This is a genomic window from Variovorax sp. J2P1-31 (genome assembly GCF_030317215.1).
Lineage (GTDB): Bacteria > Pseudomonadota > Gammaproteobacteria > Burkholderiales > Burkholderiaceae_C > Variovorax.
In genome coordinates this window covers 904,309-958,572 of sequence record NZ_JASZYA010000003.1, presented here as the reverse complement: position 1 = coordinate 958,572, position 54,264 = coordinate 904,309, and the positions used below count along the sequence as shown (strand labels likewise).

The following is a 54,264-nucleotide window of genomic DNA, read 5'->3' as shown; positions in this document are numbered from 1 at the left end:
GGGTGGAGGCCACGTTGAGCGACAGCCGCATCAGGGTGGTCAGCAGCAGCACGCTGGGGAAGGCCGCGAAGTCCAGCGGCCGCACCATGTAGGCCGCGACCATCATCACCATCAGCGCGACCGCGATGTTGAGCGTGAAGAAGCCGTCGAGCAGCCAGGGCGGAATCGGCAGCACCATCAGCGCCAGGATCGCGATCACCAGCAGCGGTGCGGCGGCGCGCTGGAACATGCCGCCGTTCGTGCCCAGCCAGTGGCGGGCGGAGGCGAGGGTCGGGGTCATGGGGCGGGCTTCTTCTTGTTCAGCGGATCGAGTTCGGGCGGCACCTCGGGGTCGGGCACGGCCTTGGGCATCGGGCCTTCACCGCGCAGCGCGGCCTTGAGGCGGTAGACATAGGCCAGCACCTGCGCCACCGCGGTGAAAAGGCTGGCCGGAATGGCCTGGTCGATCTCGGCATGCGCGTACAGCGCACGCGCCAGCATGGGCGACTGCACCACCGGAATCTTGTGTTCGTTGGCGATCTCGCGGATCTTCATGGCCAGCACGTCGGCGCCCTTGGAGATCACCTGCGGCGCGCTCATCGTCGCCTCGTCGTAGCGCAGCGCCACCGCGAAGTGGGTCGGGTTCATCAGGATGAAGTCGGCGCGCGGCACGGCCGTGATGCTGGCGCGCTGCGAGATCTCGCGCGCGGTGCTGCGCTGGCGGCCCTTGGTGTGCGGGTCGCCGTCGGATTCCTTGTGCTCCTGCTTGATCTCCTGGTGCGACATCTTGAGCTTGGCGCGGTGGAAGAAGGCCTGCAGCGGCACGTCGACCACCGCGGTCGCGAACACCACCAGCAGCACCAGGCTCAGGCCCGAGACCAGCCAGTCGCCCAGCGCGCGCAGCGCCGAGGGCGAGGGCTGCAGCACCAGCCGCGCGATGGTGTCGAGCGAGTGGCTGATGAACAGCCAGCCCACGAAGGCCATCAGCGCCGAGAGGAACACCAGCTTGGCGACGTTGAACAGCTGCTGCTTGGTGAACAGGTTGGACAGGCCCGAGAGCGGGTTCAGCCGGTTGAAGTCCGGCGTGATCGATTTGGTGCTGGCCACCCAGCCGCCCGCGGCGATCGCGCTCACCACCGCGGCCGTGACCACGATGGCCGCGAAGGCGGTGCACAGCAGCAGGCCCAGGCCGGCGAAGCTGCCCAGGCGCTGGAGCATCGCGCCGGGCTCGGTCAGCGTCGCGTGGTCGAACACCAGCGCCAGCGCCAGCGCCGCGCGCAGCTGCTCGAAGCCCGTGGGCGCCAGCAGCAGCAGGGCCACCGCGCCGGTGCCCACCACCGCCAGGTGCGAGAGGTCGCGCGAGCGCGCGGCCTGGCCGTCTTTGCGCGCCTGGTCCAGCTTGCGCTGGGTGGCGGGGAGTTGGCGGTCCTGGCTGCTGGATTCCATGGCGGTGCGTCGTGCGTTGCCAGGGATTGTCCGCAGCGCAGGCGGAATCTAAAGCGCGATAAGGCGGGGGAAAGCGGCGTGTTTCACTGCGCCGCGGGCGTCTTCGCGTCGCGTGCGATCTGTTCCTGGATCGCCTTCACCGCGTCGTTGCCTTCGATGCGCCCGCCGCCGAACAGCCGCGACTCGGCCTCGCGCGTGAGCACCGTCACGCTGATGCGGCGGTTGATGGGCGCGAGCTTGTTGTCCTTGTCGAGCAGGTCGCTGGCCGCGAGGCCCACCACGCGCACCAGCTTGTCGTCGGGCATGCCCGCGCCCACCAGCTCGCGCCGCGAGGCGTTGGCGCGGTCGGCCGAGAGCTCCCAGTTGCCGTAGCCGCGGTCGCCGTTGCCGTAGGGGGCGGCGTCGGTGTGGCCGGCCAGGCTCACGCGGTTCTCGATGCCGTTGAGCGCGGTGCCGATCGCGTGGAGGATGTCGCGCATGTAGGGCTTCACCAGCGCGCTGCCGCTGTCGAACATCGGCCGGTTCTGCTCGTCGACGATCTGGATCTCCAGCCCGTCGACCGTGACCTGCAGCCGGATCTGCGAGCGGTAGTCGCGCAGCTTGGGGTTGGCCTCGATCAGCGCCTCGATCTTGGCGCGCAGCGCCGTCATGCGGCGCGCGTCCTGGCGCGCCTGCTCGATCTTCTGGCTGTCCTGCGCCAGGGTGGAGGTCTGCTTGCCCGGCGCGTCCGACTGCTTGACCTGGCCGTTGGTGCGCGTCAGGTCCTTGCCGCCGCCGGTCACGATGCTCGAACTGCTGCCCGAACCCGGGCCGCCGGCCATCTCGACCTTGAGCGGCGAATGGAAGTACGAGGCGATGCCCTGCAGGTCGCCCTTGGCCGTCGAGCCCAGCAGCCACATCAGCAGGAAGAAGGCCATCATCGCGGTCACGAAGTCCGCGTACGCGATCTTCCAGGCGCCGCCATGGTGGCCGTGCGAGACCTTCTTGACCCGCTTGATGATGATGGGCTGCAGCTTCTTGCTGCCTTGCGACGTCGCCATGTCAGGTCATCACTTCTTTTTGACGTACGTTTCCAGCTCGGTGAAGCTGGGGCGCTCCGTCGTGAACAGCACCTTGCGCCCGAACTCGATCGCGGTCGTCGGGTTGTAGCCCTGCATGCTCGCGAGCAGCGTGCTCTTGATGCACTGCAGTTCCTTGGTGCCGTCCTCGGCCTTCTGCTCGAGCAGGCCGCCCAGCGGCTCGACGATGCCGTAGGCCAGCAGGATGCCCAGGAAGGTGCCGACCAGCGCCGAGCCGATCATCGCGCCCAGCACCGCGGGCGGCTGGCCCACCGAGCCCATGGTGTTGACCACGCCCAGCACGGCCGCCACGATGCCGAAGGCCGGCAGGCCGCCGGCCAGGCGCGCGATGGCGGCCACCGGCGCATGCGATTCGGCGTGGTGGGTTTCGATCTCGCTTTCCATCAGCGACTCGATCTCGTGCGCGTTGAGGTTGCCCGACACCATCATGCGCAGGTAGTCGGTCATGAACTCGACGATGTGGTGGTCGCTGCCCAGCTTCGGGTACTTCTGGAACAGCGGCGATTCGGCCGGCGACTCGACGTCCTTCTCGATCGACATCAGGCCGTCCTTGCGCGCCTTCTGCAGGATGTCGTAGAGCAGCGCCATCAGCTCGAGGTAGCGCGCCTTGGTGTACTTCGAACCCTTGAAGGCATGCGGCAGCATCTTCAGCGTGCCCTTGAGCACCTTGGGCTGGTTGTTCACCACGAAGGCGCCGAGGGCGCCGCCGCCGATCACCATCAGCTCGATCGGCAGGGCGTGCAGCACCACGTCGATGTTGCCCCCGTGGATGATGTATCCACCGAAGATGCAGCCGAGGGCGACGAGGTAACCGATGATGACGAACATGGCGCGGTCTGGGATTCAATGGCCCCCATTGGGCCTGGGGAAGCGGGTGGACGGTCCATGAATAAGGGCCCTCGAAGGGCCCTTATTCCTTTCTTAGCGGCGCCTCACTGAAGCGGCGCGCTGGCGGCGGCACCCTTGCCGGCGCGCGCCGGCGGCTCGCACAGGCCGCACACGAAGTGGCGCGTGTTCTCGTAGGGCTCGGTCACGAAGTGGCCGCCGCACTTGGAGCAGGGCGTCATCGCGAGCATCTTGTTCTCCATGAAGCGCACCAGGCGCCAGGCGCGCGTGATCGACAGCTGCGGCTCGAGCCCGCAGGTCTGGATCTGCTCGGTGTAGAGCTGGAAGGCCTTGATCAGCGCGTCGATGGGCTCGAGCGGGCTGGTCTTCATCAGGTGCGTGTAGATGTTCTGGAACAGCGAGGCATGGATGTTCGGCTGCCAGGTCAGGAACCAGTCGGTCGAGAAGGGCAGCTGGCCCTTCGACGGCGACTTGCCCGCGACTTCCTTGTAGAGGCGCAGCAGGCGTTCGTAGGAAAGCTCGGTCTCGCTTTCCAGCACCTGCAGGCGGGCGCCCATCTCGATCAGGCTGACGGCGCGCTCGATCTGGCGCGACTCGTTGCGAATGCTCTTTTGCGTGGCCATGTGCGCGGCGTCTTGTTCCCGGATTTCTTCAGAACGCCGTCTCGGCGAAGCGGCTCGACATCAGGATGCTGGCGTGCAGCCGCGTGGTCGATTCGTTGACCGTGCGCGTGGCCACGGTCTGGTTGGTGAGCAGGTTCCACACCATGTCGTCGCCGGCGCGGAAACGGCACAGCAGCATGGTGTCGGAGGCCAGCTTCATGACCTGCGCCGGCGACAGCATCTCGATCAGCTCGGCGGATTCTTCCGAGATGCCGAGCCGGAACAGGGCCTGGGCCTTGTCCTGCCGGATCAGGTTCTGCGCCAGCATCAGGTAGGTGAGGTTGGCTTCCTTGATTTCCGCCAGCATCTGTTCGCTCGTCATCTGCATCCCTTTTCAGGCCCGGGGCCCAGTCATTCGATGGGCTCGATTCTGGAGGGAGTAACAAAATCTTTAATAGGTAAATTTCTGTAAACAGATGTTTTTTCGCTGACAGCTTTGCAGGGCAAATTCCTACATCGGAAGTATCCATTTCCCTCTTTTAAACGCTAAAGAACTACTTTTCTTCGGCCGGTAAAAAAGCGAACGTAATCCTAGGTATTCATTATTTTCCCACTGGCGCGGCCGTCCCGCAGGGCGGTTGTGCGGCGGTCTGGGCGGTGCCACGCTGTTTTTCGTGGCTTTGTTACAGCCCCTCGGCGAGTTGTTGCGCACCGCCAACGACCACCGCCGGGCACCGGGCGGGGGGCTTTCGGTGCCCTCGATGCCGCTCCGCGGATTTCTTGAGGGTGCGATGCAAAAAATAAAAGCCTCAAGCGCGGGCCTCAAGCACCCGAAAACCACCCATCGGGCCACACAACGCGGTTCGACCGGCGGCCAGTGTCATCGACTGGCATTGGCAGCGATGCCGCAACTCAACGTTCTTCTTCTTCAGGAGTTTCCATCATGGCTTCGATCATCAACACCAACCTCAGCTCCCTCAACGCCCAGCGCAACCTGATGAGCAGCCAGAACTCGCTGGCCACCTCGATGCAGCGCCTATCCTCGGGCCTGCGCATCAACAGCGCCAAGGACGATGCCGCCGGCCTTGCCATCTCGGAACGCATGACCGCGCAGATCAAGGGCCTGACCCAGGCCGGCCGCAACGCCAACGACGGCATCTCGCTGGCGCAGACCGCTGAAGGCGCGCTCAGCACCATCGGCAACAACCTGCAGCGCATCCGCGAACTGGCGGTGCAATCGCGCAACGCCACGAACTCGACCGACGACCGCGCCGCGCTGCAGAAGGAAGTGATCCAGCTCAAGAGCGAAATCGACCGCGTGGCGACGCAGACCTCGTTCAACGGCACCAAGCTGCTGGACGGCAGCTTCACCGCCCAGACCTTCCAGGTCGGCGCGAACCAGGGCGAGACCATCTCCATCGCCGGCATCGCCAACTCGACCACCGCCAGCCTCGGCAGCTGGACCTCGGGCGCCACGACGACCTACACGCAGACCACCGCTTCGGCCACCGCCACCGTGCCCGGCAGCTCGTTCTCGATGTCGATCAATGGTGTGAACATCGCCGCACCGGGCCAGGCCGATGCCGCCGGCGCCGCCACCGCGCTCAAGACCTACTTCGATGCCGCCAAGGCAGCCAACCCCAGCGCACTGGCCAACGTCTCGATGGCCGCCGACGGCAAGATCACCTCGACCGACGCGACGCTGACGATCTCCAACCTGGTCAACATCGGCGGCGTGACCGCCGGCACCACCAACGGCGCGGCCACCGTGGTGGCCGGCACGGCCCAGACCGGCATCGGCGGCGTGGACATCTCGACCCAGGCCGGCGCCGACAACGCGCTGCTGGCCATGGACGCCGCGCTCAAGTCGATCAACTCCTCGCGCGCCGACCTGGGTGCCATCCAGAACCGCTTCGAATCGGTGGTGTCGAACCTCGCGACCACGGCGGAAAACCTGACCGCCTCGCGCAGCCGCATCCAGGACGCCGACTTCGCGGCCGAAACCGCCAACCTGTCGCGCTCGCAGATCCTGCAGCAGGCCGGCACCGCGATGGTGGCCCAGGCCAACCAGCTGCCGCAGACCGTGATGTCGCTGCTGCGCTGATCGATCGCCGATAAGGCGTGAACAGGGGGCTCTTCGCGGGCTTCCTGAGCGCTTCACTCCAGGGCGGCGAACGGACAATTCCGTTCGCCGCCTTTTCGCTTGGCGCGTACACGGAGAAAACCAATGGCATCCATCACGTCGACAGGCCTGGGCAGCGGGCTCGATGTCGAGAAGATCATCACGGACCTGATGGCGCTCGAGAAGAAGCCGCTGACCTCGCTGCAGACCAAGGCCAGCACGATCGACAGCAAGATCTCGGCCTTCGGTTCGGTGAAGTCTCAGCTCTCGACGCTGTCCGACGCGGTGACGGCCTTGTCGAAGGCCTCGACCTGGACCGCCAAGACGGTCAGCTCCAGCAATGCCGCGGCCGTGTCGGCCACGGTGGCCAACGGCACCAACGCGTCGGTGAGCTCGTTCAGCGTGACGGTGTCGAAGCTGGCGCGCACGCAATCGATCTCCTCGGCGCCGGTGGCCAATGGCGCGACCGTGGGCAGCGGCACGCTGAGCTTCTCGGTCGGCACCTGGAGCGAGGGCGCCACGCCGGCCTTCACGCAGGGCGCGGCCGCCACGGTGGCGGTCGAGATCGCCGCCACCGACACGATGGCCGACATCGCCTCCAAGATCAACAAGGCCGGTGCCGGCGTGACCGCGACCGTGCTCAAGGACATCTCGGGCGACCGGCTCATGATGCGTTCCAGCGTCACCGGCGAGGCCGCGGGCTTCCGCGTGACGGCCAGCGGCGACAGCGCCGGCCTCGACGGGCTCGTCTTCGACAACCCGGCTGCCGGCGCCGGCATGGCGGCCAACCCCATCCAGTACGGCCAGAACGCCAGGGCCGCGATCAACGGTGTCGAAATCGAGTCGGCCAGCAACACGCTGGACGAAACCCTGCCGGGCCTGACGCTCACGCTGTCGCAGGTCACGACCGGGCCGGTGGAGATCACGGCCACCAGCGACACCAGCGGCATGCGCACCGCGATCAACACCTTCGTCACCGCGTACAACGCGATGAACCAGATGCTCAACAGCGCCACCAAGTACGACGCGACGACCAAGACCGCCGCGCTGCTCCAGGGCGATGCCACCACCACCGGCCTGCAGGCCGCGCTGCGCAGCCTGGTCGGCGCGCCCTCGGGCAGCGGCGCGCTGCAGTACCTGTCGGACGCGGGCGTGTCCATCGCGCGCGACGGCGCGGGCAACCTCGCGGTCGATACCGCCAGGCTCGACAAGGCGCTCAAGAACCCCGACGCCCTGAAGCAGTTCTTCGCCGCCGAAGCCGGTGCCGACCCCGCCGCCACCGGCTTCGCCACGCGCCTCGCGGCCTTCACGCAGGCCGCCATCGGCGCCGACGGCGTGCTGACCGGCAAGACCGAGGCGCTCGACCTGCTGAAGAAGGCCAACACCAAGGACCAGGAGCGCGTGAGCGACCGGCTGAGCCTGACCGAGACGCGGCTGCGCAAGCAGTACACCGCGCTCGACACCCAGATGAGCAAGATGACCGCGCTCAACACCTACGTGGCGCAGCAGATCGCGCAATGGAACAAGTCCACCGGCTGAAAGGCGGGAAAAGACAAAAGGCCGTTGATTTTCCTCGCCCGATGCCGATAACAAAGACAAGAACCGCAAAGGACACCTCGTCATGTACACCCCTCCCCACCTCCGCGCAGCCTCGGCCTACAAGACGGTCGGCGCCCAATCCAGCGTCGACGGTGCCGACGCGCATCAGCTCATCGTGCTGGTGTTCGACGGCCTGCTGCAGGCCGTCAACGCGGCACGCGGCGCGCTGACGCGCGGCGAGGTGGCGCTCAAGGGCGAGCAGATCCAGCGCGCGGTGCGCCTGCTCGAGGAAGGCCTCAAGGGCGGCCTGGACATGGCGCGCGGCGGCGAACTGGCCCGCCAGCTGCGTGCGCTGTACGACTACTGCATCGAGCGCCTGACCCAGGCCAACCTGCGCAACGACGGCGAGGCATTGGCCGAAGTCGTGCGCCTTGTCACGCCGGTCGCCGAGGGTTGGAAGGAAATGGGTCGTCTGCGCAGCGTCCAGCCGGCATGATCCGGGTGCAGCTTCGCACGGAGTCTTTTGTCATGCAGGACCGCTTGCTCAACTACTACACGGCCATCGAGGAGGCGAGCCGCCAGATGCTCGAGGCCGCGCGCCGCGAGGACTGGGATGCGGTCGTGCGCTGCGAAGGCGTCTGTGCGGTGCTGATCGAGCAGCTGCGCTTCAAGGCCCGCACCGAAGAACTCCCCCGCGAAGACCGCGCCGAGAAGATGCGCGTGATGCAACGCATCCTGCGCCACGACGCCGAGATCCGCACCCTGGCCGAACCCTGGCTGTCGCAGTTCGACCAGCTGCTGGACGGCAAGCTGCAGGTCATCCACTGAGCAAGGACCCAGCAGCCAACGACAAAGGGCGCCACGAGGCGCCCTTGTCGTTTCCAGCAGCGCTTCCAGCGCCCTCTGTTCGTGAGACACCGCAGAACCGGCTTCGCCGGGCTGCTGGTGTCGCCCCCGGAAGGGGGAAGGCGAAGCGACACGCAGTGCGCGAGCCTCGGGGGAGAGCCAAGTGCTTCGGCTCTGCCGGGCCGTCGGTGTCGCCCCCCTGGGGGGGAGGCGCCGAAGGCGCTTCGGGGGGGTCAGACTTGCATGTTCATGATGTCGGAGTAAGCCTGCACCATCCGGTTGCGCACATGCAGCGTGGCCTGGAAGCCGATCTGGGCCTTCTGGATCGCGACCATGGTCTCCTCCAGGCTCACGGCCGGGTTCTCCATCTGCACCTCGCGCTGCAGCCGCGTGGCCTCGTTCTGCGAGGCGCTGACGGCGTTGAGCGCGCCCGACAGCGCACCGGCGAAGCCGCTGTCCTGCGGGGACTGCGCGGCGCGGGCCGGGCCGGCCGGGCGGGCGGTGATCGGGGCGGTGACGGGAGAGAGGCGGAGGTCCATGGGCTGAATGCTAGGGCGGCACGGCGCGGGCGATCGCCGGGAAATGGGTGGGAAAGCAGCGCTTTATCGGCCTTATGTTTCGGGGGGTGGCCCGAATAATCGGCAGCGGGAAGCCACCGGGCTTCCGCCTGTCGCCTACCGATCGAGCCCATGTCCGCTGTCGCCGAACTTCCTGCCGCCGCTCTCTCCGCACCGCCCGCACCCTGGGCCGGCCGGCTCGCCGCGCTCGATCGCCGCCAGCGCATGCGCCTGGCCGTGGGGGCGGTGGTGCTGGTGGCCATCGCCATCGCCGCGATCGTGCTGGGCCGCCAGCCCGATTGGCGAGTGCTCTACGCCAACCTGAGCGACAAGGACGGCGGCGCGGTGGTCGCGCAGCTCGCGACCATGAACGTGCCCTACAAGTATTCCGAAGGCGGCGGCGCGGTGATGGTGCCCTCCGACAAGGTGCACGACGTGCGCCTGCGCCTGGCCTCGCAGGGCCTGCCCAAGGGCTCGGTGGCGGGCTTCGAGCTGATGGAGAACAACCGCTTCGGCATGACGCAGTTCCAGGAGAAGCTGAGCTTCCAGCGCGGCCTCGAGGGCGAGCTGACGCGCTCGATCCAGGCCCTGGGCTCGGTGCAGAGCGCGCGCGTGCACCTGGCGCTGCCCAACCAGAACGGTTTCTTCCGCGAGCAGCAGAAGCCCTCGGCCTCGGTGCTGCTGAGCCTCTACCCGGGCCGCGTGCTCGAGCGCAGCCAGATCGCGGGCATCGTGCACCTGGTGGCCTCCAGCGTGCCCGAACTCAGCCCCGGCGCGGTCAGCGTGCTCGACGACAGCGGCAAGCTGCTGTCGAACACGGGCGACGGCCCCGGCGGCGCGGCGGGCGCGGTCGACGGCCAGCAGCTGGCCTATGTGCAGCAGCTCGAGCAGCAGTACACGCGCCGCATCCTCGACATCCTCGAGCCGGTGGTCGGGCGCCAGAACGTGAAGGCGCAGGTCACGGCCGACGTCGATTTCTCGCAGACCGAAGCCACCTCGGAAGAACACCGGCCCAACCTCGCGGCCGACGCCAGCGCGGTGCGCAGCCAGCAGACCGTCGAGAGCCATGGCGCCGCGGCGGCCGGCGCGGCGGCGGCCACCGGCGTGCCCGGCGCGACCTCCAACCAGCCGCCCGCGCCGCCGTCGGCGCCGATCAACGGCGCGGCCGCGCCGCTGGCCCCGACCGGCACCGCGGCCGCCGCGCCCGCCGATGCGTCCAAGGCGCCGGGCAAGCGCGAGTCGATCATCAACTACGAGGTCGACAAGACGGTGAAGACCGTGCGCGGCGCGACCGGCCAGATCCGCCGCCTGAGCGCCGCGGTGGTGGTCAACTACCAGAGCATCGCCGACGCGCAGGGCAAGGCCAGCGCCACCGCATTGACGCCGCAGCAGATCGAGCAGATGACCGCACTGATCCGCGAGACCATCGGCTTCAACAAGGAACGCGGCGACTCGGTCAACCTGATGAACACGCCCTTCCTGGTCGATGCGAACACGCCGGTCGACCTGCCGCTGTGGAAGCGGCCCGAGGTGCTGGATCTGGTGCGCAGCTTCGCCTGGCCCGTGGGCCTGGCGGTGATCGGCCTGATCGTGCTCTTCGGCCTGGTGCGCCCGGGGATCAAGGCGATCGCGGTTGCGGCGCCGGTGGCGCCCGCGCTGGTGCCGCTGCCCGGCGCGCAGCTCAACGCGATGGTGGCCGAGACGCCGCTGCGGCCCGCGCTCGCCTCCCCCGAAGCGGCACAGGCGCTGCCCTCGCCCTCGCAGGAAGTGCCCGAGCAGGCGCGGCTGGAAGGCGCGCGCCAGATGGCGCGGCAGAACCCGGTGGCGGTGGCCAACATCGTCAAGAGCTGGGTCAACGGCGATGCCGCCGCGGGAGCCTGACCCGTGGCCATGGACGAGCAAGGACTCCACGACGCGGCGATCCTGCTGATGTCGCTCGGTGAAGAGGAGGCCGGCCAGGTGCTGCGCCATCTCTCGCCGCGCGAGGTGCAGAAGATCGGCGAGACCATCGCCAAGACACGCGCCGTCTCGCGCGAACGGCTGGGCGAGGTGGCCGACCGCTTCATCGCCGCGACCGCGGGCCAGAGCCTGTTCGCGGCCGACACCGGTGACTACGTACGCTCGATCATGCAGCGCGCGCTGGGCGACGAGAAGGCCACCATCCTGGTCGACCGCATCCTGCAGGCGCCCGACCTGAGCGGCATCGAGAACCTCAAGTGGATGGACGCGCCCTCGGTGGCCGAGGTGCTGAAGGTCGAGCATCCGCAGATCGTCGCCGCCATCCTGGTGCACCTCGAGCCCGAGCACGCCTCGGCCATCCTGGTGCAGCTGCCCGAATCGCAGCGCGCCGAGGTGCTGCTGCGCGTGGCCACGCTCGAGGGCATCCAGCCCGCGGCGCTGGAAGACCTCAACGAGGTGATGTTCCGTGTGCTGCAGGGCGGCGCCAAGATCCGCAAGGCCTCGCTGGGCGGCGCCAAGACCGCCGCCGGCATGATCAACATGCTGGGCGCGGGCATCGACACCCAGGCCATCGACGCGATCCGCGTGCACGACCCCGAGCTGGCGCAGCAAATCGCCGACCTGATGTTCGTCTTCGACGACGTGATGAAGCTGGACAACAAGTCGCTGCAGCTGGTGCTGAAGGAAGTGGCGTCCGAGACGCTGATCGTCGCGCTCAAGGGCGCGGCCCCGGCGCTGCGCGACAAGTTCCTGGCCAACATGTCCTCGCGCGCGGCCGAGGCCCTGCGCGAAGACCTCGAATCGCGCGGCCCGCTGCGCTTGTCGGAGGTCGAGGCGCAGCAGAAGGAAATCCTCAAGGCGGTGCGACGCCTGGCCGACGAGGGCCAGATCGTGCTGGGCGGCGGCGCCGACGGCGGCTTCGTCTAAGGAAGGCAGGCGATGCGCGGCACCTTCATCCCCAGCGAGGACATCGCCGGCTTCTCGCGCTGGCAGTTCGCCACCGTCGGCCCCACGGGCGAGCCGCAGGGCGGCATCGCCGACCCGGCCGCGCTGCAGGAGGCGCAGGACCAGGGCTTCGCCGAAGGCCATGCGGCCGGCCGTGCCGAAGCCTTGGCGCAGGCGCGCGCCGAGATGGAGGCCTACATCGCCACCCAGGGCCACGACACCGCGCAGCGCCTGGCCGCGTTGCTGGCCGCGGCCGAGGCCGGCCTGGCCGAGGCGCAGCAGGACATCGCGCGCGGCACCCTGGAGATCGCCTGCGCGCTCGCGCGCCAGGTGCTGCGCCACGAACTCGCGACGCAGCCGCTGGCGCTGGAGCCCGTGGTGCGCGAGGCCATCGAACTGCTGCGTGCCGACGGCAGGAGCGCCTGCGTGCGCCTGGCGCCGGCCGACTTCGAGGCGCTCGATGCGCACCTGCGCGCCGAGTTCGCGGGCCAGGCCATGCGCGTGGTCTCCGACGCCTCGGTGGCGCCCGGCGACTGCCGCGTCGAATCCGCGGGCGCGGTGGTCGACGGCGGCGTGGCCACGCGCTGGTCGCGCGCGGTCGCGAGCCTGGGGCTGGCGATGCCGTGGCAGGACACACCGGAGGACGGCCCGCATGCCGCCTGAACGCGCCGCCTGGCAACGCTTCATGGGCGACGCGCGTGCGCGCGTCGAGCAGGCGCCCGGGCTGGAGGTGCAGGGCACGCTCACGCGGCTGGCCGGCCTGGTGCTCGAGGCCACGGGCATCCGCTCGCCGGTCGGCTCGCAGTGCCTGGTGCGCATGGGCGCGCAGCCGCCGGTGCTGGCCGAGGTGGTGGGCTTCGCCAGCGACCGCGCCTTCCTGATGCCCGCGGGCGACGTGCACGGCCTGTCGAGCGGCGCCAGCGTGACGCCGGCCGCGCCCTATGTGCCGGTGCCGCGCCTGGGCGAGCCCGAACGCGAGGTCTCGATGCGCATGGGCGCGCTGCGGCTGCCGCTGGGCCCGGGCCTGCTGGGCCGGGTGGTCGATCCACAGGGCCGGCCGCTCGACCACCAGGGCCCGATGAACGACGTGACGGCCGAGCCGCTGGACCGCCAGCCGATCAACGCGATGGACCGCGACCCGGTGCGCGAGCCGCTGGACACCGGCGTGCGCGCCATCAACGCGCTGCTCACCGTGGGCCGCGGCCAGCGCATCGGCCTGTTCGCGGGCTCGGGCGTGGGCAAGAGCGTGCTGCTGGGCATGATGGCCCGCTACACCGAGGCCGACGTGATCGTGGTCGGCCTGATCGGCGAGCGCGGCCGCGAGGTCAAGGAATTCATCGAGGACATCCTGGGCGAGGAGGGCCGTGCCCGCTCGGTCGTGGTGGCCGCGCCGGCCGATGCGCCGCCGCTGCTGCGCATGCAGGGCGCGGCCTATGCGACCGCGATCGCCGAGCATTTCCGCGACCAGGGGCGGCATGTGCTGCTGCTGATGGACTCGCTCACGCGTTACGCGATGGCGCAGCGCGAGATCGCGCTGGCCATCGGCGAGCCGCCGGCCACCAAGGGCTACCCGCCCTCGTGCTTCGCCAAGCTGCCGCAGCTGGTGGAGCGCAGCGGCAACGGCCTGCACGGCGTGGGCTCGATCACCGCCTTCTACACCGTGCTGTCCGAGGGCGACGACCAGCAGGACCCGATCGCCGACGCGGCGCGCGCCATCCTCGATGGCCACATCGTGCTGTCGCGCGGGCTGGCCGAGGAGGCGCATTTCCCCGCCATCGACATCGAGCAGTCGGCCTCGCGCGTGATGCACAACGTGGTCGCGCCCGCGCACCTCGATGCGGCCCGGCAGTTCCGCGCCATCTATTCGCGCTACCGCAAGAGCCGCGACCTGGTGCGCCTGGGCGTCTACGTGCCCGGCAGCGATCCGGCGCTCGACGAGGCGATCCGGCTGCAGCCGGCGATGAGCGCCTTCCTGCAGCAGAACATGCACGAGGGCGCGCCCTTCGCGCACAGCGTCGACGGCATGGCCTGGGCGCTGACATGACACCCCACCACCCGCCGCACACCGAGGAGTCCGCATGTCCGGAATGAATGGATTGGAGCTTGCGCTGTCGCAGGCGCGCGACCGGCGCGACGCCGCGGCCCAGGTGGTGGCGCAGGCGCTGCAGGGCTGGACCGCCGCCAAGCAGCAGCTCGACCAGCTCGAGAGCTACGCCACCGAATGCACCGAGCGCTGGGCGCGCCAGCAGGCGAACTGCATGCCCGAGATCATGCGGCACCACTACCAATTCATGGCGCGGCTCACGCATGCGATCGGGCTGCAGACCGGCATCGTGGCCGACCATGGGCGCCAGGTCGAGCGCGCATCGGTCGGTTCGCGCGCGGCCGAGGCGCGGCTCGAGAGCCTGCGCCAGCTGCTGGCGGCGCGGCGCCGCGACGAGCAGATCACGCTGGACCGGCGCGAACAGAAGCAGTCCGACGAGCGCGCCGCGCTGCAGTACAGCCGGCGCCAGGGCAACCCGCTGGGCGGTCTGCTCTGATGGCGGTCGAAGGGCTTCGCACCGCCGCGCCCACGGCCGCGCCGGCGCCCGCGCGCGCAAAGCCCTCGGCCGAGGCGGCCGACGGGACGGGTTTCGGTGCCGCGCTCGCGGCCTGCGACAGCGAGGACGCGGCCACGGTGGCGCAGGAGGCCGAGACGGCGACCGAGCTCGCCGAGCCCGTGAAGGGCAAGGCGGACGACGCGCCCCAGACCGTGGCCGACGCGCCTGTGGCCGTCGAGGTGCCGGCCGGCGATGCCGCCTGGCTGCCCCCGGCCGTTGAACTGCCGCGCCCGCCGGGCGCCCCGCCCACGCCGGTGACGGCGCCGGCTGCCGCACGCGGTGTCGGGGCCGTGGGCCCGGCCGAGAGCGGCGCGGCCGCGCGCACGGTATCGGCGCTGCAGCCCCTGGCCACCCCGCACGATGCCGCGACGCCGTCCGTGCATCCCGCGCCGGGCAGCGCGGCCGAGGCGCCGACGGCCACCCCGGCTGCCGCGCTGCTGCTGCAGCAGCAACGCATCGCCCAACGCGACGCCGCGGCGACCGCCGAACCGTCCACGCGCCAGGCGGCCACGGCGCTGGCGCCGCAGCGCCCGGGCGCCGAACTGCAGGCCTTGCCAGGCCTGGGCCTGCTGTCGCCCGAGGCCCAGGGCCTGCCGCGCCGCTGGGAGCGCGCCACCGCATCGGCCGGCCCGGTCGCGGGCACCGGGCCGTCGCCGGTGGCCGGCGCCGATGCTTCGAACCCGTCGCCCTTCATGGCTCCGGTCGATGCCGCGGCCGCCGGCGCGTCGCTGGGCCAGCCGGGCCTGGCCGAGCGCATGACCGAGCAGGTGAGCTGGTGGATGGCGCAGAAGACGCAGGGCGCCGAGCTCAGCATGGCCCTCGACGGCCGGCCGGTGTCGGTGAGCCTGAAGCTGCAGGGCAACGAGGCGCAGGTGGTGTTCCGCAGCGACCAGCCCGAGGCGCGCCAGATGCTCGCGCAGGCCCTGCCCGAGCTCAAGCAGATGTTCGGCAGCGAAGGCCTGCTGCTGTCGCAGGCCTCGGTCGGCAGCCAGGCCCGCGACCCGCAGGGGCAGGGCGGGCCGCCCGCGCGGCCGCCGGGCAAGGGCCAGGCTTCGGTCGGCGCGGTCGATGCGCTCGACGTGCGGCCCCGGCCCATGGCGCTGCGCGCCGACGGCAGCCGTCCGCTCGACCTCTACGTTTGAGACCAAGCCGCCATAAGCGCGGCTTTTGCGCCGCTTTTCCCGCGCTTCGCCGCGCCGGGCCGATCGAATAATCGACCGCATGCACAGCGCTCCGGCGCGCCGGACGCTGTGCCTTTTTTTCGATTCCCAACGAACGACCCAAGGAAAGCCCGTGTCCGCCAAAGCTGCCGATTCCGCGCCGGCCACCGACAAGCCCAAGGGCAAGCTCAAGCCCCTGCTGCTCGGGCTGGCCGGCGTGCTGCTGCTCGTCAGCGGGGCCGGCGGCACCTGGTTCTTCCTCAACAACAAGAAGGCCCACGCGCCGGCCCATGAGGAAGAGGCCGTGGCCGAGACGCCCAAGGCCGCCACGCCGAGCTACCTGGCGCTGGACAACATGGTGTTCAACCTGGCCGACGGCGGCGGCGACCGCGTGGCGCAGGTCGGCATCACGCTCGAACTGCAGAACGACAAGGCGGCCGAGCAGATCAAGCAGCTGATGCCCAAGATCCGCAACGGCGTGCTGCTGATGGTCTCGCAGCGCACCTCCGAAGAACTGCTCAAGCGCGACGGCAAGGAGAAGCTCGCGGGCGACATCCAGGTCGAGGTTTCGCGCCTGCTGGGCTACGACATCGAGTCGCCCAAGCCGGCCAAGGGCGACGAGGACGCGCCGGTGCGCCGCAAGAAGAGCGCACAGGGCCCGGTGCAGGCCGTGCTGTTCTCCAGCTTCATCGTGCAATGAGCACCGACCCCGCCACGGACGATGCGTTGACCGGCGCCGCGCCGGCCGACCCGGTGGCGCGCATGGCCGAGGCCGCCGCGCGCGCCTACGACCTGGCCGCGGCCGACCGGCTGGTGCGCCGCCCGATGCCCACGCTGGACATCGTGAACGAGCGCTTCCTGCGCCACCTGCGCGTGGGCGTGTTCCAACTGGTGCGCCGCGGCGCCGAGATCGCCATCGCGCCGGTCGAGGTGCAGGGCTACGCCGACTTCCTGGCCTCGCTGGCGCCGCCGACCAACTTCAACGTGGTCGCGCTGCAGCCGCTGCGCGGCCACGGCCTGGTGGTGTGCGACGCCACGCTGATCTCGGTGCTGGTCGATGCGCTCTACGGCGGCGCCTGCACGCTGCAGGCGCCGATGGAAGGCCGCGACTTCTCGCCCACCGAGCAGCGCGTGATCCAGCGCCTGCTGGGCATCGTCTGCACCGAGTACAACAGGGCCTGGAAAGAGATCTACCCGCTCGAGCTCGCGCATGTGCGCAGCGAGACGCACCCGCAGTTCGTCAACGTGGCGGCGCCGGCCGACAAGGTGGTGGTGACCACGCTCAAGATCGCCATCGGCGACTTCGAGGGCGCGGTGCGCATCTGCCTGCCCTACGGCGCGCTGGACCCGATCCGCGACGTGCTCTACGGCGCGCAGCAGGCGCAGGCCATGGCCGAGGACCGGCGCTGGGTCACGGCGCTCACGCGCGAGATCCAGTCGGCCGAGGTCACGCTGGTGGCCGAGTTCGCGCAGGCCGAGCTCACCGTCGCCGAGTTGCTGGCGATGAAGGCCGGCGATTTCATCCAGTTCGACCGGCCCGCGCGCGTGGTCGCCGCGGTCGACGGCACGCCCGTCTTCGCCTGCCACTACGGCACCCACAGCACGCGCTATGCGCTGCGCATCGATGAATGCCTGCGCGGGGACGACCCGCACTGGCTCGGAGGTTCCCATGACCGTTGAACAACAGAGCATCCCTTCTTCTTCCGACGGCGCCGGCTGGGCCGAGGCCCTGGACGGCGCGGCCGGCGGCGCGAGCGCGGCCGATGCGCAGGCGCCGCTGCAGGACATCCAGCGGGTGCTCGACATCCCGGTGCAGCTGACCGTGGAGCTGGGCCGCAAGAAGGTGTCGATCAAGCACGTGCTGCAGCTGGGCCAGGGCTCGATCGTCGAGCTCGACACGCTGGCCGGCGAGCCGATGGACGTGCTGGTCAACGGCTACCTGGTCGCGCAGGGCGAGGTGGTGGTGGTCAACAACAAGTTCGGCATCCGCCTGACCGACGTCGTCACGCCGTCGGAGCGGCTGCGACGCGTGCACCGCGCTTGAGATCGCACAGGCTTCCATGACCCAGAGTCTCGTCACCGTCGTCCTGTTCGTCGCGGCCATCCTCTCGATCCCCTTCCTGCTCAGGCGCTACCAGCAGCGCCGCGGCCTGCAGCCCGGCGGCCTGCCCGGCGGCGGCTCGAAGCTGGTGTCGGCGGTCGCGGTCGGGCCCCAGCAGCGGGTGGTCACAGTCGAGGTCGGCCCCGAGGACGCGCGCACCTGGCTCGTGCTGGGCGTGACCGGCCAGACCATCACCTGCCTGCACACGCTGCCGGCCAAGGCCGCGGTGGCGCCCCATGCTTAAGCGCACGGGAGCCGCGCTGCTGGCGCTGGCCGCCGCGGCGGCGCAGGCGCAGGACGCCGCGGGCGGCCAGCTGCCGCTGCTGATCGGCCAGGGCGCGGGCGGCACCAGCTTCTCGGTGCCGGTGCAGACGCTGCTGTTCTTCACCGCGCTGTCCTTCCTACCGGCGATCCTGCTGATGATGACCGGCTTCACGCGCATCGTGATCGTGCTGTCGCTGCTGCGCCAGGCGCTGGGCACGCAGTCGGCGCCGCCCAACCAGGTGGTGATCGGGCTGTCGCTGTTCCTCACGCTGTTCGTCATGGGGCCCACGCTCGACCGTGTCTACAACGAGGCCTACAAGCCCTACACCGAGAACACGCTGGGCTTCGAGGCCGCGGTGGCCAAGGCCGAGGTGCCGATGCGCCAGTTCATGCTGAAGCAGACGCGCCAGTCGGACTTCGCGCTGTTCGCGCGCCTGGCCCGGCTGCCCGCCGAGGTGACGGCCGAGACCGCGCCGATGCGCGTGCTGATCCCGGCCTTCGCCACCAGCGAGCTCAAGTCGGCCTTCCAGATCGGCTTCATGATCTTCATCCCCTTCCTGGTGATCGACATCGTGGTGTCGAGCGTCCTGATGTCGCTGGGCATGATGATGCTGTCGCCGGTGCTGGTGGCGCTGCCGTTCAAGCTCATGCTGTTCGTGCTGGCCGACGGCTGGAACCTGCTGATCGGCTCGCTGGCCGCCAGCTTCGCGATCTGAGGAGGCTGCGGCCATGAATGCAGAGATGGTTCTGACGATGGGGCGCGACGCGCTCGTGATCCTGTTGATGGTCTCGATGCCGGTGCTGCTGGCCGTGCTCGCGGTGGGCCTGGTGGTGAGCATCTTCCAGGCGATCACGCAGATCAACGAGGCCACGCTGGCCTTCGTGCCCAAGCTGGTGGCGGCGGTGGTGGTGTTCGCCATCGCCGGGCCGTGGATGCTGGGCGCCCTGGTCGACTACATCCGCCGCACCATCGAATCCATTCCGCAGATGGTGCTGTAGCCCGGGTCCGCCGCCGTGCTCACCTTCACCGAGGCGCAGCTCATGGCCTGGGTCACGCCGGTGCTGTGGCCCTTCCTGCGCGTGCTGGGCGTGTTCACCACCGCGCCGATCTTCAACTCGCGCGCCTTCCCGGTGCGCGCGCGCGTGGGCCTGGCCTTCATGGTGGCGCTGTGTGCGCAGGCCACGCTGGGCACGCAGCCGACGGTGCCGCTCGACGCGAGCGCGGGCCTGGGCGCGCTGGTGCAGCAGGTCGCCATCGGCATGACCATCGGCTTCGCGGTGCGGCTGGTGTTCGCGACGGTCGAGCTCGCGGGCGAACTGGTGGGGCTGCAGATGGGGCTCAATTTCGCGGCCTTCTTCGACCCGATGAGCAACGCGCAGACCAGCGCGGTCTCGCGCTTCCTGGGCAACATCGCGGTGCTGCTGTTCATCGCGATCAACGGCCACCTCACGGTGCTGATGGCGGTGATCAAGAGCTTCGACACCTTCCCGGTGGGCGGCAGCGTGCTGGACGCGCTCGCGCGGCTGCGCATGCACGAGCTGGGCACCGACCTGTTCGCGAGCGCGCTGTGGATCGCGCTGCCCATGATCGGCCTGCTGCTGTTCGTGAACCTGGTGCTGGGCGTGATCTCGCGCGTGGCGCCGCAGATGAACATCTACGCCATCGGCTTCCCGGTCACGCTCACCACCGGGCTGGCCGGCATCGCGCTGGTGCTGCCGATGCTGGAGCAGCCGCTGCTGCAGCTGATGGAGCGGATGATCTCGTTGTTCGCAGGCGGGCGCTGAGGCGCCTCACACCAGGTTGTTGCGGATCGCGTAGACCGTGATGGCCGCGTTGTTCGCCAGGTTGAGCTTCTCCAGCACGCGCGAGCGGTAGACGCTCACGGTCTTGGGGCTCAGCATCAGCTCTTCGGCGATGCTCGACAGCCGCTTGCCCGAGGCGATCATCACCAGCGTCTGCAGCTCGCGGTCGGACAGCACCGTGTGCGGGGCTGCGGCTTCCGTGGGACGCGAGACGCTGTCGGCCAGCATCTGCGCGAGCTCGGGCGTGACGTATTTGCGGCCGTAGGCCACGGTGCGGGTCGCGGCGATCAGCTCGCTCGGCTCGCCGGCCTTGCTCACGAAGCCCTGGGCGCCGGCCTTGAGGCAGCGGATCGCGTACTGCTCCTCGGTGAACATCGACACCACGAGCACGCGGATCGGCGTCTCGCCGTCGGCCAGAACCGCGCTCAGCACCTCGAGCCCGCTGCGTCCGGGCAGGCCCAGGTCGAGCAGCAGCACGTCGCAGGGCGTGTTGTTGCGCAGCAGCTCGCGCACCTCGGCATAGCTCGCGGCCTCGGCCGTCACGCGGATGTCGACCGCCTCGCCCAGCGTCTGGCGGATGCCGCGGCGCACCAGCGCATGGTCGTCGCAGATCACCACGTTGATCATGCCGGCGCCCCTTGCGCGAGCGGCGCCACCAGCGTCACCGTGGTGCCGGTGCCCGGCGCGCTGTCGATCTGCAGCCGGCCGCCCACGGACTGCGCGCGCTCGGCCAGGCCGCGCAGGCCGAAGGCGGGGCGTGCAGCGGGCTCGGCCGTGATGCCGCGGCCGTCGTCCCGCACCGCCACGCGCAGCATGCCGTCGGCGGTGCCCAGCGTGATGTCGACGCGCCGGCATTGCGCATGGCGCGCGACGTTGCTCAGCGCTTCCTGCACCGTGCGGTAGGCCGTCAGTTGCAGCGCGGCCGGCAGCATGGCGTCGTCGATCGATCCGGTGACGGCGGTGGCGAGGCCGGTGCGCCGGCGGAATCGGTCCGCCAGGCCGCGCAGGGCGGCGTCCGGCCCGTCGTCGAGGTCGGGCGGGTAGAGCGCGTGCACCACGCGCTGGGTCGCGTCGATCGCCTGGCGCAAGGCCTCCTGCGCCGAGCGCAGGCGCTCCGGGGCCTCGGCGGCATCGGGATGGCGGAGGGCTTGCGAGAGGTCGAAGTGCAGGGCGGTCAGCGCGCCGCCGATGTCGTCGTGGACCTCGCGGGCCAGCGCGAGGCGCTGGGCCTCGAGCAGTGCTTGCAGCGTTTCGGTTTCCGCATGGCCCACCTGTCGCTCGGGGACATCGGTGAGGCGGCAGGTGGTGGCAGGGGCCCTCGGCATGGGGCGCAATGATATTTGACAATTGTCATCAAGGCGGTCGCCGAGGCTCGGAAGTTTGAACTTTCTTCGCAGTTCTTCATCGGGGCGGCGCCGTCGCCCCGAGGCCGCAAAGCGCTCAGCCGTGCCAGGCCGAACAGCGGATCAGACTGCAGAAATTGCCGCGATGGAAGTGCGGCTCCTTGTCCGCGATCACGTCGGCCTTGACGTTGCCGAAGGTGGTGTCGGGCTTGTGGCGGATGCCGTCGTAGAAGGCCTGGAGGATGTCCTCCTTGAAGTGTTCGGTGCGCGGATGCGCCTGCACGACCTGCGTGCGCTGCGCCTCGCCGAAGGCCGGGTAGTCCAGGCCCAGCACATCCATCTCGACGCCGGCCGTGACCAGCGCCACCACCGGGTGCATGTGCTGCGGGATGCCGGGCGTGGTGTGCAGCGCGATCGCGTTCCAGACCAGGTCGATGTCTTGCGGCGCGATGCCGTGGCCGCGCAGGAACTCGCGCGCCACGTTGGCGCCGTCGACCTCGAAGCGATCGTTCGCGCTGCTGTGCTTCGGCACCAGGCCCATGTCGTGGAACATCGCGCCGGCGTAGAGCAGCTCGGGGTCGAAAGTCAGGCCGCGCCGCTTGCCGGCCAGCGCCCCGAAGTAGTAGACCCGGCTGGAGTGATGGAACAGCAGCGGCGGCACGGTGTCGCGCACCTGCTCGGTGATCTCGCGGGCCAGCTGGCTGTCGGGGATGCGCACCCCGTCGATGGTGGTCGTCGATGTCATGTGGATTGCTCCTGTGAAGGTGGCTTCCACTCTAGGATTCGGCGATGATGTCTCAGATCGTCGTGATGCGACGAATCAGGACATTAGCGGCTCAAAGAGGACACACCCTTGCGCACCCCCAAGACCATCGCGATCCTGGCCCTGCCCGGCGTGCAGCTGCTCGACGTCTCGGGGCCGCTCGACGTCTTCGCCGAGGCCAACCTGCAGGCCGGCGCCGAGGCCTACCGGCTGCGCGTGGTGGCCAGCCGCCCCGGCGCGATCCGCAGTTCCTCGGGCGTGCGGCTGATGCCCGATGCGGTGATCGGCCGCGACGACGAGGCCGACGAACCGATCCACACGCTGCTGGTGGCCGGCTCGCCGCATGCGGCCGGAGCGCTCGCCGATGCCGGCGTCGTGGCCTGGCTGCGCGCGCGCATCCCGGCGGTGCGGCGCTATGGCTCTGTCTGCAGCGGCGCCTTCGTGCTCGCGCAGGCCGGCCTGTTGAACGGCAAGCGCGTGACCACGCACTGGGCCGTGGCCGAGCAGCTGGCGCGCGACTTCCCCGCGGTCACGGTCGATGCCGATGCGATCCATGTGCGCGACGGCCGGCTGCGCACCGCCGCGGGCGTCACCGCGGGGCTGGACCTCGCGCTGGCGCTGGTCGAGGAGGACCTGGGCCGCGCGATCGCGATGCAGGTCGCGGCGCAGCTGGTGATGTTCTTCAAGCGGCCTGGCGGCCAGATGCAGTTCAGCCGCAAGGGCGAGGCCGCGCCGACGGGCCGCTCCGCCTTGCAGGAGGTGCAGCGCTGGGCCGCGGCGAATCCGGCGGCCGAACTGGGCATCGCACGGCTCGCGGCCCGCATGGGATTGAGCGCACGCCACTTCGCCCGGCTGTTCGCGCAGGAGGTCGGCGTCACGCCCGCGGCCTGGGTCGAAGGCGTGCGCGTGGCCGCGGCGCGCGCGCTGCTCGAGGCCGGCGAGTCCGCGCCCAAGCAGGTCGCGGCGGCCTGCGGCTTCAGTGATGTCGACACGCTGCGCCGTGCGTTCCAGCGCCGGTTGGGCATCACGCCCGCGGAGTACCGCAGACGCCATGGGCATGCACGACTCTGAGAACGGTTCAGCCGGGCCGCATGGCTGCTGACTTCGGGATCGAAGCTGGTGCGTGCATTCCCGAAGCGGTGTTCTGTACCGACGGTGCTACGCTTTTGCGGTCACACATCGACAGGCCAATCACTGCACCGGCGAGTGCAGGAAGGGAGATCCATGAACTGGGCGCGCGCCATTCCGCAGCCTCCGGTGCCACAAGGCATCTGGGAGGCGTTCAATGTCCCTGCGACGTTGCTTCGGATCGTTCGGAGCGATGGGAGGGCCGCATGAACGCCGCTCGTGTGCGTTCGCCAAAGCCTTCTCCTTGGCGAAATCCTTTCGGCATCGCGTTGGTGGCGTACTACCTCGTGATGGCGGTTGTGGGTCTGCTGATTCCCGACGACATCCTCGAGGTCCACGCATGGGCTCGGGACTTCAGCGACTTCATGGCGTCCGTCGTTCCTCAGATCGACCGCATCACCGCGCTGAACATCAAGCCGGATGTGAATCGGTTTTACTTTTCAGCCCTTTGGGCGACCATTCCGGCGTTGTTCGGAATCTTGCTGCTCAACATCTACAGAGCGCGTTCAGCACTTGAAAAGGTGTGGGATGCGTCGCTGATCAGAGTGCTCCTTTCCATGTGTGGACTTGCTCTGATGTTCGGTTGGACTCAGTACTTATGGCTCGTCGAGCCCTCCATGCATCTTTCGGGGCTTCTTTTCGGAACCAGCATTGGCCGCAGCTTTCTATCGCAACTGGTGTTCTGCATCGCTGCCGTGTTTTGTCTTGCCGGACTGATGGTCTGGTGCCTTGGCTGGGTGCGTGGCTACATCCCCCGCAGCAACAAGGAGCAGCGTGATGCGTGAAGCGATCTCGAAGATTCATGTTGGAAGCGTGTTTTCTGTCCACGATGGAGCGCTCTCACTCGCGGCGCATGCGGGAAGCGCGGAGGTCAACACAGCCATTCTCAAGACGGCGATGCCGCGACCACGTACCGGTACGGGAGAAGTTCTGTCCGACGGGCCGTCGGCAGTCCTCGCAGGCGTTGAGAAGGGGGCCGCGAGCACTGCGATTGGCATACCTTCTGCGGCGGCGATCGCTGGGCGCATCGCACCGGGTGCGGCTCTCATTGGAGGTGCCAACGACGCGATCAACGTCGGACAGCACGTTGCGCACGGCGCTGGCGCAGAGGCGATGACAGAAGGGTTGGGCGTTGTGGGTCAGGCAGGTGGCGCGGTCGCTGGAGCCGAGTTGGGACTTTGGCTTCTGACTCCGCTCGCGGTCGTACTCGGGCCGGCTGCACCGCCAATCGGTGCCTTTCTTGGCGGAGTTGGCGGCGCTTTCGTCGGTGCCCAAGGCGCCAAGTCCATTGGCGCCTACCTGACGGGTGGCGACACCCCCGACAAGCTCGGCCCGCCGCTGACGCTGCCCAACCACATGGCACTGACGCCGACCGTCACCACATCGAACGGAAGTCGATACTCGCTGGTGGAGATCGAAGGCAGATACACCTGGTTCTCGATCCACGACAACCCCGCCTTGCCCCATCGTTTTGTTGAAGTCGTCAGCGGTGCCAAGACCGCCGAACTCACGGGTCACTACCTTCAGGCCGTGGGCTTTGAGGCACAGTTGGCCCAGGCGCACGCACAGCTTGCCGAGCAACAGCGCGAGGCTTTGCGGGAGGCGTTTGTCCGCAACGAGATCCAGTCGGCCAACAGCACTGGCCCCAACGGCTTGCCGTGGGGAACGCCCTCGGCCATCGGCACGAACGCCACCCAGACCTGGCTTCAGTCGCCGCAGCCGGGCCAAGCGCTGAACATCCTGGAAGTGCGCAATGCCGATGGCTCCGTCAGCCGCATCGAGCAGGAAGTCGACAGGACCAGTGGCGGGCTCCTCGGCGAAAAGTCCTATGAGAATCCCGATGCTTCCAAGGCCGACGGCTTTCGACTGGTGGCAACCAGCGACCACCTGAGGGGAGTTCACTGGACGCTCAACCGCCAGACGGGGCTCATGGAGCGGGCCAACATTGCGCCCCGAACGAGCGGTGAGCCGGCCTTTGAGGAGGGGTTCGCTCCCGACGGCTCGCCGTTGGGGCGAGCCGCGACGGTGACCCATGAGGGCGCGGCATACACGACCGTCTGGGCCCGAGATGCCGCAAGCGGCCAGTACATCGAAACCGAGACGACCACCCACCGCGACAGCGCGGGCGAGGACATGGCCCCCACAACAATCATCCGAAGCTATGGTGCCGATGGCACGGCATTGAGCGAAAACACCTCGCAGGTGCTGGCGCAGCCCGCGCCCATCCCCTCGATCACCACGCACGAACAACGCATCATCCCCACGCCCGGTGGCATGCCCTTCGCCGAGGCCCATAAGCGCCGCGACGAGCCCGAGCAGATCTCTGTCGGTTCCTTGCAGGCCGTCGGCAAGCTGGATGCTTCCACTCTGGTCAAGGGCAGCCCGTCGTACCGCATGCACCAGGCACAGGAGCAGGACCTGATGCGAGGCCTGGCCCTGGCGCAGCAGCAGGACCGGGAGCGCTTCAGGCACGAGCCGAGTCCGTCACTCCCTTCGGTGAGTCGCACGCAGGAACGCACACAAGGGCGTCTGTTGAGCGAGATGCCTGTGCAGAAACAGTTCGAGCCTGAAGTGAAGATACCCGCTGCGCCAAGCAGGCAACAGACGTCGGCGCTTGCGATCCCTGCAGCTGCACCGCGCCCTGTCGGCGTCGCGCCACCAGTGCTTCCTGCTTTTGCGCAGTCGGCAGCGTTGCCACCCGCGCAGCCTATCTCTTCGCACGAACAGCGCACCATCATGTTCCCGCAGCCGACGGCGCAAGCCGGCGCGGGCGACAGCCCCGAGATGCAGGCCCGCTGGGCAGCGAAGGAGGCCGAACTGGTTGCCGCTCGGGAGCAGATCGCGCGGCTCACCAGGCAGAGCATCGACGAACGCCCGGCGGATCGCACCGAGCCTGCTGCACCCATGCGCCAGACCGATCCACGCGACCCCGCGCATCCCGATCACAAGGACTTCCAGAAGATCTACGGGGTGGTCGCGCAGCATGGCCGCTGGGACGCGCAGCAGAGCGCCAGCATCGCTTCGCAGGCGCTGGCCGACTTCAAGGCACAGCCGCTGTCCCAGCGCCTGGATGTGGTGGCGCTGGAACCCGATACGAATGGCCGGCTCAAGCTGCTCGTCGGCCATGCACCGTGGGGCGGCCTGCGCTGCCTGAGCTCGGTGATGGTCGATCCGGTGCAGGCGGCGCGTGTGCCGGCCGAGCAGGGCTTCGATCAGCTGGCGCAAGCGACGCAGCGGCGCGAACTGCAAGCGGCGCAGCAGTGGTCGCAGCAACAGCAGCAGGGGAACGATCAGGGGCTCAGGCGCTAGGGCGGGCTCGCGCCTGGCACTGCTCACCCTTCACCCGGATCCTCGAACGAACGGCTTTCAGTCCGGCAGCACCGCCGTCACTTCGATCTCCACCTTGGCCCGCGCCTCCACCAGCGCCGCCACCTGCACGCAGGTCATCGCGGGGAAGTTGCGGCCCATCGCGTCGCGGTAGACCGGGCCCAGCTCGGCCAGGCGGCGGTTGTATTCGTCGCGGTCGGTGATGTACCAGGTCATGCGCACCATGTGCTCGGGGCCGGCGCCGGCCTCGCGCAGCACCTCGACGATGTTGCGCAGCGCCTGGCCGGTCTGGGCGATGAAGTCGTCGGTCTCGAAGACCTGTTGCGCGTTCCAGCCGATCTGGCCGCCGACGAAGATCTGGGTGCCGCGCGCGGCGATGCCGTTGGCGTAGCCCTTGGGCGGCAGCCAGCCCGGTGGTTGCAATAGCTTGTTCATCATGTGTTCTGTCTCAGTTTGAAGCGTTGGAGCTTGCCGGTCTCGGTGCGGGGCAGCACCTCGACGAATTCGATCTCGCGCGGGTACTTGTAGGGCGCGATGGCGGCCTTGACGTGGTCCTGCAGCGCCTTGCACAGCGTGGCGTCGCCGGTGAAGCCGGGCTTGAGCACGCAGAAGGCCTTGACGATCATGCCGCGGTCCTCGTCGGGCTTGCCGACCACGCCGCACTCGGCCACGGCCGGGTGCTGCAGCAGCGCGTCCTCGACCTCGGGGCCGCCGACGTTGTAGCCGGCGGTGATGATCATGTCGTCGTCGCGCGCCTGGTAGAAGAAGTAGCCGTCCTCGTCCTGGCGGAAGGCATCGCCCGGGTAGTTCCAGCCGTCCTTGACGTACTTGGCCTGGCGCGGGTCGTCGAAGTAGCGGCAGCCCACCGGCCCCTGGATGGCCAGCTTGCCGACGGTGCCGCGCGGCACTTCGCGGCCTTCGTCGTCCACCACCTTGGCGGTGAAGCCGGGCACGGCCTTGCCCACGGCGCCGCGCCGCACGTCGGCGCCGGCGGCCGAGATGTAGATGTGGAACACCTCGGTGCCGCCGATGCCGTCGAGCATCTCGATGCCGGTGGCGTCCTTCCACAGCTGGCGCGTGGCGTCGGGCAGCGCCTCGCCCGCGCTCACGGTGATGCGCAGCGTGGGCGTGCCGAGCTGCTTGGCGAAGGGCGCCATCTGACGGTAGAAGGTGGGCGCGGTGTAGACGATGGTGGCGCCGGTCTCGTTGATCAGCTTGACCATGCCTTCGGGCGTGTACGGGATGTCCGGGTAGTAGACCGAGGAGCCGGCCCACATCGGATAGACCAGCAGGCCACCCAGGCCGAAGGTGAAGGCCAGGGGCGGCGAGCCCATCACGATGTCCTCGGGCCGGGCCTTGAGCACATGGCGCGGCCAGGTCTCGCACATCGCGAGCACGTCGCGGTGCGTGGTGGCCGGCGCCTTGGGCTTGCCGGTGGTGCCGGATGTGAAGGCCAGCAGCGCGATGTCGTCGGCGGCGGTGGGGCAGGCGGCGAACACGCCGCTCTTCTTCGCGGCCAGCGCCTCGAGCGCATCGGGGGCCTCCGACTTGAAGGCCACGATCGTCTTCAACACCGGGTTCGCCTTCTGCGCGACCTGCATGTCGTCGAGCAGCCGGGCCTCGCACAGCGCGACCGTGGGCCTGGCCTTGTCGAGGATGTCGCCCAGTTCGCGTGCGCGCAGCAGCGGCATGGTCGCGACCGCGATCAGGCCGGCCTTGACCACCGCGAGCCAGGCCAGCGCCATCGGAATCGAGTTGCCGCCACGCAGCAGCACGCGGTTGCCGGGCACCAGGCCCAGGTCTTCGGTGAGCACCTGCGCGATGCGGTTCACTTCGACCGCGGCCTGCGCATATGTCAAGGTGCGAGCGGGAGAACGCAGCATCGGCCGGTCGGCGAAGCCCTTGGCCGCGGCCTTGTCCAGCAGTTCCTCGACCAGGTTCAACTGGTCGGGCAGTTGCAGTTCCGGCAGGTCGTACCGGAAGACCGGCAGCTGATCCGCGGGAGGAAGTCCATCGTGGACGAAACGGTCGATTTGTGCGCTCAAGATGTCTACTCCCGCAGGACGGATTTGCCGATGATCAGTTGCTGGACCTCCGTCGCGCCTTCGTAGATGCGCAGCGCGCGGATGTCACGGTAGAGACTCTCAACTTTCGTGCCCACTTGCACGCCGCTGCCGCCGTGCAGTTGCAGCGCCATGTCGATCACGCGCTGCGCGTTCTCGGTGGCGCACATCTTGGCCATCGCCGCGGCCGCGGTGTAGTCGCCGAAGGGCTTGCCGGTGCGCTCGCCTTCGTCGCGCATCCAGGCCGCGCGGTAGGTGAGCAGCGCGGCGCTGTCGACCAGCGCTGCCATGTCGCCCAGCTTGGCCTGCGTGAGCTGGAAGTCGGCCAATGTCTGGCCGAACATGCGGCGCGACTTGGCATGCGCGATGGCTTCGCTCAAGGCGCGGCGCGCCATGCCCAGCGCGGCCGCGGCCACCGAGGCGCGGAAGATGTCGAGCGTGCGCATCGCGAGCTTGAAGCCGCCATGCAGATCGCCCAGCTGCGCACCGTGCGGCACCTCGCAGGCACCAAAGCGCAGCGTGGCGAGCGGATGTGGTGCCATCACCTGGATGTGCTCGCTGGTGTCGAGGCCCTTGGCATCGGCATCGACGATGAAGGCCGTGATGCCGCGCGTGCCGCCGCTGGGGTCGGTCTTGGCGAACACCACGTAGAAGTCGGCGATGCCGCCGTTGCTGATCCAGGTCTTGGCGCCGTCGAGCCGCCAGCCGCTGCCGGTGTCGACGGCCTGCATCGCCATCGCGCCCACGTCGGAGCCGGCCTCGGGCTCGCTCAGCGCGAAGGCCGCGATCCTGTCGCCGCGCGCGACCGCGCTCAGGTAGTCGGACTGCTGCGCCGCGTTGCCCGCGAGCGTGATCGCGCCGCTGCCGAGGCCCTGCATCGCGAAGGCGAAGTCGGCCAGCGGCGAGTGGAAGGCCAGCGTCTCGCGCAGCAGAACCAGCGCGCGCGAGTCGAGGCGCTCGAGCGCACCGCCGAAGGCCGCGGGCACGCAGTAGCGCAGCCAGCCGCCATCGCCCAGGCGCCGGACCCAGTCGCGGCAGGCCGCGCGGTCGTCGCGCTCGTCCACGTCCTGCGCGGCGGCCCAGGGCAGCAGGCCGCGCGCGAGTTCGCGGTGCGCGTCATCGAAGAAGGGCAGCGCCAGGTGCGCCGTCGAGGGATCGACCTTGGAGGCGGACATGGTGTCAATCTCCGCCGAAGACCGGCTTCTGCTTGGCGGCAAAAGCTTCGTAGGCGCGGGTGAAGTCGGCCGTCTGCATGCAGATGGCCTGGGCCTGCGCTTCGGCTTCGATCGCCTGCTCGATGGTCATCGACCATTCCTGCGACAGCATGGTCTTGGTCATGCCGTGCGCGAAGGTCGGGCCGGCCGCGAGATCGCGTGCCATCTTCGTGGCCGCGGCCAGCACCGCATCGCTCGCATGCAGCGCGTTGAAGAAGCCCCAGGCCAGGCCTTCGTCGGCGGTCATTGCGCGGCCGCTGAACAGCAGTTCGGACGCGCGGCCCTGGCCGATCATGCGCGGCAGCAGCGCGCAGGCGCCCATGTCCGCGCCGGCCAGGCCGACGCGCGTGAACAGGAAGGCGGTGCGCGTGGCGGGCGTGCCGTAGCGGATGTCGCAGGCCAGCGCGATCATCGCGCCGGCACCGGCGCAGATGCCGTCGATGGCGCCGATGATGGGTTGCGGGCACTGGCGGATCGCCTTCACCAGGTCGCCGGTCATGCGCGTGAACTCGAGCATCTCGGGCATGCTCATCTGGGTGAGCGGGCCGATGATCTCGTGCACGTCGCCGCCCGAGCAGAAATTGCCGCCGGCACCGGTCACGACGATGGCCTTGACGTCGGTCGCGTAGTGCAGCGCGCGGAACAGGTCGCGCAGTTCGGCATACGACTGGAAGGTCAGCGGGTTCTTGCGCTCGGGCCGGTTGAGCGTGACGGTGCCCACGCCGTCTTCATAGCTCCACTGGAAGTGCGTGGCCTGGTAGCCGGCCTTGGCCTCGAATTGCGCATGCATGGGATTGCCCGCGCCGATGTAGTGCTTCATTCGGTCTCCGTCTCTGTGTTCGTCTGGGGGTGGGTGTGCTGCTTGACCTTGCCGAGCAGCTTGTGCAGCTGGGTGATCTCCTTGGGCGCGAGGCCGGCGAAGGCCTCGACGATCCAGGCTTCGTGCTGGTGCGCCATCTCGTTGAAGAGCGCGCGGCCGCGCGTCGTGAGGCGCACGCGCCAGGCGCGACGGTCGCCCTCGACGTTGACGCGCTCGACCAGTTCCTCGGCCACCAGCTGGTCGGTGATGCCGGTCACGTTGCCGCCCGTGACCATCATGCGGCGCGACAGCTCGTTCATCTTCAGCCCCTCGGGCGAGCGTTCGAGCTGCGACATCAAATCGAAGCGCGGCAGCGTGGTGGCGAACTGCTCGCGCAGGCCGTTGCGCACTTCCTTCTCGATCAGCTGGGTGCAGGTCAAAAGCCGCAGCCAGAGCCGCAGCTCGTCGGGGTGTTCGCTGTGGGCGCGGGCTTCGAGGTCCATTCAGCGCTCCTCTTCGGCCTGCAGCGCGGCCGGGCCGGCGGCCAGGGCCTGCTGCTTGGCGATCTCGCGGTACATCTGGTCGCGGCCCGCGGTGTACTGCTTCGGCCACTCGACATGGCGGCTCTGCAGCTTGGCCGCCTCGTGCAGCGTCCAGGCCGGATCGGCCAGGTGCGGGCGCGCGACCGCGCAGAGGTCGGCGCGGCCGGCCGCGATGATGCTGTTGGCCTGGTCGGCGTCGGTGATCGCGCCCACCGCGATGGTCGCGATACCGACCTCGTTGCGGATGCGGTCCGCGAAAGGTGTCTGGTACATGCGGCCGTAGACGGGCTGGGCGTCGCGCGTGGTCTGGCCCGAGGACACGTCGATGAAGTCGCAGCCCGCGGCCTTGAACAGCCGCGCGATCGCGACCGCGTCGTCGTCGGTGTTGCCGCCGGGCGCCCAGTCGTGGGCCGAGATGCGCACGCTCATCGGGCGCTCGGCCGGCCAGGCCGCGCGCATGGCTTCGAACACTTCCAACGGATAACGCGCACGGTGCGCGATGTCGCCGCCGTAGTCGTCGGTGCGCCGGTTGGTGAGCGGGCTCAGGAAGGAGGCCAGCACATAGCCGTGCGCGCAGTGCAGCTCGAGCCAGTCGAAGCCGGCCTCGGCCGCGCGGCGCGTGGCGGCGACGAACTGATCGCGCAGCGTGTCCATGTCGGCGCGCGTCATCGCGGCCGGCGTCTGGTTCTGCGCGCCGTAGGCCAGTGCGCTCGCAGCCAGCAGCGGCCAGTTGCCCGCGGGCAGCGGCTCGTCGGTGCCTTCCCAGCCCACCTGCGTCGAGCCCTTGGGGCCGCTGTGGCCCAGCTGCATGCCGATCTTGGCGCTGGTCTGCGTGTGGACGAAGTCGACGATGCGCTTGAACGCAGCGCCCTGTTCGTCGGTGTAGAGGCCGGGGCAGGCCGGCGTGATGCGGCCTTCGGGCGTGGGGCTGGTCATCTCGACGAAGACCAGCGCCGCGCCGCCCATGGCGCGCGCGCCCAGGTGCACCAGGTGGAAGTCCTGCGGCAGGCCGTCGACCGCGCTGTAGGTGGCCATCGGCGAGACCACGATGCGGTTCTTGAGCTCGAGCCCGCGCACCTTGTACGGCGTGAGCATGGGCGCGATCTTCTTGCCGCCGGCCAGCCATTTCTCGTAGCCGCCCAGCCAGGCCGCATCGCGCAGCCGCAGGTTCTCGTGGCTGATGCGCTGGCTGCGCGTGAGCATCGAATAGGCGAACTGCTCGATCTGCATGCCGGTGTAGCGCGAGACGTTCTCGAACCACTCGGTGGAGTTGCGCGCGGCGTTCTGGATCTTCAGCACCTCGACGCTGCGGCGCGCCTCGTAGCCCACCAGCACCTCGTCGATGCCGCCGCCATGGCCGAACTCGTCGGCCAGGTCGATCGCGTCTTCCAGTGCCAGCTTGGTGCCCGAGCCGATCGAGAAGTGGGCGGTGTGGGCGGCGTCGCCCATCAGCACCACGGGCACGGTCCTGCCGTCGACTTCGACGCGGTGCGTCCAGTGCTTGCAGATCACGCGCGGGAAGCGGATCCAGTTGGCCGAGCCGCGCAGGTGCGAGGCGTTGCTGATCAGCGCATGGCCGCCCAGGTACTTGGCGAACAGCTTCTCGCAGAAAGCGATGGCCTCGGGCTGCTCCATCCGGTCGAGGCCGTGCGCCTTCCACACCGCTTCGGGCGTCTCGACGATGAAGGTGGAGGTGTCGTCGTCGAACTGGTAGGCATGGGCCTGGAACCAGCCGTGCTCGGTTTCTTCGAAGGCGAAGGTGAAGGCGTCGAAGGTCTGGTGCGTGCCCAGCCAGACGAAGCGGCACTTGCGGTTGTCGATGTCGGGCTGGAACACCTCGGCATAGCGCGTGCGGATGCGGCTGTTGAGGCCGTCGCTGGCGATCACCAGGTCGGCGCGGTACTGCGCGGCCAGCGCCTGGTCATCGGTGGCGTCGGTCTCGAACACCAGGTCCACGCCCAGCGCGAGGCAGCGCTCCTGCAGGATGTTGAGCAGGCGCTTGCGCCCGATGCCGCAGAAGCCGTGGCCGCCCGAGCGCACCTGGCGGTCCTTGAAGAAGACCTGGATGTCGTCCCAGTGGTGGAAGGACTGGCCGATGAGCGCGGCCGTCTCGGCTTCGGCGGCCGCCAGGTTGGCCAGCGTCTGGTCGCTGAGCACCACGCCCCAGCCGAAAGTGTCGAAGGGGCGGTTGCGCTCCACCACGGTGATCTCGAGGCGCGGATGGCGCGCCTTCATCAGCAGGGCGAAGTACAGGCCTGCGGGCCCGCCGCCGATACACAGGATGCGTTGGAGGGAGGGCGCAAGGATGTTCATGGATAAATAGTTTAGGCATAAACATTTGGGTGTCAATGGGGGAAGGGTCTTAGACGGGGGTCGGTTGACGTGTAACGAGCGGCTGGGAAAAATCATCGGCATGCCAAGCCTGATACCGAAGATCGAGTCTCAACTTGCCAGCCTGCCAGTGCCCATCGCGCTGCAGCTGCCCGACGGCCGGACCGTCGCCCAGCCCGGTTCCCGGGTCACGCTCGCCTTCACCGACTGGGCTTCGCTGGCCAAGCTGGCGGCGCGCCAGATTGGTGCGATCGGCGAGGCCTACGTCGAAGGCCGCGTCCAGATCGACGGCGCGATGCGCGACCTGACCGACGCGGCCGCCGGCCTGCTGCCGGGCAACCCGGCCGAGACCGACACCGGCTGGTGGTCGCGCCTGCTGCGGCGCGCCAAGTCGCGCGGCTCGCACACGCTGGGCAAGGACGCGGCGCAGATCGAGTTCCACTACGACGTCTCCGACGACTTCTACGCGCTGTGGCTGGACCCGCGCCGGGTCTACTCCTGCGCCTACTACCGCAGCGAGGACCTGACGCTGGCCCAGGCCCAGGAAGCCAAGCTCGACCACATCTGCCGCAAGCTCATGCTCAAGCCGGGCGAGCGTTATCTGGACGTGGGCTCGGGCTGGGGCGGCCTGCTGCTGTGGGCCGCAGAGCACTACGGCGTGGACGCCACCGGCATCACGCTGTCGAAGAACCAGCATGCGCACGTGCAGCGGCTGATCGAGGAAAAGGGGCTGCAGGGAAGGGTGCGCGTCGAGCTGCGCGACTACCGGCTGCTCGACACCGCCAGGCCCTTCGACAAGATCTCCTCGGTGGGCATGTTCGAGCACGTGGGGCGCGCCAACATGCCGACCTACTTCAAGCACATCCACGACCTGTTGAAGCCGGGCGGCCTGGTGATGAACCACGGCATCACCTCGGGCCGGCTCGACTACCAGCAGCTGGGCGCGGGCATGGGCGACTTCATCGAGAAGTACATCTTCCCGGGCGGCGAGCTGCTGCACGTGACGCAGGTGCTGCGCGACATGGCGGGCGCGGGCCTGGAGATGGTCGACACCGAGAACCTGCGGCCGCACTACGCGCGCACGCTGTGGGCCTGGTCCGATGCGCTGGAGGCGCAGCTCGAGGAGGCCCGCGCCGTGCTGTGCCGCACCAGCACCCAGCCCGAGCGCGCCGAGCGCATCCTGCGTGCCTACCGCCTCTATCTGGCGGGCTCGGCGATGAGTTTCGAGCGCGGCTGGATCTCGCTGCACCAGATGCTGGCGACGCGGCCCGACGGCAAGGTCGAAGGCGGCCCGATGCGCGGTGCGCAATCGGTGTACCCTTTCACCCGGGACTTCCTCTACAAGTAAAGAACATGCTCTACCGTTTCAAATCTCAGGCCACCGCCGACGTCGTGATGCTCGAACCCAATGCACGCCAGTTGCTCGAGGTCATCGGCAAGGCACCCGGTGCGCAAGGCATCATCACCAGCGACCAGATCCCCGGCGCCATCTCCGCGCTCGAAGCCGCCATCGCCCACGAGCATGCGCAGCACCGCCACAACGACGACGCCTTCGCGTCCGAGAAGCACGAGGAGCCCGCCGAGCGCGAGCACGTGGCGCTGCACCAGCGCGCCGCGCCGCTGATCGACATGCTCAAGCGCTCCGTCGCCGAGGGCAAGGACGTCGTCTGGGGGGTCTGACCTCTCCGTCGTGAAGCACCGCGGAACCGGCTTTGCCGGGCCGCTGGTGCTGCCCCCTGGAAGGGGGAGGGCGCACGCGACACGCAGTGCGCGAAGCCTTCGGGGGTCAGTCCACTTTCGCGCCCGAGTCCTTCACGACCTTCGCCCACTTGGTGTGCTCGCGGTCGATGTGCTTCGCGAAGTCGGCGGGTGAATTGCCGCTGGGGATCGCGCCCTGCGCGAGCAGCTTCTCCTTCATGGCCGGCGTGCCCAGGGACTTCGCGACCTCCTGCTGGATGCGGTTCACGATCTCGGGCGGCGTGCCCGCGGGCGCGAGCAGGCCGAACCAGGAGCTGGCCTCGAAGCCCTTGAGCGCCGGGCCACCGGCTTCCTCCACCGTGGGCACGTCGGGCAAGGCCGGCGAACGCTGCGCGCTGGTCACGGCCAGTGCCAGCAGCTTGCCGGCCTTGATCTGCTGCATCGACGAGGGCAGGTTGTCGAACATCACGTCGGCGCTGCCGCCCACCATGTCGAGCAGCGCGGGCGCCGAGCCGCGGTAGGGGATGTGGGTCATGAAGCTGCCGGTCATGCTCTTGAACAGCTCGCCGGCCAGGTGGATCGAGGTGCCGCTGCCGCTCGACGCCATGTTGAGCTTGCCCGGGTTGGCCTTGGCGTACTTGATGAAGTCCTGCACGTTGTGGATGTTCAGCGCCTTGGCCTTGTCGGCGTTCATCTCCATCACGTTGGGCACCGCCGCCACCATCGTGACCGGCGCGAAGTCCTTGATCGGGTCGAATGGCAGCTTGGGGTAGAGCGCGCGGTTGATGCCATGCGTGCCCACCGTGCCCATCAGCAGCGTGTAGCCGTCGGCCGGCGCCTTGGCCACCATGTCGGTGCCCACGTTGCCGCCCGCGCCGCCGCGGTTGTCGATGATGAAGGGCTGGCCGAAGGCCTTCGACAGTTCGGGCGCCATCGCGCGCGCCAGGATGTCGGTGGTGCCGCCGGCCGCGAAGGGCACGATGATGCGCACCGGCTTGTTCGGCCAGGCACCCTGGGCCCACGAAGGCGCGGCGATCACGGTGAGGGCGGCGGCAGCGGCCGCGGCCAGCGCGCTGCGGCGATGCGAGAAGAAGAGGGAAGAGGTCATGCGCGTGTTGTACAGGCGCGCACCGCGGGCGTCGCGGGTGGAAACCCCCTGAGCCGGCCGCTCAGCCGACCTGCATGCGCTGGGCGAATCGCTCTTCCTTGAAACGCGCCAGCACGAAGTCGATGAACACCCGGGTCTTCGGTGGCAGCAGCTTCTTGCTCGGGTAATACAGCCACACCGCGCCGGCATCCTGGTGCCACTCGGGCAGCAGCCGCAGCAGCTCGCCGTCGCGCAGCCCGCGTTCGACGAAGGGCATGGGCAGCATGGCCGCGCCCAGCCCCATGCGCGCGGCCTGCGCGATGGCTTCGGGGTCGTTGAAGATCGCGCGCGGATGCGGCAGCTCGACCGTGACCTCCTCGCCGCGCCCGGCGTGCCGCAGCGTCCAGCTGCGCAGCCGGCCGGTGGGCGAGGAGCGGCGCAGCAGCGTGTCGAGCGCAGCCAGCTCCGAAGGATGGCGCGGCCGTTTGCGGCCCTTCATGTAGGCCGGCGAGGCCACCGCCACCACATGGATGCGCGACAGCTCGCGCGCCACCAGCCCGGCCGAGAGTTCGATGCCGCCGCCGATGGCCGCGTCGAAGCCCTCGCCGACCAGGTCGACCTGCTGGTTGTCGAAGTGCCAGTCCGGCAGGATGGCCGGGTAGCGCGCGAGGAAGTCGCCCATCAGCGGCAGCACATGCTCGCGCCCGAAGGCCTGGCCCATGCTCAGCTTGAGCGTGCCGGCCGGCTGGCCGTCGTCGGTGTCGATGCCGGCCACCGCCTCCTGCAGCGTGGCCAGTGCGGGGCCGATCTGCGCGAGGAAGCGCTCGCCGCCTTCGGTCAGGGTGAGGCGGCGCGTGCTGCGCTGGAACAGCCGCACGCCCAGCCGCGCCTCGAGCCGCGCCACGTTCTTGCTCACCGCCGCCGGCGTCAGTCCCAGGCGCCGGGCCGCGGCGGAGAAGCTGCCGCCCTCGGCGCTCTGGACGAAGGACTCGAGGTGGTTGAGCGGTTCCATGGCCGCATTGTCATGCCCATCTTCAACTTCGGGTTGAAGCTTCTTGCGGTGATTGATGGCTACCGGAGAAGGAATGGAATGCCGACACTGAAGGCCTTCCTCCTCCACTCCTGCTTCCAACGATCGGAAAAACCATGACCTCGAACACTGCATCCCTCTCCCCCGTGCTGGCCGGCAAGGTCGCTTTCGTCACCGGCGGCTCGCGCGGCATCGGCGCCGCCATCGTGCGCCGGCTGGCGCGCGACGGCGCGGCCGTGGCCTTCAGCTACAGCAATGCGCAGGCCGCGGCCGATGACCTCGTGCGCACGCTCGAGGCCGAAGGCGGCCGTGCGCTGGCGCTCAAGATCGACAGCGCCGACGCCGAGGCGCTCAAGGCCGGCATCGACCGGGCCGCGAAGCACTTCGGCGGGCGCATCGACATCCTGGTGAACAGCGCCGGCGTGCTGCACCTGGGCCCGGTCGAACAGTTCAGCCTGGCCGACTTCGACCGCACGCTTGCGGTCAACGTGCGCGCGGTCTTCGTCGCGATCCAGGCCGCGCTGGCGCACATGGGCACGGGCGGGCGCATCGTCAACATCGGCAGCACCAACGCCGAGCGCATGCCCTTCGCGGGCGGCAGCGTCTATGCGATGAGCAAGTCGGCGCTGACCGGCCTGGTGCAGGGCCTGGCGCGCGACCTGGGTCCGCGCGGCATCACGGTCAACAACGTGCAGCCCGGCCCGGTCGACACCGAGATGAACCCGGCCGACGGCCCGATGGCCTCGACCATGCACAGCTTCATGGCGCTGGCCCGCCACGGCCATGCCGACGAGATCGCCGGCATGGTGGCCTACCTGGCCAGCCCCGAGGCGGCCTTCGTGACCGGGGCTGGCCTCAACATCGATGGCGGCTTCGCCGCTTGAGCTTCAACCGGCCAGCTTCCTGGCGACCGCCAAGATCGCTTCGGCCGTGACGCGCGACTGCGTCTCCAGCACCTGCGCATAGCCCACCGGGATGCGCGGTGCGCCCAGCCGCGCGATGCGGCAGCCCGTGGCCTCGGCCGCGGTGGCCGCGATCTCGGCGCCGAAGCCCGCGGCCTGCACCGCCTCGTGCACCACCAGCAGGCGGCCGGTGCGCGCGCAGGAGGACAGCACCGTCTCGCGGTCCCAGGGCCAGAGCGTGCGCAGGTCGATCAGCTCGACCGCGACGCCTTCGGCGGCCAGCGCATCGCAGGCCGCGGCACAGGCCTGCAGCTGCTTGCCCCAGCTCACCAGCGTGAGCGCATCGCCCTCGCGCAGGCAGGCCGCCTTGCCCAGCGGCACGGCCAGCGTCTCGTCGACCGGCCCGCGCGCGCCCCACAGCGCCTTGTGCTCGATGTAGACGACAGGGTCGCCGCATTGCAGGGCTGCGCGCAGCAGGCTGTAGTTGTCCTGCGGCGTCGACGGGCTCACCACCACCAGGCCCGGCATGTGCGCGAACCAGGCTTCAAGCGACTGCGAATGCTGCGCGGCCGAGGCGTCCCAGATGCCGCCGGGCATGCGCGCCACCAGCGGCACGCGGCCCTGGCCGCCGAACATGAAGCGGTTCTTCGCCGCCTGGTTGACCAGCTCGTCCATGCCGCACAGCGCGAAGTCGACCACCCGCATCTCGACGACAGGGCGCAGGCCCGCGAGCGCCATGCCCACGCCGGCGCCCATGATCGCGGCCTCGCTGATCGGCGTGTCGATCACGCGCTGGTCGCCGAAGCGCTGCTGCAGCCCCTTGTACTGGCCGAAGATGCCGCCGCGGCCCACGTCCTCGCCCAGCACCACCACCTTCGGGTCGGCCTCCATCTCGCGCTGCACCGCCAGCACCGCGGCCTCGGCGTAGCTCATGTCCATCGTCGTCTTCGTGTCGTTCAGTGCCATTGACCGGCTCCCGTGGTCTGGATGTCGGTGAAGGCGGCGCCGGCCTCGGGCCAGGGCGCGGCGGCCGCGGCCGCGAGCGCGGCCTCGACTTCGGCATGGGCCTCGGCCTCGATGGCGTCGAGCAGCGCGGCGGCGGTGCCCGCCTGCAGGCAACGGGCGCGGGCCTGGGCGATCGGGTCGGTCTCGAGCGCCGCGGCCAGTTCGGCCGGGTCGCGGTAGGCGGCCGGATCGACCGACACATGGCCCTTCACGCGGTAGGTCAGCGCATGCAGCAGGCGCGGCCCGCTGCCGCTGCGCACCTGGTCGACCAGCCGGGCCGCGGCCGCATGCACCGCGAACACGTCGTTGCCGTCGACCTGCGTGGCCGCGATGCCCAGCGCCTCGGCGCGCACCGAGGCGCCGTCGCCCGCGGTCATCGGGCCGCTGGCCGTGGTCGCGCTCCAGCGGTTGTCCTCGCAGACGAAGAGCACCGGCAGGCCGTAGACCTGCGCCCAGTTGAGCGCTTCGAGGAAGGGCCCGCGGTTGATCGCGCCGTCGCCGAAGAAGCAGACGGTGATGGCGTCCTGCTTCTGGATCTTCTGCGCATGCGCCGCGCCGACGGCGATCGGCAGGCCGGCCGCCACCACGCCGTTGGCGCCCAGCATGCCGACCGAGAAATCGGCGATGTGCATCGAGCCGCCCTTGCCGCCGTTGAAGCCGGTGGCCTTGCCGAACAGCTCGGCCATCATGCGGCCCAGGTCGGCGCCCTTGGCCAGCGTGTGGCCGTGGCCGCGGTGGGTCGAGGTGAGATAGTCGGCGGGCTTCAGGTGCGCGCACACGCCGGCCGGCACGGCCTCCTGGCCGGTCGACAGGTGCAGCGGCCCGCGCACGCGCACCGTGCCGGTCGCCTGCTGGCCATAGGCGCTCACGCCGCCCTGGCTGGCGACCTCGGCCGCGTTCTCGAAGGCGCGGATGCGCAGCATCGTTCGGTAGAGCGCCTGTGCGCGCTCCGCCGGGGGGAAGTTCGAATCCATGGGGTCTTGTCTCCAGCGCGCCGGTTGTTTTGTGGCGCGTCCCGGTGATCGTAGCGAAGGCCGCGCCCGCGGCGCTGAGGGCTAACCTCCAGACGGCGGCGCCTCGGTACCCGGGCTGCGCCGCAGTTGCCGGTACAGCGTGCCCCGCGACACGCCCAGTTGGCGCGCGGCCTGCGAGATGTTGCCGCCCTGCGCCTGGAGCGTGTCCTCGATCAGCTTGCGGTGCTGCGCGCGCAGCGTCTCGGCCGTGGCGGGCGATGGCGCTTCGGGCGGGGTGGGCGCGAGCGCCTCGGGCCGCGCCGGTGCGTGCAGGCCGTCGGGCACCGAAATGGCCACCGCATGCCGGAAGTCGGTGCCGTTCGACGAGGGCAGCGCCGCCTGCAGCCACACGCCGAGGCCGCTCGGCAATCGCAGCGCCAGTGCCGTGGCGCTGCGGCCCATGCGCAGCAGGTGGGACAGGTCGTGGCCCAGCACCTGTTCGACCGCGCGCGCCTCGGCCTCGGCGGGCAGCCCGCCCAGCAGGCGCGCCGCGGCATCGTTGAGCCAGCGCACGCGCCCGTCGGACGACACGCCCGCCAGCGCCTCCAGCGGCGTGCCCAGCAGCGTGGGATGCGCCTGGAAGCGCAGCACCAGCTGCTCGCGCGACTGCGCCTGCATCAGGCGGTTCTCGATGGTCGTCGCATAGAGGCCGACCATCGCCGCCGCATCGAAGCCGAAGCGCCGCTGCTCGGCCGTGAGGTCGAGCACGCCGGCCAGCCGTCCGTGCACGTCGCGGATCGGCGCGGCCGCGCACTGCATGCCCTGCAGCACGTCGAAGAAGTGCTCGGCGCCGTCGACCGTGCAGGCCTTGCCGGTCCGGGCCACGATGCCCGGCGCGGTGGTGCCGACGACGCCCTCGGCGATGTTCACGCCCACGCGCGAGGTGGCGTGCAGCACCGGCTGCCGCGCGGCCGAAGGATGGTGCGTGGCATGCAGCACCACGCCTTCAGGGTCGGTCAGGATCACGCGGCAGTCGGTGCCGGCGAGCGTGTCTTCCATCGCCAGCAGGTCGGGGCCGGCCGCGTCGAGCAGGGCCCGGTTGCGCTGCAGCACCGAGTGCCGGCGGCTGGGCGTGACCGGATCGAAGGGCACGATGCGCTTCGGATCGCGGTGCAGGCGGCTGCAGCGCAGCCACGACTGGATGACCTCCTCGCCCACCAGGCCCGAGGGGCGGATGCCCTGCTCGAAGAACTGCAGGCGCGCGAGCGCGGTGCGCTGGGCGAGCGTGCTCGGGAAGAGCGCGCGCGGGATCGCGTCGGACGGGGGCATTCGGTGGGCCATGGGCGCGGCGTGCCTGGAGGGAGAGCAACCGTCGACTGTGTTCCGCAATGGAACAGTCGCGGGACCGGGAAATCCCGAGGGTGATCAAAGCGCGCCGCAGGAACATCCTTCGCAGCAGAACAACAGGAGACGACACGATGAGAAGAATCACCGGCGCCCTCGCGCTCGGCGCATGCCTGTGCGCGGGCCATGTCCTTCCGGCGCATGCGCAGCCCGCCGCCAAGGTCGACGGCCACTTCATCCGGCAGAACGCCGCGAAGACGCCCGACTGGCCCAGCCACGGGCTCGACTACGCCGAGACCCGCTTCAGCCGGCTCGACCAGATCAGCAGCGCGAACGTCAAGGGCCTGGGCCTGGTGTGGTCCTACGACCTCGAGTCGACGCGCGGCGTCGAGGCCACGCCGCTGGTGGTCGACGGCGTGATGTACGTCACCGCCTCCTGGAGCGTGGTGCACGCCATCGACGTGCGCACCGGCCGAAGGCTCTGGAGCTTCGACCCGGAGGTCGACAAGTCCAAGGGCTTCCGCGGCTGCTGCGACGTGGTGAACCGCGGCGTGGCGCTCTACCAGGGCAAGGTCTACGTGGCGGCCTACGACGGCCGGCTGATCGCGCTCGACGCGGGCACGGGCCGCAAGGTCTGGGAGAAGAACACGCTCGAGGGCCAGAAGGGCAGCTACACCATCACCGGCGCGCCGCGCGTGTTCAAGGGCAAGGTGATCATCGGCAACGGCGGCGCCGAGTACGGCGTGCGCGGCTACGTCACGGCCTACGACGCGAAGACCGGCGACCGCAAGTGGCGCTGGTTCGTGGTGCCGGGCGATCCGTCCAAGCCCTTCGAGGACGCCTCGATGGCCAAGGCCGCCAAGACCTGGGACCCGAGCGGAAAGTACTGGGAGGCCGGCGGCGGCGGCACCGCCTGGGACAGCTTCGCCTTCGACCCCGAGCTCAACCTGATGTACGTGGGCACCGGCAACGGCTCGCCCTGGTCGCACAAGGCGCGCAGCCCCGGCGGCGGCGACAACCTCTACCTGGGCTCGGTGGTGGCGCTGGACCCCGACACCGGCAAGTACAAGTGGCACTACCAGGAGACGCCGGGCGACAACTGGGACTACACCTCCACCCAGTCGATGATCCTGGCCGACCTGAAGCTCGACGGCAAGCCGCGCAAGGTGCTGCTGCATGCACCGAAGAACGGCTTCTTCTTCGTGATCGACCGCACCAACGGCAAGTTCGTGTCGGCCAAGAACTTCACCGAGGTCAACTGGGCCACGGGCTACGACAAGAACGGGCGGCCGATCGAACTGGCGGCCGCGCGCGAGGGCAGCAAGCCCTACGACGCGATCCCCGGGCCCTTCGGCGCGCACAACTGGCATCCGATGTCCTTCAATCCGCAGACCGGCCTGGCCTACCTGCCCGCGCAGCACGTGCCGCTCAACCTGATGGACGACAAGGACTGGAAGTTCAACGAGGACAAGCCCGGCCGCCCGCATGCCGCGCTGGGCTGGAACACCGCCAAGTTCGCCAACGCCGAGGCGCCCAAGAGCAAGCCCTTCGGCCGGCTGGTGGCCTGGGACCCGGTGGCACAGAAGGAGGCCTGGGGCGTGGACTACGCCTCGCCCTGGAACGGCGGCACGCTCACCACCGCGGGCAACCTGGTGTTCCAGGGCACGGCCGACGGCCGGCTGGTGGCCTACGACGCGAAGGACGGCACCAAGCTCTGGGAATCGCCCACCGGCACCGGCGTGGTGGCGGCGCCCGCGACCTACCTGGTCGACGGCAAGCAGTACGTGTCGGTGGCCGTGGGCTGGGGCGGCGTCTATGGCCTGGCCCAGCGCGCCACCGAGCGCCAGGGCCCGGGCACGGTCTACACCTTCGCGGTCGGCGGCACGGCCAAGATGCCGGACTTCGTGCAGTACCGCATGGACAAGCTGGTGCAGGGCGTGAAGTACGACCCGGCCAAGGTGCAGGCCGGCACGATGCTCTATGTCGCCAACTGCGTGTTCTGCCACGGCGTGCCGGGCGTGGACCGCGGCGGCAACATCCCCAACCTCGGCTACATGGACCCGGCCTACATCGAGAACCTCGACAAGTTCGTGCTCAAGGGACCGGCCATGGCACGCGGCATGCCCGACTTCACCGGCAAGCTCAGCAACGACGACATCGACAGCATCAAGGCCTTCATCCAGGGCACGGCGGACGCGATACGGCCGAAGTGAGGCGCCACCATTGAAAAAGCCGCCGAGCCCGAGGGCCGGCGGCTTTTTTTGTCTGTTCAGGCGAAGTGCGAGATCAGTCCGCGTACACGCCCGCGGCCTTGATCACCGGCCCGAAGCGCGCGACTTCCGCCTGCACGAACTTCTTGTGCTCGGCCGGTTCCACGCGCTTGTCCGTCACCACCACCGCGCCCAGGCCCTCTTCCTTCTTGATGAAGTCCGGGTCCTTCAACGCCACCTTCACCGCGTCGTTGAGCTTCTTAAGCACCGCCGGCGGCGTGCCCTTGGGCGCGTACAGCCCGTGCCAGATCGTGACCTGGAAGTTCTTCATGCCCGACTCGTCCAGCGTCGGGATGTCCTTCAAGGCCGGCGTCGTCAGCCGCTTGAGCGTGGTCACCGCATAAGGCTTGACCTTCTTCGCCTCGATCTGGCTCGTGGTGTTGGTGGTCTGGTCGCACAGCAGGTCGATCTGGCCGCCCAGCAGGTCGGCGATCGCCGGCGCCGTGCCCTTGTACGGCACGGTGGTCATTTCCGCCTTCAGCTCGCTCTGGAACAGGAGGCCGCACAGGTGCGAGGCCGAGCCGATGCCCGCGTTGCCCAGGTTCACCTTGCCCGAGTTCTTGCCGATCCACTCGCGCAGTTCCTTGAAGTTGTTGGCTTCGAGCTGCGGCTTGCCGATCACGGTCATGGGCACGTCGTTGATCAGGCCCAGGTACTCGAAGTCGGTCTCGTAGTTGTAGGGCAGCTTGCGGTAGAGCACCGGGGTGGTGGCCATGCCCACGTGGGTGAGCAGCAGCGTGTAGCCGTCGGCCTTGGCGCGCGCGACCTTGGCGTTGCCGATGGTGCTGCCCGCGCCCGCGGCGTTGTCGATCACGATGCTCACGCCGTCCAGCGGCTTGCGCATGGCCTCGGCCAGGTCGCGCGCCACGCGGTCGGTCGGGCCGCCGGCCGCGAAGGGCACCACGATCGTGATCACCTTGCCGTCCGGGAAGTTCTGGGCAAAGGCCCCTGCTGAGACGGTGGCGGCAATGGCAGCCATTGCGAACAGTTTCTTCATGAAAAGCACTCCGGAGGGTTCAAAGGGCGCGATCTTACGGTCTGATACGTATCGGGCTCATCCCGGAATGCCCTTAGAAAGTGACGTTTTATTGACCTTAATTTCATTGGGGAAACGGGTCTTGACCGCGCTCAAACTTCGGGGTCGAAGGGGGCCGATTCGGCGTCCGGCGCACGGCCTTGGCCGACACGGGACGCACCCCGCGCCCGCCAGCATGGCCGCATCGTGCAACCAGGAGTTCGACGCATGGCCACCCGGAAAACCGCCACCAACCCCCGCCCCCTCGTCGCGCGCCAGCGCGCCATCCAGCGCAGCCAGGACGCGCGCGACCGGGCCGCCCCCGCGTCGCGCAAGAAGACCCGCGCGGTGCAGGCCGGCGACCGGGCGCAGCCCGACACGCTGCCGGGCCAGCACCTGGCCAAGCCCGGCCGCGAGAAGGACATGGCGCTGCGCCCGCGCTACACCGCGCCCGGCTACATCGGCAGCGGCAAACTGGCCGGTTTCAGCGCCATCGTGACCGGCGGCGACTCGGGCATCGGCCGCGCCGTGGCCGTGCTGTTCGCGCGCGAGGGCGCCGACGTGGCGATCGTCTACCTGGACGAAGACGCCGATGCAAAGGAAACCCAGGCCGCGGTCGAGGCCGAGGGCCGGCGCTGCCTGCTGATCCGCGGCGACGTGCGGCGCACCGCGTTCTGCGAACGCGCGGTGGCGCGCACCGTGAAGGCCTTCGGCCGGCTCGACGTGCTGGTCAACAACGCGGCCTTCCAGATGCATGCCGAAACCCTGGAAGACATCGACGACGCGCGCATCGACCTCACGTTGCAGACCAACATCGGCGGCTACATGCGCATGGCGCGCGCCGCGCTGCCGCACATGAAGAACGGCGCCTCGATCGTCAACACCGGCTCGCGCACCGGGCTGCAGGGCAGCCGCAACCTGATCGACTACTCGGCCACCAAAGGCGCGATCCATGCGTTCACCAAGGCGCTGGCGTTGAACGTGATCGACCGCGGCATCCGCGTCAACGCGGTCGCGCCCGGGCCGGTGTGGACACCGCTCAACCCGGCCGACAAGAAGCCCGCCGACGTGAGGAAGTTCGGCAAGGAGACCGACTTCAAGCGCGTGGCCCAGCCCGAGGAGCTGTCACCGGCCTATGTGTTCCTCGCCTCGCCGGTGTGCGCGGGCTACATCACCGGCATCGTGCTGCCGGTGACGGGCAGCGTGGCCGCCATTTGAGCGCGGGCCTGTTCACCGGCCCTCACTTGTAGCTGCGCGCGTCCTCGATCACCTTGCCGTCGTTGGGCAGGCTGCCCGGTGCGACCACCTCGACCGTGCAGCGCAGCTTGGTCACGTCGCGCATCGCCTCGGCGACTTGGGCGGCCATCGCCGAAGAAGCCGCTTCCACCTTGAGCGTCATGCGGTCGTCGGCCATCTCGCCCTCGACCACCAGGCGCGCGCGCAGCACCTCCGGAAAACGCTTGAGCACGGTCGCGACCTGGCCCGGGTGCACGAACATGCCACGCACCTTGGTGGTCTGGTCGGCCCGGCCCATCCAGCCCTTGATGCGGGTGTTGGTGCGGCCCGTGGGGCAGGCGCCCGGCAGCACGGCCGAGAGGTCGCCGGTGCCGAAGCGCACCAGCGGGTAGTCGCGGTTGAAGGTGGTCACGACCACCTCGCCGACCTCGCCCTCGGGCACCGGGTCGCCGGTGCCGGGGCGCACGATCTCGAGGATCACGCCTTCGTCGAGCACCAAGCCTTCGCGGGCGCTGGTCTCGTAGGCGATCAGGCCCAGGTCGGCCGTGGCGTAGCACTGCTTGCCGTCGATGCCGCGCTCGGCCAGCCAGTCGCGCAGGCTGGGCGGGAAGGCCTCGCCCGACAGCAGCGCCTTGGTCAGGCTGGGCAGCGCGACGTTCATGGCGGCCGCCTTCTCCAGCAGGATGCGCAGGAAGCTGGGCGTGCCGATGTAGCCGTCGGGCCGCAGCTCGGCCATGGCCTCGACCTGCTGCTCGCTCTGGCCGGTGCCGCCGGGGAACACCGTGCAGCCCAGCGCGTGCGCGCCGTTCTCCAGGATCGCGCCGGCCGGCGTCATGTGGTAGCTGAAGCTGTTGTGCAGCAGTTCGCCGCTGCGAAAGCCCGCGGCATGCAGCGCGCGCGCGGTGCGCCAGTAGTCGCGGGTCGCGCCCTCGGGCTCGTAGATGGTGCCGGGGCTGGCGAACACGCGCAGCATGGCCGGGCCGCGCGCGATCGCGCTGAAGCCGCCGAAGGGGTCGCTCGCGCGCAGCTGCTTCTGCCGCTCCAGCAGTTCGGACTTGCGGATCACCGGCAGTTTCGCCAGCGCCTCGCGGCTCGTGACCTGGGTGGCGTCCACGCCCTTGAGCAGCGTGGCGAAAGCAGGCGCTGCGGCCTGCGCATGCGCGATCTGGCGGGGCAGGGCGGCGAGCAGGGCGGCCTCGCGCTGGGCGGGGTCGCGGGTTTCGAGTGCGTCGTAGAAATCAGTCATGGCTTCGGTTCCGTCGCGCGCTCATGCAAGCCAGCGCTTGCGGCGCTTGTAGCTTTTCACGTCCTTGAAGCTCTTGCGGTCGGCGCCGCCGACGCCGAGGTAGAACTCCTTGACGTCCTCGTTCTCGCGCAGGCTCTGGGCCTCGCCGTCCATCACGATGCGGCCGTTCTCGAGGATGTAGCCGTAGTCGGCGAAGCGCAGCGCCATGTTGGTGTTCTGTTCGGCCAGCAGGAAGGTCACGCGCTCCTTCTCGTTCAGGTCCTTCACGATCGCGAACACCTCCTCCACGATCTGCGGCGCCAGCCCCATCGAGGGCTCGTCGAGCAGCACCATGGTCGGGTTGGCCATCAGCGCGCGGCCGATGGCGCACATCTGCTGTTCGCCGCCCGAGGTGTAGGCGGCCTGCGAGGCGCGCCGCGTCTTCAGGCGCGGGAAGTAGGCATAGACCTTCTCCAGCGTCTCGACGATCGCGGCCTTGCCGTCGGTGCGCGTGTAGGCGCCGGTCATGAGGTTGTCCTCGATGCTCAGGTGGGCGAAGCAGTGCCGGCCTTCCATCACCTGGATCAGGCCGCGCTGCACCAGCGCCGCGGGCGACAGCGCCTCGATGCGCTCGCCGCGCAGTTCGATCGTGCCCTTGGTCACCGCGCCGCGTTCGCCCGCGAGCAGGTTCGACACCGCGCGCAGCGTGGTGGTCTTGCCCGCGCCGTTGCCGCCGAGCAGCGCCACGATGCCGCCTTCGGGCACGGTCAGCGACACGCCCTTGAGCACCAGGATCACGTGGTTGTAGATGACCTCGATGCCGTTGACGTTGAGAAGGATGTTGGGTTCGCTCATGGTGGTGTCCGAAGCATGTGGAAGGCGGGCGTGTGCGCGCCTTTCAGATGCCGGCTCGCAAGGAGCCGACGGGGAGGGCGCCGCGCTGCGCGCGGGCCCTCGTGGCGATCAGCAGGCCCTTGGCTTGACGTTCTTGTCCTTGGCGTACTTGGCCGCGTATTCCTTGACCAGCGGGTCGATGTGCGTCTTGTCCGACTGGTACCAGTCCGACTTGATCTCCCACTTGCCGCCGTCCCACTGCACGATGCGCGCCCAGTCGTCGCCCATGTGGTTGCTGCACGAGGTCTTGACCGGCCGCATGACTTCACCGAAGCCCAGTGCCTTGAGCTTGTCGGCCGTGAGGTTCAGGTTCTCGAAGCCCCAGCGCACCTGCTCGGGCGTGAGCGACTTGCCTTTGCCGTACTTCTCCTGCGCCGCGCGGATCGCCTCGACCTGCAGCATCGAGATCATCATCCCGCGGGTGTGGGCGATCGAGCCGATGCCGTCGGCCGGGCCGGTGCCCTGGCCCTTGTCGTACACCAGCTTCTTCAGGTCTTCATGGACCTTGTCCTTGGCCGCGCTGTTGTGCAGCGTGATCGCGTTGTAGCCCTTGGCGCCGGCGCCGATGTCCTTCACGTCATGGTCCGAACCGGCCCACCAGACCGCGTAGATCTTCTCGCGCGGGTAGCCGCTGGCCTGGGCCTCGCGGATGCCGGCGGGCGTCATCACGCCGGCCGACCAGAACAGCACGTAGTCGGGCTTCTGCTGGCGGATCTGCAGCCAGGTGGACTTCTGCTCCACGCCGGGCGGCGTGACCGGGAACAGCGAGAGCTCGAAGCCTTCGGCCGCGGCGCGCTTCTGCAGCAGCGGGATCGGCTCCTTGCCGTAGGGCGAGTCGTGGTAGACCAGCGCGATCTTCTTGCCCTTGAGGTTGCCCTTCTCCTTCTTCGCGATGTCCTGGATCATCACGTCGGCCGCGGTCCAGTAGGTGCCCAGCAGCGGGAAGTTCCACTCGAACACCGTGCCGTCGGCCGACTGCGACAGGCCATAGCCCGGGGTCTCGACCACCACCTTGTCGATGAAGGCCTTGTCGGTCACGGCGAAGGTGATGCCGGTCGATTGGGTGTCGAAGCCCGAGGCGCCCGAGCCCTTGCCCTTGAGCCGCTCGTAGCACTCCACGCCCTTGGCCGCGTCGTAGGCGGTTTCGCATTCCTCGTACGTCAGCTTGACGCCGTTGACGCCGCCGTCGCGCGCGTTCACCAGCTTCAGGTAGTCCTGCTTGCCGTCGGCCCATGGGATGCCCAGCGGCGCGAACTGGCCGGTGCGGTAGACCAGCAGCGGCACGAACTGCTCGGCCGGCTGGGCCTGCGCGAGCGAACCCGCGACGACCATCGAAAGCCCCGCGGCGGCGAGTGCCGCGGTGCGTGCGAGATTCCTGAATTGCATGGCTTGTCTCCTTGTAATGAGCACCTGAGTGCGTGGTGGAACCGGGATACGTGAATCGGTGGGGATCAGTGAGGGAAAGGCCACAGCCGCAGCTTCTGCCGCGCGGTGGACCACAGGCGCGCCAGGCCGTGGGGCTCGACGATCAGGAAGAACACGATCAGCGCGCCGAAGATCATGTGCTCCAGGTGCGAGGCGGTGGCGGTGGAAATCGACAGCCCCAGCCAGTGCGGCACGTAGTTCAGCAAGAGCGGCAGCAGCACGATGAAGGCCGCGCCGAAGAAGCTGCCGGCGATCGAGCCCAGCCCGCCGATGATGATCATGAACAGCAGCTGCAGCGACTTGTCGATGCCGAAGGCGGCCGGTTCCCAGGCCCCCAGGTGCACGAAGCCCCAGAGCGCGCCGGCCACGCCGACGATGAAGCTGCTCACCGCGAAGGCCGTGAGCTTGGCGTAGACCGGGCGGATGCCGATCACCGAGGCCGCGACGTCCATGTCGCGCATCGCCATCCATTCGCGGCCGATCGCGCCGCGCACCAGGTTCTTGGCCAGGAGCGCGAACACCACCACCAGGCTCAGGCACAGCAGGTACTTCTGCGTCGGCGTGTTGAACTCGTAGCCGAACATCTGCAGCGAGTTGACGCTGACCGAGCCCGAGGACGAATCGTTGGTGACCCACTTCACGCGGTTGGTGAACCAGTCCATGAAGAACTGCGCCGCCAGCGTGGCCACCGCGAGGTACAGGCCGCGGATGCGCAGGCTGGGGATGCCGAACAGCACGCCCACCACCGTGGCCGCGAGGCCGCCGCCGATCAGCGCCACCAGCAGCGGCATGCCCTCGATGCGCACCTGCAGGTTGTAGGCCGCATAGGCGCCCACCGCCATGAAGGCGCCGGTGCCCAGCGAGATCTGGCCGCAGTAGCCGACCAGGATGTTGAGCCCGATCGCGGCCAGCGCCAGGATCAGGAAGGGGATCAGCACCGCGCGGAAGCTGTAGTCGCTGGCCAGCATCGGCACCGCGACGAAGGCGATGGCCGCGAAGGCGAGCATGAACCAGCGGTCCTGCGCGACCGGGAACAGCGCCAAGTCTGCGCGGTAGCTGCTCTTGAATTGACCGTTTTCTCTGTAGAACATCTCAGGGCCTTTAGACGCGGTCGATGATCTTGTCGCCGAACAGACCTTGAGGCCTGACGAGCAGCACCGCCAGCGCGAGGACATACGCGAACCAGTTCTCGATGCCGCCACCGAGGAAGGGCCCGAGGTAGATCTCGGAGAGCTTCTCGCCCATGCCGATGATCAGGCCGCCGAGGATGGCGCCGGGCACCGAGGTCAGGCCGCCGAGGATCACCACCGGGAAGGCCTTCAGCGCCACCAGCGAGATCGAGAACTGCACGCCCAGCTTGCTGCCCCAGATCACGCCGGCCACCAGCGCGACGATGCCGCCGATCGACCAGACGATGACCCAGATGCGCGCCAGCGGGATGCCGATGGACTGCGCGGCCTGGTGGTCGTCGGCCACCGCGCGCAGCGCGCGGCCGGTGCCGGTCTTCTGGAAGAACAGCGTGAGCGCCACCACCAGGGCCGCGGCGATCACGGCCGCGTAGAGGTCTTCCTTGCTCAGCAGCAGGCCGCCTTCGAAGACGTTCTCGAGCACCAGCAGCGGCTCCTTGGGCATGCCGATGTCGATCTTGTAGGTGGCGCTGCCGAAGATCAGCTGGCCCGCGCCGTCGAGCACATGCGAGATGCCCAGCGTGGCCATCAGCAGCGTGATGCCTTCCTGGTTGACCAGCCGGCGCAGCGCCAGCCGCTCGATCAGCCAGGCCACGACCACCATGCACAGCGCCGCGGCGATGAAGCCCAGCACGGCGCCCAGCACCACGCTCTGGAAGCCCAACCACTTGGGAATCCATTCGGCGAAGCGCGCCATCGCCAGCGCCGCGAACAGCACCATCGCACCCTGCGCGAAGTTGAAGACACCCGAGGCCTTGAAGATCAGCACGAAGCCCAGCGCCACCAGGGCGTAGAGCATGCCGGCCATCAAGCCGCCGAAAACCGTTTCGAGAAAGAAACCCATGGGGCCCGCCGTTCCTAGTGTTCCGCGCCGAGATAAGCCCGGATCACGTCTTCGTTGCTGCGTACTTCGTCGGGGGTGCCGTCGCCGATCTTCTTGCCGTAGTCGAGCACCACCACGCGGTCGGAGATGTCCATCACCACGCCCATGTCGTGTTCGATCAGCACGATGGTGGTGCCGAACTCGTCGTTCACGTCGAGGATGAAGCGGCTCATGTCCTGCTTCTCCTCCACGTTCATGCCCGCCATCGGCTCGTCGAGCAGCAGCACCTGCGGCTCCATCGCCAGCGCGCGGCCGAGGTCGACGCGCTTCTGCAGGCCGTAGGGCAGCTGGCCCACGGGCGTCTTGCGGAAGGGCTGGATCTCGAGAAAGTCGATGATGCGTTCGACGAACTCGCGCTGTTCCAGCTCCTCGCGTTCGGCCGAACCCCAGCCGAAGGGGTTGCGGAAGGCCTGTGCCAGCAGGCCGCTCTTCATCTTGAGGTTGCGCCCCGTCATGATGTTGTCGAGCGCGCTCATGCCCTTGAACAGCGCCAGGTTCTGGAAGGTGCGCGCCACGCCCATCTCGGCCACCTGGCGCGAGTTCATGTGCTTGAAGGTCTGGCCGCGGAAGGTGATCGAGCCCTGCTGCGGCGCGTACACGCCGTTGATGCAGTTGAGCATCGAGCTCTTGCCCGCGCCGTTGGGGCCGATGATGGCCCGCACCTCGTGCTCGCGCACGTTGAAGCTGATGTCCGTCAGCGCCTTCACGCCGCCGAAGCTCAGGGAGATGTTCTGGACGTCGAGGATGACCTCGCCTGTTTTCCTAGCCATGACGCGGCTCCTGGATGCGGGCAGCCGAACGCGGAAGGAAGACAAATGCGACACAGAAGTCGCGGAAGAGAGCCTCCGGGAAATTTCTCATGGTTTTCTTTTGCGCCTTCTGCGAAACCTTCGCGTCTTCTGCGTCCGGCAGTCCGTATCCGATGGGCGTCATGTCAGGCCGCCTTTTCGAGGGCATCGAAGCGTTTGGCATCGACGATCCGCAGCGTGGCGCTGACCGAGCCGGTGCGGCCGTCCTCGAACTTCACCTGCGTCTCGATGAACTGTTCGCTCTTGCCGCCATACAGCGCCTCGAGCAGCACCGCGTATTTCTGCGCCACGAAGCCGCGGCGCACCTTGCGCGTGCGGGTCATCTCGTCGTCGTCGGGGTCGAGTTCCTTGTGCAGCACCAGGAAGCGCGCGATCTGGGTGTCGGCCATGCCGGCTTCGGCCGCCAGGTCGGCATTGACCTTGGCGATGCACTCGGCGATCAGCGTCAGCACCTCGGGCTTGCCCGCCAGGTCGACATAACCGCCGTAGGCCAGGCCGCGGCGCTCGGCCCAGTTGCCGACCGCCTCGAAGTCGATGTTGACGAAGGCGCAAACCGCTTCGCGCGCATCGCCGAAGCACACCGCTTCCTTGATCTGCGGGAAGAACTTGAGCTTGTTCTCGATGTAGTTGGGCGCGAACATCGCGCCGCCCGCCATGCGGCCCACGTCCTTGGCGCGGTCGATGATGCGCAGGTGGCCTTCGCTGTCGAGCACGCCGGCGTCGCCGGTGTGGAAGTAGCCGTCGGCATCGAGCACCTCGGCCGTGGCGTCGGGGCGCTTGTAGTACTCCTTGAGCACCGACACGCCGCGCACCAGCACCTCGCCGTTGTCGGCGATGCGCAGTTCCATGCCGGGTGCCGCCGGGCCCACGGTCTGCAGCTTGACCTTGCCGTCCTGCTGCAGGCAGACGTAGGCGCAGGTCTCGGTCTGGCCGTAGAACTGCTTGAGGTTGACGCCGATCGAGCGGTAGAAGCGGAACAGGTCGGGGCCGATGGCCGCGCCCGCGGTGTAGGCCACGCGGATGCGGCTCATGCCCAGCACGTTGCGCAGCGGGCCGTAGACCAGCACGTTGCCGATGCCGTAGAGCAGGCGGTCGCCCGCGCCGACCGGCGCGCCGTTGAGGATGTCGGCGCCCACGCGCTGCGCCAGCGCCATGAACTTCGCGTACAGCCAGCGCTTGGGCGCGGCCGCGTCTTCCATGCGGATCGAGACGGCCGTCAGCAGGCCCTCGAAGGTGCGCGGCGGGCCGAAGTAGTAGCTCGGGCCGATCTCGCGCATGTCGTTCATCACGGTCGCGGCCGACTCGGGGCAGTTGAGCGTGAAGCCGCCCACCAGCCACTGCGCGACCGAGAACAGGTGGTCGCCGACCCAGGCCATCGGCAGGTAGCTCATCACGTTGTCGCCCGGGCCGAGCTTGTCGGTGACCACGCCGCCGTGGCCCGCGGCGATGAAGCTGGCATGCGTCTGGCACACGCCCTTGGGCCGGCCGGTGGTGCCCGAGGTGTAGAGGATCACGCCGACGTCGCCGGGCTCGCCGCTCGCCACGCGGGCATCGAAGAAGCCGGGGTTGGCGGCGTCGTGGGCACGGCCCAGTTCGCGCAGCTGCGCGAAGCTCATCAGCCCCGGCTGCGTGTAGTGGCGCAGGCCGCGCGGGTCGTCATAGATGATGTGGCGGATCGCGTGGCCGCTGTCTTTTTGCAGCTCTCGGCACTCGAGCAGCTTGTCGACCTGCTCCTGGTCCTCGGCGATCACGAACTGGATCTCCGCGTCGTCGAGCATGAAGACCATCTCGCTGGCGACCGCGTCCTGGTACAGCGGCACCGGCACGCCGCGCAGGCTCTGCGCCGCGACCACCGCCATGTACAGGTGCGGGCGGTTGGCGCCCACGATGGCCAGGTTGTCGAAGGCCTCGAAGCCCAGGCTCGCCAGGCCGCAGGCCATCTC

55 protein-coding genes (2 of these 55 cut by a window edge) are annotated in these 54,264 nt (G+C 69.1%); 25 read left to right on the top strand and 30 right to left on the bottom strand.

Features of this window, described 5'->3' with window-relative positions; genetic code table 11:
- The 6 genes from flhA to flhD all read right to left on the bottom strand — a co-directional run.
- Positions 1-280, bottom strand: the beginning of a protein-coding gene (flhA, locus tag QTI20_RS24285; RefSeq protein ID WP_286553690.1) for a flagellar biosynthesis protein FlhA. Its footprint begins 1,802 nt before the window's first position; only the first 280 of its 2,082 coding nucleotides appear in the window; it begins with the start codon at positions 278-280; its stop codon lies off the left edge, out of view.
- Positions 277-1,425, bottom strand: coding sequence for an EscU/YscU/HrcU family type III secretion system export apparatus switch protein (locus QTI20_RS24280; protein WP_286553693.1), 1,149 nt, complete (start codon positions 1,423-1,425; stop codon positions 277-279). Before QTI20_RS24280 ends, flhA begins: the two co-directional genes overlap by 4 nt.
- A gap of 83 nt (positions 1,426-1,508) precedes the next feature.
- Positions 1,509-2,465, bottom strand: coding sequence for a flagellar motor protein MotB (gene motB / locus QTI20_RS24275; RefSeq protein ID WP_286553695.1), 957 nt, complete (start codon positions 2,463-2,465; stop codon positions 1,509-1,511).
- Positions 2,466-2,474: 9 nt separating this feature from the next.
- Entirely contained in the window at positions 2,475-3,332 is an 858-nt protein-coding gene (gene motA, locus QTI20_RS24270; RefSeq protein WP_286553697.1) for a flagellar motor stator protein MotA, read from the bottom strand.
- 104 nt (positions 3,333-3,436) lie between these two features.
- Complete coding sequence (flhC, locus tag QTI20_RS24265) at positions 3,437-3,973, bottom strand: flagellar transcriptional regulator FlhC (protein ID WP_286553699.1); 537 nt, start codon at positions 3,971-3,973, stop codon at positions 3,437-3,439.
- 28 nt (positions 3,974-4,001) lie between these two features.
- Positions 4,002-4,334 (bottom strand): flagellar transcriptional regulator FlhD, encoded by a 333-nt coding sequence (gene flhD, locus QTI20_RS24260; RefSeq protein ID WP_183028342.1) that lies wholly within the window; start codon positions 4,332-4,334, stop codon positions 4,002-4,004.
- Between the two features lie 561 nt (positions 4,335-4,895).
- Between flhD and QTI20_RS24255 the strand changes: the two genes are divergently transcribed.
- The 4 genes from QTI20_RS24255 (at position 4,896) to QTI20_RS24240 (ending at position 8,441) form a co-directional block, all read left to right on the top strand.
- Positions 4,896-6,056, top strand: a complete 1,161-nt coding sequence (locus tag QTI20_RS24255; protein WP_286553701.1) for a flagellin — start codon at positions 4,896-4,898, stop codon at positions 6,054-6,056.
- Positions 6,057-6,179: 123 nt separating this feature from the next.
- Positions 6,180-7,613 (top strand): flagellar filament capping protein FliD, encoded by a 1,434-nt coding sequence (gene fliD / locus QTI20_RS24250; RefSeq protein ID WP_286553702.1) that lies wholly within the window; start codon positions 6,180-6,182, stop codon positions 7,611-7,613.
- Positions 7,614-7,695: 82 nt separating this feature from the next.
- Positions 7,696-8,109, top strand: coding sequence for a flagellar export chaperone FliS (gene fliS, locus QTI20_RS24245; RefSeq protein ID WP_286553705.1), 414 nt, complete (start codon positions 7,696-7,698; stop codon positions 8,107-8,109).
- 32 nt (positions 8,110-8,141) lie between these two features.
- On the top strand, positions 8,142-8,441 hold the full coding sequence (locus QTI20_RS24240) for a flagellar protein FliT (protein ID WP_183028346.1): 300 nt from the start codon (positions 8,142-8,144) through the stop codon (positions 8,439-8,441).
- Positions 8,442-8,692: 251 nt separating this feature from the next.
- Here the strand turns inward: QTI20_RS24240 and fliE are convergent, their stop codons facing one another.
- Positions 8,693-8,998 carry a flagellar hook-basal body complex protein FliE gene (gene fliE, locus QTI20_RS24235; RefSeq protein WP_183028347.1) on the bottom strand — a complete coding sequence of 102 codons (306 nt, stop codon included), beginning with the start codon at positions 8,996-8,998 and terminating at the stop codon, positions 8,693-8,695.
- A 150-nt stretch (positions 8,999-9,148) separates the two neighbouring features.
- On the opposite strand from fliE, the gene fliF reads away from it, so the two are divergent.
- The 13 genes from fliF to fliR all read left to right on the top strand — a co-directional run bounded on the left by fliF (position 9,149) and on the right by fliR (position 19,830).
- Positions 9,149-10,897: a flagellar basal-body MS-ring/collar protein FliF gene (fliF, locus tag QTI20_RS24230; protein ID WP_286553708.1), complete on the top strand. Its 1,749-nt coding sequence runs from the start codon at positions 9,149-9,151 to the stop codon at positions 10,895-10,897.
- Positions 10,898-10,906: 9 nt separating this feature from the next.
- Positions 10,907-11,902 (top strand): flagellar motor switch protein FliG, encoded by a 996-nt coding sequence (fliG, locus tag QTI20_RS24225; RefSeq protein ID WP_286553710.1) that lies wholly within the window; start codon positions 10,907-10,909, stop codon positions 11,900-11,902.
- Positions 11,903-11,914: 12 nt separating this feature from the next.
- Positions 11,915-12,583, top strand: coding sequence for a FliH/SctL family protein (locus tag QTI20_RS24220; protein ID WP_286553712.1), 669 nt, complete (start codon positions 11,915-11,917; stop codon positions 12,581-12,583).
- On the top strand, positions 12,573-13,964 hold the full coding sequence (fliI, locus tag QTI20_RS24215) for a flagellar protein export ATPase FliI (protein WP_286553714.1): 1,392 nt from the start codon (positions 12,573-12,575) through the stop codon (positions 13,962-13,964). Before QTI20_RS24220 ends, fliI begins: the two co-directional genes overlap by 11 nt.
- 34 nt (positions 13,965-13,998) lie before the next feature.
- Positions 13,999-14,460, top strand: a complete 462-nt coding sequence (locus QTI20_RS24210; protein ID WP_286553716.1) for a flagellar export protein FliJ — start codon at positions 13,999-14,001, stop codon at positions 14,458-14,460.
- The gene (locus QTI20_RS24205) at positions 14,460-15,662 is read left to right on the top strand and encodes a flagellar hook-length control protein FliK (protein WP_286553718.1); all 1,203 of its coding nucleotides are present in this window, start codon (positions 14,460-14,462) and stop codon (positions 15,660-15,662) included. The genes QTI20_RS24210 and QTI20_RS24205 overlap by 1 nt, the downstream gene beginning before the upstream one ends.
- Positions 15,663-15,813: 151 nt before the next feature.
- Entirely contained in the window at positions 15,814-16,380 is a 567-nt protein-coding gene (locus QTI20_RS24200) for a flagellar basal body-associated FliL family protein (RefSeq protein WP_286553720.1), read from the top strand.
- On the top strand, positions 16,377-17,360 hold the full coding sequence (gene fliM, locus QTI20_RS24195; RefSeq protein WP_286553722.1) for a flagellar motor switch protein FliM: 984 nt from the start codon (positions 16,377-16,379) through the stop codon (positions 17,358-17,360). The genes QTI20_RS24200 and fliM overlap by 4 nt, the downstream gene beginning before the upstream one ends.
- A complete protein-coding gene (gene fliN, locus QTI20_RS24190; protein WP_286553723.1) occupies positions 17,350-17,724 on the top strand; it encodes a flagellar motor switch protein FliN in 375 nt (124 codons plus the stop codon). Before fliM ends, fliN begins: the two co-directional genes overlap by 11 nt.
- Positions 17,725-17,740: 16 nt before the next feature.
- Positions 17,741-18,025 carry a FliO/MopB family protein gene (locus QTI20_RS24185; protein ID WP_183028357.1) on the top strand — a complete coding sequence of 95 codons (285 nt, stop codon included), beginning with the start codon at positions 17,741-17,743 and terminating at the stop codon, positions 18,023-18,025.
- A complete protein-coding gene (fliP, locus tag QTI20_RS24180) occupies positions 18,018-18,761 on the top strand; it encodes a flagellar type III secretion system pore protein FliP (protein WP_286553724.1) in 744 nt (247 codons plus the stop codon). Before QTI20_RS24185 ends, fliP begins: the two co-directional genes overlap by 8 nt.
- 13 nt (positions 18,762-18,774) lie before the next feature.
- A complete protein-coding gene (fliQ, locus tag QTI20_RS24175; protein ID WP_286553725.1) occupies positions 18,775-19,044 on the top strand; it encodes a flagellar biosynthesis protein FliQ in 270 nt (89 codons plus the stop codon).
- 15 nt (positions 19,045-19,059) lie between these two features.
- Positions 19,060-19,830, top strand: coding sequence for a flagellar biosynthetic protein FliR (gene fliR, locus QTI20_RS24170; protein WP_286553726.1), 771 nt, complete (start codon positions 19,060-19,062; stop codon positions 19,828-19,830).
- 6 nt (positions 19,831-19,836) lie between these two features.
- Here fliR and QTI20_RS24165 read toward each other — a convergent pair whose 3' ends face one another.
- From QTI20_RS24165 to QTI20_RS24155, 3 genes are all read right to left on the bottom strand, one after another.
- Positions 19,837-20,475, bottom strand: a complete 639-nt coding sequence (locus QTI20_RS24165) for a response regulator (RefSeq protein WP_286553727.1) — start codon at positions 20,473-20,475, stop codon at positions 19,837-19,839.
- Positions 20,472-21,173 (bottom strand): sensor histidine kinase, encoded by a 702-nt coding sequence (locus tag QTI20_RS24160; RefSeq protein WP_286553730.1) that lies wholly within the window; start codon positions 21,171-21,173, stop codon positions 20,472-20,474. Before QTI20_RS24160 ends, QTI20_RS24165 begins: the two co-directional genes overlap by 4 nt.
- 115 nt (positions 21,174-21,288) lie before the next feature.
- Entirely contained in the window at positions 21,289-21,936 is a 648-nt protein-coding gene (locus tag QTI20_RS24155) for an HD domain-containing protein (protein ID WP_286553732.1), read from the bottom strand.
- Positions 21,937-22,044: 108 nt separating this feature from the next.
- Between QTI20_RS24155 and QTI20_RS24150 the strand changes: the two genes are divergently transcribed.
- From QTI20_RS24150 to QTI20_RS24140, 3 genes are read left to right on the top strand one after another with little or no spacing between them, the layout of a single operon-like run.
- A complete protein-coding gene (locus tag QTI20_RS24150; protein ID WP_286553734.1) occupies positions 22,045-23,025 on the top strand; it encodes a GlxA family transcriptional regulator in 981 nt (326 codons plus the stop codon).
- Between the two features lie 20 nt (positions 23,026-23,045).
- Positions 23,046-23,867: a hypothetical protein gene (locus QTI20_RS24145; protein ID WP_286553735.1), complete on the top strand. Its 822-nt coding sequence runs from the start codon at positions 23,046-23,048 to the stop codon at positions 23,865-23,867.
- Entirely contained in the window at positions 23,860-26,391 is a 2,532-nt protein-coding gene (locus tag QTI20_RS24140; protein ID WP_286553737.1) for an XVIPCD domain-containing protein, read from the top strand. Before QTI20_RS24145 ends, QTI20_RS24140 begins: the two co-directional genes overlap by 8 nt.
- 57 nt (positions 26,392-26,448) lie before the next feature.
- Here QTI20_RS24140 and QTI20_RS24135 read toward each other — a convergent pair whose 3' ends face one another.
- The 6 genes from QTI20_RS24135 to QTI20_RS24110 are packed head-to-tail and all read right to left on the bottom strand — an operon-like array spanning position 26,449 to position 33,340.
- Positions 26,449-26,847 carry a RidA family protein gene (locus tag QTI20_RS24135; protein WP_286553739.1) on the bottom strand — a complete coding sequence of 133 codons (399 nt, stop codon included), beginning with the start codon at positions 26,845-26,847 and terminating at the stop codon, positions 26,449-26,451.
- On the bottom strand, positions 26,844-28,454 hold the full coding sequence (locus QTI20_RS24130; protein WP_286553741.1) for an AMP-binding protein: 1,611 nt from the start codon (positions 28,452-28,454) through the stop codon (positions 26,844-26,846). Before QTI20_RS24130 ends, QTI20_RS24135 begins: the two co-directional genes overlap by 4 nt.
- Positions 28,455-28,459: 5 nt before the next feature.
- Positions 28,460-29,647, bottom strand: a complete 1,188-nt coding sequence (locus QTI20_RS24125) for an acyl-CoA dehydrogenase family protein (protein WP_286553742.1) — start codon at positions 29,645-29,647, stop codon at positions 28,460-28,462.
- Positions 29,648-29,651: 4 nt separating this feature from the next.
- Entirely contained in the window at positions 29,652-30,506 is an 855-nt protein-coding gene (locus QTI20_RS24120; RefSeq protein ID WP_286553743.1) for an enoyl-CoA hydratase family protein, read from the bottom strand.
- Complete coding sequence (locus tag QTI20_RS24115) at positions 30,503-30,988, bottom strand: MarR family winged helix-turn-helix transcriptional regulator (protein WP_183028369.1); 486 nt, start codon at positions 30,986-30,988, stop codon at positions 30,503-30,505. Before QTI20_RS24115 ends, QTI20_RS24120 begins: the two co-directional genes overlap by 4 nt.
- A complete protein-coding gene (locus QTI20_RS24110) occupies positions 30,989-33,340 on the bottom strand; it encodes a bifunctional salicylyl-CoA 5-hydroxylase/oxidoreductase (RefSeq protein ID WP_286553745.1) in 2,352 nt (783 codons plus the stop codon).
- Between the two features lie 100 nt (positions 33,341-33,440).
- Here QTI20_RS24110 and QTI20_RS24105 point away from each other — a divergent pair, with 100 nt between their 5' ends.
- Together QTI20_RS24105 and QTI20_RS24100 are read left to right on the top strand one after the other, a co-directional pair.
- On the top strand, positions 33,441-34,706 hold the full coding sequence (locus tag QTI20_RS24105; RefSeq protein ID WP_286553746.1) for a class I SAM-dependent methyltransferase: 1,266 nt from the start codon (positions 33,441-33,443) through the stop codon (positions 34,704-34,706).
- A gap of 5 nt (positions 34,707-34,711) precedes the next feature.
- A complete protein-coding gene (locus QTI20_RS24100) occupies positions 34,712-35,038 on the top strand; it encodes a DUF1840 domain-containing protein (protein WP_286553747.1) in 327 nt (108 codons plus the stop codon).
- A gap of 106 nt (positions 35,039-35,144) precedes the next feature.
- Here the strand turns inward: QTI20_RS24100 and QTI20_RS24095 are convergent, their stop codons facing one another.
- Positions 35,145-36,164: a Bug family tripartite tricarboxylate transporter substrate binding protein gene (locus QTI20_RS24095; protein ID WP_286553748.1), complete on the bottom strand. Its 1,020-nt coding sequence runs from the start codon at positions 36,162-36,164 to the stop codon at positions 35,145-35,147.
- Between the two features lie 61 nt (positions 36,165-36,225).
- Positions 36,226-37,155 (bottom strand): LysR family transcriptional regulator, encoded by a 930-nt coding sequence (locus QTI20_RS24090; protein ID WP_286553749.1) that lies wholly within the window; start codon positions 37,153-37,155, stop codon positions 36,226-36,228.
- A gap of 134 nt (positions 37,156-37,289) precedes the next feature.
- Between QTI20_RS24090 and QTI20_RS24085 the strand changes: the two genes are divergently transcribed.
- Positions 37,290-38,057, top strand: coding sequence for an SDR family oxidoreductase (locus tag QTI20_RS24085; protein WP_286553750.1), 768 nt, complete (start codon positions 37,290-37,292; stop codon positions 38,055-38,057).
- A gap of 3 nt (positions 38,058-38,060) precedes the next feature.
- Here QTI20_RS24085 and QTI20_RS24080 read toward each other — a convergent pair whose 3' ends face one another.
- The 3 genes from QTI20_RS24080 to QTI20_RS24070 all read right to left on the bottom strand — a co-directional run bounded on the left by QTI20_RS24080 (position 38,061) and on the right by QTI20_RS24070 (position 41,362).
- A complete protein-coding gene (locus QTI20_RS24080) occupies positions 38,061-39,041 on the bottom strand; it encodes an alpha-ketoacid dehydrogenase subunit beta (RefSeq protein WP_286553751.1) in 981 nt (326 codons plus the stop codon).
- Positions 39,032-40,054, bottom strand: a complete 1,023-nt coding sequence (locus QTI20_RS24075) for a thiamine pyrophosphate-dependent dehydrogenase E1 component subunit alpha (RefSeq protein ID WP_286553752.1) — start codon at positions 40,052-40,054, stop codon at positions 39,032-39,034. Before QTI20_RS24075 ends, QTI20_RS24080 begins: the two co-directional genes overlap by 10 nt.
- A gap of 81 nt (positions 40,055-40,135) precedes the next feature.
- On the bottom strand, positions 40,136-41,362 hold the full coding sequence (locus QTI20_RS24070; RefSeq protein ID WP_286553753.1) for a helix-turn-helix domain-containing protein: 1,227 nt from the start codon (positions 41,360-41,362) through the stop codon (positions 40,136-40,138).
- Between the two features lie 149 nt (positions 41,363-41,511).
- Between QTI20_RS24070 and QTI20_RS24065 the strand changes: the two genes are divergently transcribed.
- Positions 41,512-43,590 carry a PQQ-dependent dehydrogenase, methanol/ethanol family gene (locus tag QTI20_RS24065; RefSeq protein ID WP_286553754.1) on the top strand — a complete coding sequence of 693 codons (2,079 nt, stop codon included), beginning with the start codon at positions 41,512-41,514 and terminating at the stop codon, positions 43,588-43,590.
- A 73-nt stretch (positions 43,591-43,663) separates the two neighbouring features.
- Here QTI20_RS24065 and QTI20_RS24060 read toward each other — a convergent pair whose 3' ends face one another.
- A complete protein-coding gene (locus QTI20_RS24060) occupies positions 43,664-44,644 on the bottom strand; it encodes a tripartite tricarboxylate transporter substrate-binding protein (protein ID WP_286553755.1) in 981 nt (326 codons plus the stop codon).
- 246 nt (positions 44,645-44,890) lie between these two features.
- Between QTI20_RS24060 and QTI20_RS24055 the strand changes: the two genes are divergently transcribed.
- Positions 44,891-45,880: an SDR family oxidoreductase gene (locus tag QTI20_RS24055; RefSeq protein ID WP_286553756.1), complete on the top strand. Its 990-nt coding sequence runs from the start codon at positions 44,891-44,893 to the stop codon at positions 45,878-45,880.
- Between the two features lie 22 nt (positions 45,881-45,902).
- Here the strand turns inward: QTI20_RS24055 and QTI20_RS24050 are convergent, their stop codons facing one another.
- From QTI20_RS24050 to QTI20_RS24015, 8 genes are all read right to left on the bottom strand, one after another.
- Positions 45,903-47,144 carry a phenylacetate--CoA ligase family protein gene (locus tag QTI20_RS24050; protein ID WP_286553757.1) on the bottom strand — a complete coding sequence of 414 codons (1,242 nt, stop codon included), beginning with the start codon at positions 47,142-47,144 and terminating at the stop codon, positions 45,903-45,905.
- 21 nt (positions 47,145-47,165) lie between these two features.
- Positions 47,166-47,978, bottom strand: coding sequence for an ABC transporter ATP-binding protein (locus QTI20_RS24045; protein ID WP_286553758.1), 813 nt, complete (start codon positions 47,976-47,978; stop codon positions 47,166-47,168).
- Between the two features lie 108 nt (positions 47,979-48,086).
- The gene (locus QTI20_RS24040) at positions 48,087-49,403 is read right to left on the bottom strand and encodes an ABC transporter substrate-binding protein (protein WP_286553760.1); all 1,317 of its coding nucleotides are present in this window, start codon (positions 49,401-49,403) and stop codon (positions 48,087-48,089) included.
- A 65-nt stretch (positions 49,404-49,468) separates the two neighbouring features.
- Positions 49,469-50,533, bottom strand: coding sequence for a branched-chain amino acid ABC transporter permease (locus QTI20_RS24035; RefSeq protein ID WP_286553761.1), 1,065 nt, complete (start codon positions 50,531-50,533; stop codon positions 49,469-49,471).
- Positions 50,534-50,543: 10 nt separating this feature from the next.
- A complete protein-coding gene (locus QTI20_RS24030) occupies positions 50,544-51,473 on the bottom strand; it encodes a branched-chain amino acid ABC transporter permease (RefSeq protein WP_286553762.1) in 930 nt (309 codons plus the stop codon).
- A gap of 14 nt (positions 51,474-51,487) precedes the next feature.
- A complete protein-coding gene (locus QTI20_RS24025) occupies positions 51,488-52,282 on the bottom strand; it encodes an ABC transporter ATP-binding protein (protein ID WP_286553763.1) in 795 nt (264 codons plus the stop codon).
- Positions 52,275-52,445: a hypothetical protein gene (locus QTI20_RS24020; RefSeq protein ID WP_286553765.1), complete on the bottom strand. Its 171-nt coding sequence runs from the start codon at positions 52,443-52,445 to the stop codon at positions 52,275-52,277. Before QTI20_RS24020 ends, QTI20_RS24025 begins: the two co-directional genes overlap by 8 nt.
- Position 52,446: 1 nt before the next feature.
- Positions 52,447-54,264, bottom strand: partial view of an AMP-dependent synthetase/ligase gene (locus QTI20_RS24015; protein ID WP_286553766.1) — the 3' portion only. It continues 147 nt past the right edge of the window; only the last 1,818 of its 1,965 coding nucleotides appear in the window; the start codon falls outside the window, past its right edge; it ends in the stop codon at positions 52,447-52,449.

What these genes read in the sequence shown, in the direction of transcription:
- QTI20_RS24280 (WP_286553693.1), bottom strand. Translation starts at nt 1,425, where the DNA reads ATGGAATCCAGCAGCCAGGACCGCCAACTCCCCGCCACCCAGCGCAAG.
- motB (WP_286553695.1), bottom strand. Translation starts at nt 2,465, where the DNA reads ATGGCGACGTCGCAAGGCAGCAAGAAGCTGCAGCCCATCATCATCAAG.
- motA (WP_286553697.1), bottom strand. Translation starts at nt 3,332, where the DNA reads ATGTTCGTCATCATCGGTTACCTCGTCGCCCTCGGCTGCATCTTCGGT.
- flhC (WP_286553699.1), bottom strand. Translation starts at nt 3,973, where the DNA reads ATGGCCACGCAAAAGAGCATTCGCAACGAGTCGCGCCAGATCGAGCGC.
- flhD (WP_183028342.1), bottom strand. Translation starts at nt 4,334, where the DNA reads ATGACGAGCGAACAGATGCTGGCGGAAATCAAGGAAGCCAACCTCACC.
- QTI20_RS24255 (WP_286553701.1), top strand. Translation starts at nt 4,896, where the DNA reads ATGGCTTCGATCATCAACACCAACCTCAGCTCCCTCAACGCCCAGCGC.
- fliD (WP_286553702.1), top strand. Translation starts at nt 6,180, where the DNA reads ATGGCATCCATCACGTCGACAGGCCTGGGCAGCGGGCTCGATGTCGAG.
- fliS (WP_286553705.1), top strand. Translation starts at nt 7,696, where the DNA reads ATGTACACCCCTCCCCACCTCCGCGCAGCCTCGGCCTACAAGACGGTC.
- QTI20_RS24240 (WP_183028346.1), top strand. Translation starts at nt 8,142, where the DNA reads ATGCAGGACCGCTTGCTCAACTACTACACGGCCATCGAGGAGGCGAGC.
- fliE (WP_183028347.1), bottom strand. Translation starts at nt 8,998, where the DNA reads ATGGACCTCCGCCTCTCTCCCGTCACCGCCCCGATCACCGCCCGCCCG.
- fliF (WP_286553708.1), top strand. Translation starts at nt 9,149, where the DNA reads ATGTCCGCTGTCGCCGAACTTCCTGCCGCCGCTCTCTCCGCACCGCCC.
- fliG (WP_286553710.1), top strand. Translation starts at nt 10,907, where the DNA reads ATGGACGAGCAAGGACTCCACGACGCGGCGATCCTGCTGATGTCGCTC.
- QTI20_RS24220 (WP_286553712.1), top strand. Translation starts at nt 11,915, where the DNA reads ATGCGCGGCACCTTCATCCCCAGCGAGGACATCGCCGGCTTCTCGCGC.
- fliI (WP_286553714.1), top strand. Translation starts at nt 12,573, where the DNA reads ATGCCGCCTGAACGCGCCGCCTGGCAACGCTTCATGGGCGACGCGCGT.
- QTI20_RS24210 (WP_286553716.1), top strand. Translation starts at nt 13,999, where the DNA reads ATGTCCGGAATGAATGGATTGGAGCTTGCGCTGTCGCAGGCGCGCGAC.
- QTI20_RS24205 (WP_286553718.1), top strand. Translation starts at nt 14,460, where the DNA reads ATGGCGGTCGAAGGGCTTCGCACCGCCGCGCCCACGGCCGCGCCGGCG.
- fliM (WP_286553722.1), top strand. Translation starts at nt 16,377, where the DNA reads ATGAGCACCGACCCCGCCACGGACGATGCGTTGACCGGCGCCGCGCCG.
- fliN (WP_286553723.1), top strand. Translation starts at nt 17,350, where the DNA reads ATGACCGTTGAACAACAGAGCATCCCTTCTTCTTCCGACGGCGCCGGC.
- QTI20_RS24185 (WP_183028357.1), top strand. Translation starts at nt 17,741, where the DNA reads ATGACCCAGAGTCTCGTCACCGTCGTCCTGTTCGTCGCGGCCATCCTC.
- fliP (WP_286553724.1), top strand. Translation starts at nt 18,018, where the DNA reads ATGCTTAAGCGCACGGGAGCCGCGCTGCTGGCGCTGGCCGCCGCGGCG.
- fliQ (WP_286553725.1), top strand. Translation starts at nt 18,775, where the DNA reads ATGAATGCAGAGATGGTTCTGACGATGGGGCGCGACGCGCTCGTGATC.
- QTI20_RS24165 (WP_286553727.1), bottom strand. Translation starts at nt 20,475, where the DNA reads ATGATCAACGTGGTGATCTGCGACGACCATGCGCTGGTGCGCCGCGGC.
- QTI20_RS24160 (WP_286553730.1), bottom strand. Translation starts at nt 21,173, where the DNA reads ATGCCGAGGGCCCCTGCCACCACCTGCCGCCTCACCGATGTCCCCGAG.
- QTI20_RS24155 (WP_286553732.1), bottom strand. Translation starts at nt 21,936, where the DNA reads ATGACATCGACGACCACCATCGACGGGGTGCGCATCCCCGACAGCCAG.
- QTI20_RS24145 (WP_286553735.1), top strand. Translation starts at nt 23,046, where the DNA reads ATGGCTGCTGACTTCGGGATCGAAGCTGGTGCGTGCATTCCCGAAGCG.
- QTI20_RS24140 (WP_286553737.1), top strand. Translation starts at nt 23,860, where the DNA reads ATGCGTGAAGCGATCTCGAAGATTCATGTTGGAAGCGTGTTTTCTGTC.
- QTI20_RS24135 (WP_286553739.1), bottom strand. Translation starts at nt 26,847, where the DNA reads ATGATGAACAAGCTATTGCAACCACCGGGCTGGCTGCCGCCCAAGGGC.
- QTI20_RS24125 (WP_286553742.1), bottom strand. Translation starts at nt 29,647, where the DNA reads ATGTCCGCCTCCAAGGTCGATCCCTCGACGGCGCACCTGGCGCTGCCC.
- QTI20_RS24120 (WP_286553743.1), bottom strand. Translation starts at nt 30,506, where the DNA reads ATGAAGCACTACATCGGCGCGGGCAATCCCATGCATGCGCAATTCGAG.
- QTI20_RS24115 (WP_183028369.1), bottom strand. Translation starts at nt 30,988, where the DNA reads ATGGACCTCGAAGCCCGCGCCCACAGCGAACACCCCGACGAGCTGCGG.
- QTI20_RS24110 (WP_286553745.1), bottom strand. Translation starts at nt 33,340, where the DNA reads ATGAACATCCTTGCGCCCTCCCTCCAACGCATCCTGTGTATCGGCGGC.
- QTI20_RS24105 (WP_286553746.1), top strand. Translation starts at nt 33,441, where the DNA reads ATGCCAAGCCTGATACCGAAGATCGAGTCTCAACTTGCCAGCCTGCCA.
- QTI20_RS24100 (WP_286553747.1), top strand. Translation starts at nt 34,712, where the DNA reads ATGCTCTACCGTTTCAAATCTCAGGCCACCGCCGACGTCGTGATGCTC.
- QTI20_RS24095 (WP_286553748.1), bottom strand. Translation starts at nt 36,164, where the DNA reads ATGACCTCTTCCCTCTTCTTCTCGCATCGCCGCAGCGCGCTGGCCGCG.
- QTI20_RS24090 (WP_286553749.1), bottom strand. Translation starts at nt 37,155, where the DNA reads ATGGAACCGCTCAACCACCTCGAGTCCTTCGTCCAGAGCGCCGAGGGC.
- QTI20_RS24085 (WP_286553750.1), top strand. Translation starts at nt 37,290, where the DNA reads ATGACCTCGAACACTGCATCCCTCTCCCCCGTGCTGGCCGGCAAGGTC.
- QTI20_RS24080 (WP_286553751.1), bottom strand. Translation starts at nt 39,041, where the DNA reads ATGGCACTGAACGACACGAAGACGACGATGGACATGAGCTACGCCGAG.
- QTI20_RS24075 (WP_286553752.1), bottom strand. Translation starts at nt 40,054, where the DNA reads ATGGATTCGAACTTCCCCCCGGCGGAGCGCGCACAGGCGCTCTACCGA.
- QTI20_RS24070 (WP_286553753.1), bottom strand. Translation starts at nt 41,362, where the DNA reads ATGCCCCCGTCCGACGCGATCCCGCGCGCGCTCTTCCCGAGCACGCTC.
- QTI20_RS24065 (WP_286553754.1), top strand. Translation starts at nt 41,512, where the DNA reads ATGAGAAGAATCACCGGCGCCCTCGCGCTCGGCGCATGCCTGTGCGCG.
- QTI20_RS24060 (WP_286553755.1), bottom strand. Translation starts at nt 44,644, where the DNA reads ATGAAGAAACTGTTCGCAATGGCTGCCATTGCCGCCACCGTCTCAGCA.
- QTI20_RS24055 (WP_286553756.1), top strand. Translation starts at nt 44,891, where the DNA reads ATGGCCACCCGGAAAACCGCCACCAACCCCCGCCCCCTCGTCGCGCGC.
- QTI20_RS24050 (WP_286553757.1), bottom strand. Translation starts at nt 47,144, where the DNA reads ATGACTGATTTCTACGACGCACTCGAAACCCGCGACCCCGCCCAGCGC.
- QTI20_RS24045 (WP_286553758.1), bottom strand. Translation starts at nt 47,978, where the DNA reads ATGAGCGAACCCAACATCCTTCTCAACGTCAACGGCATCGAGGTCATC.
- QTI20_RS24040 (WP_286553760.1), bottom strand. Translation starts at nt 49,403, where the DNA reads ATGCAATTCAGGAATCTCGCACGCACCGCGGCACTCGCCGCCGCGGGG.
- QTI20_RS24035 (WP_286553761.1), bottom strand. Translation starts at nt 50,533, where the DNA reads ATGTTCTACAGAGAAAACGGTCAATTCAAGAGCAGCTACCGCGCAGAC.
- QTI20_RS24030 (WP_286553762.1), bottom strand. Translation starts at nt 51,473, where the DNA reads ATGGGTTTCTTTCTCGAAACGGTTTTCGGCGGCTTGATGGCCGGCATG.
- QTI20_RS24025 (WP_286553763.1), bottom strand. Translation starts at nt 52,282, where the DNA reads ATGGCTAGGAAAACAGGCGAGGTCATCCTCGACGTCCAGAACATCTCC.
- QTI20_RS24020 (WP_286553765.1), bottom strand. Translation starts at nt 52,445, where the DNA reads ATGACGCCCATCGGATACGGACTGCCGGACGCAGAAGACGCGAAGGTT.